Raw genomic sequence first — 56,985 nt, forward strand, 5'->3', positions numbered from 1 at the left:
CGGTCAGCGTGATGTCGTGCGGATGGGATTCCTTGAGTCCGGCCGCGGTGATCTGGACGAACCGCGCGGTCTGCAGATCCGGGATCGTCGAGGCGCCGGTGTAGCCCATGGCGGCACGCAGGCCGCCGACCAGCTGGTGGATGACCTGGGACAACGGGCCGCGGAACGGCACGCGCCCCTCGATGCCCTCGGGAACCAGCTTCTCCTCCTTGAGGACGTCGTCCTGGAAGTAGCGGTCCTTGGAGTACGACTTCGCCTGCCCGCGCCCCTGCATCGCACCGAGCGAGCCCATGCCCCGGTAGCTCTTGAACTGCTTGCCGTTGACGAGGACCAATTCGCCGGGGGCCTCGGCGGTGCCCGCGAGCAGCGAGCCGAGCATCGCGGTCGACGCACCGGCGGCGAGCGCCTTGGCGATGTCGCCGGAGTACTGCAGACCGCCGTCGGCGATGACGGGGACGCCTGCCTTCTGGCAGACCGCCACGGCTTCGAGGATGGCGGTGATCTGCGGGGCGCCGACGCCGGCGACGACACGCGTGGTGCAGATCGAACCCGGTCCGACGCCGACCTTCACCGCATCGGCACCGGCATCGACGAGGGCCTGCGCGGCCTCACGGGTCGCGACGTTGCCGCCGACCACGTCCACCCGGTCGCCGACCTCGGCCTTGAGCTTGGCCACCATGTCGAGCACGAGCCGGTTGTGCGCGTGGGCGGTGTCCACGATGATCACGTCGGCGCCGGCGTCGGCCAGTGCCATCGCACGGTCCCACTGCGGGTCACCGGTACCGACAGCGGCACCGACGAGAAGCCGTCCGTCGGAGTCCTTGGTCGCGAGCGGATGCTGCTCGGTCTTGACGAAGTCCTTGACGGTGATGAGTCCGGTCAGGCGTCCGTTGCCGTCGACGATCGGCAGCTTCTCGATCTTGTGCCGGCGCAGCAGTCCCAGCGCGGCCTCCGCGGAGACCCCTTCCTGGGCGGTGATGAGCGGCGCCTTGGTCATGACCTCGGCGACCGGACGGCTCTGGTCGACCTCGAACCGCATGTCGCGGTTGGTGATGATGCCGACGAGCTCACCCTTCTCATCGACGACCGGCAGGCCGGAGATGCGGTAGCGCGCACACATCGCGTCCACCTCGGCGAGCGTGTGGGACGGCGTGCAGGTGACCGGATCGGTGACCATTCCGGCCTCCGAGCGCTTGACCGTCTCGACCTGGCCGGCCTGCTCCTCGATGGACAGATTTCGGTGCAGGACGCCCATGCCGCCGGCGCGCGCCATCGCGATCGCCATCCGGGACTCGGTCACGGTGTCCATCGCCGAACTCACCAGCGGGACCCGCAGCGTCACGTTCTTGGTCACCCGCGACGAGGTGTCGACCTCGCTGGGAATCACGTCCGACGCCGAGGGCAGCAACAGGACGTCGTCGAAGGTCAGGCCGAGCATCGCGACCTTGCCGGGATCGTCTCCACCGGTACGAACAGCAGTCATCGGACCATCGTATCGACTCCCCTGGTGCGGCGATCGTCACACAGGCGTCTTCGTGCCGGTGAGACGGCCCGACCCGTCCGCATCACCGGCGTCCGGGACCGGTGAATGCCTGCGGCGCGACCAGCCGCGGATCGGCTACGGTGGTGATGTGCGTGACCACCTGCCACCCGGCCTCCCGCCGGATCCGTTCGCCGACGATCCCAGCGACCCCGCATCCGCACTGGACAGCGTGGAGCCGGGTATCCCGCTGGACGAGAACGAGCGGCTCGCGGTCGAAGAGGATCTCGCCGATCTCGCACTGTACGAGGCGTTGCTGACCAATCGCGGTGTGCGCGGTCTCGTCGTGGTCTGCGAGGACTGCCACGAGGATCACTATCACGACTGGGACATGCTGCGCGCCAATCTGATCCAGCTTCTCATCGATGGCACCGTGCGGCCCCATGAGCCGGCCGTGGACCCACGCCCCGACGCTTACGTCACGTGGGACTACTGCCGCGGCTACGCCGACGCGCGTAGCCATCTCGACGACGAACGCTGACGAACCCGGCGATCCGCCGACTCCCCGACGTCACAACCACGAGTGAGGCCCCGCACCGGTCCGGTGCGGGGCCTCACTCGTGAATCCGGGCTCGTGATCGGCGACCGGTCGTTGCGGAGTCCGGTCAGCCGATCGGCCGACCCGACGCGTCCACGCCGGGCGGCGGGGTCCACGGAATCCCGGGGATCTCGGCCGGGAAACGCGTGACCTTGGTGCTCGACGACGGCGCGGACGGCTGAGCCGGTCCGCTCGACGGCGGTGCGGACGACGGGACCTCCGGCTCGCTCGTCTCCTCGGACGGCGCGGTCGGATCGTCGGACCCGCCACCGGGCGGGGTCGACTCGCCTGGTGCCGACGGATCGTCCTCACGGCTGGTCAGATCGGGTCGAGTCGGCTCTGTCGTGGCCGGTTGCTCCGCGCCGCCCGGCGTCGTGGGATCGGTGACCTCCGTCGGCAGACCCGCGCCCGCGCGGATGCGGTTCATCCAGTCGGTCATCTCGTCGCGCATCTCGTTGTCGCCCATGGGACCCATGCGGTCCTTCGCCTCGGCCAGCAGACTGGCGGCCGCGACCGGATCACCCGCCGCGATCGCGGCCTCGGCACGCTCGAGATTCGTACGGACGTCGTGCGCCGCCTGCGTCTGCGACGCGGCCTCGGAGAACACGACCTGCTTGATGCCCCACAGCGGATCGCCGGGTTGCGAGCCCTCGGAGAGCACGGTCAGACCGGCAGCGGCGACGATGACGATCGCGGCCGCACCCGACACGACGCGTAGGTGCCGCACCATGCGGCGTCCGCGGCTCGCCCGCTCGGTGGTCCCGATCGCGCGCTCGACATCGTCGACGGAGACCAGCTCCGGCTCGGGGGTGGACATGATCTCGGACTTCCAGCCCGACAGCATCTCGGCCAGCTGGTACTCCGCGGCGTCCCGGGTCGGCACAGGCACGTCCCGGGTGAGCGCGTCGAGGAAGTTCTCGTCGAAGTTGACCTCGGAGAGGTCCAGCGAGTCGTCGGCTGCGGAAAAATCGTGGGCGGCTGGATCGAACGCGGGATTCGCGCCCGACGGGACCGGGTCCAGGGGTCCGGGGCCGGTGGGCGCCGGACCGCTCGAACCGGGCGCACGCCGATGGACCGGTGGCTGGCCGGGTCGATTCGGCTGGTCACCGCCGACGACACGGCGTCTACGCCAATCAGACTGTCCGCTCATCGTGACCTCCTGTCCGTCTCAACTCGTCTTTCAACTTCGCCAATGCCCTGTGCTGGGCGACTCGCACCGCTCCGGCGGTGCTGCCGATGGCCTGGGCGGTCTCCTCCGCCGACATACCGACGATCAGCCGCAGGACCAGCACCTCGCGCTGTTTCTCGGGCAGGATGCCCAGCAGGGCTCTCATCCGCCTGCTGCCGTCGGCGTCGATGGCGAACTGCTCGGGACCGCCGGTCACGTGCGAGACCTCGGGGATCTCCTCGACCGGGTCCGACTTCACCCGTGCCGCCACCCGCATGGCGTCGGCAACCTTGTGCGACGCGATGCCGTAGACGAAGGCCATGAACGGTTTGCCCTGGTCCCGGTAACGGGGCAGTGCGGTCATCACCGCCATCAAAGCCTCCTGCGCGATGTCGTCGGCGGAGAACAGATGACGTTCCCCGACCCCGATGCGTCCTCGGCAGTAGCGCAGGATCGGCTCCTGCACGCTTTCGAGAACTGACGTGAGAGCGGCACGATCGCCTTGGCCCGCGGCCCGGACGGCGTCGTTCAACTCACCACCTGTCAATTTCATCGCGCGTAGGAATCCCCGTGTTACAGATCGGCCAACCGGCCTCGCCGCCAGTCCTGGTACGGGCCCCAGCACGGTGACGCCGCCGGTGGCGACCGTCGTGGAACGCGACTGGCGAGCAGCGTTCTCCGACGTCCCGGCGGCGATGACGTGGCAGACCCCAACACACCTTAGCGATCAACCCCCCGGCATCAGCGCCATGCCCTTGCCGATCAGCGTGGCGCGGAGCTCGCGGTGGCGCGCGATGTCGCCCTCGGACGCCGCTCCGGTACCCAGCAGCAGGCTCATCGCCGCCCACTCCAGCGGGAGCAGACCCTCGTCGCGAGCGTCGGCGACGACATCCCGCGCAACCGTGGCCGCGCCGCCCCTGTCCCCTCCACCGGCGGTGGCGGCAGCGGCGATGAGCGCGGTCTTGATGCGATGCCGGGCCGGGACCGGAGTCCCCGCGTCGTGCATCTCCCGGATCAGCGAGGCCCCCGCCCGGGCATGGTCCAGCCCGGTCGAGACGTCACCGCGATACAGACCGAGTTCGGCGCTCACCCATTCCCAGCGCAGTCGGCAGCGGGTCGCCGTCGTCCAGTCCGCGTCCGCCGGCCGCCACGACCAACCGTCGGGGGTCGTTCCCGACGATGGACCGTCCACGGCGTCGAGGACCGCCCTCGCCCGGTCGAGCAGCCGGCGCGCGGCACCGAACCTCAGCAGACCCAGATTGTCGGCCGCGAGCCCGACGAGTCCGTCCGCGACCGCGGCTCGCGTCAGCGACACCTCGGCCGGGTCCGGCGAGCCCGTCGACGGCCGGCTGTCCGGGATGCCGACGGAGAGGAGGGACCGGCCGTCGATTCCGGAGGCGATCCGGTGACGCCCGGCCTGGCGAACCAGCGACGCACGGGTGCTCTGACACAGCGACAACAGTGCGGTCTCCGGGGCGAGGGACGCCGCCGGGCCCGTCGACGGACCGATCACCCTCTCCAGCTCCGTCAGTGCCGTGAGCGCGCCGGCGTACTCCCCGCGCCCACCCGATGAGACCGCGTCGGCCCAGGCCCGAAACAGCGGAGCCACCGCGGGCTCCATCGACGGGTGTCGACGCAGCTCAACGGCATTCTCGAACGCCTGCCAGGTGTTCTTGGTCACTCGAACTCTTTTGGTTTGCATGAATTTAACGAACGATTCCCAACGTTAATTCTCCGGACAGATCACGGGTGCATCATCGGAAGATTTCCGACGTGTAAATCGGTTCGATCGACGTCACCACACCCTCACACTCCGCGCACCGGGGAAAGACTACGTCATGTCGAGTGAATACCCAGCTCAAATGGGGTGGAGTCACCTGATTCGGGGGGCAACGGAATGTCTGGTCACAGCTGTGCTATCCGTCGGAGACGAACTAACCCGCCGTTAACATTTCTGAGACTTTCGCGGCAATCATGTCCCATTTGGGGCCTATTGACGCCATTTCTCAGGCCCGCTTAATGTGAGTTCAGCGTTGCAGGAAATCGACGTTTCTCACCGAGCACCTCGGTGCGGCCCACGACAAGGAGTAGCTGTCATGCCTCAGCCCAATCATCTCCCCGGCCCCAACGCTGACATCTGGGACTGGCAGATGTCAGGACTCTGCCGCGGCGTCGACTCGTCGATGTTCTTCCATCCGGACGGCGAACGCGGCCGGGCCCGAGCGCAGCGCGAGCGGCGAGCCAAAGAAATGTGTCACCAGTGCCCGGTCATCGCGCAGTGCCGGGAGCACGCCCTCGCGGTCGCGGAGCCGTACGGCATCTGGGGCGGTCTCTCCGAATCCGAGCGCAGCATCTTGATGAAGCGCGGCGTCGGCCGCCGTATGGCCAGCTGAGTCCAGGGCGTCGAGCCCACCCGACAGCGGCGAGAGCCGGGCATCCCCGAAAGGATGCCCGGCTCTCGTGTTCTCGTCGACTTCGTGACCTCGAGGGGTCTACGTCAGTGCGCGTGCCCGTGACCGGCGTGACCGGCCGGTTCGTCGGCCGGCCGCTCGGTGATGGCCGTCTCGGTGGTCAACACCATCCGGGCCACCGACGCCGCATTGACGACCGCCGACCGGGTGACCTTCACCGGGTCGATGATGCCCTCGGCGACCAGGTCGCCGTAGGTGAGGCTCGCGGCGTTGAAACCCGAGCCGTCGGCCGCACCGGCGACCTTGTCGACCACGACCGCGCCGTCGAGGCCCGCGTTCGCGGCGATCCAGTACAGCGGCGCCCGCGCCGAGTCGCGCACGACGCGCACGCCCAGGGCCTCGTCGCCGGTCAGCGAATCGGCGAGTGCGTCGAGCTTCTTCGACGCCTGCACGATCGCCGAGCCGCCGCCGGGGATGATCCCCTCTTCGACCGCGGCCTTGGCCGCCGCGACGGCGTCCTCGACGCGGTGCTTGCGCTCCTTGAGCGCGGTCTCGGTGGCCGCGCCGACACGGATGACGGCGACACCACCGGAGAGCTTCGCCAGACGCTCCGCGAGCTTCTCCTTGTCCCAGTCGGAGTCGGACTGCTCGATCTCGCGCCGCAGCTGGGCCGAACGGTCCGCGATCGCGTCCTTGGTGCCGGCGCCCTCGACGAGGGTGGTGGCGTCCTTGGTGACGACGACGCGACGAACCGAACCGAGCACCTCGAGACCGACGGTCGACAGACTCAGGCCGATGTCGGAGGAGACCACGGTTCCACCGGTGACGACCGCGAGGTCTTCGAGGAATGCCTTGCGGCGGTCGCCGAAGAACGGCGCCTTGACCGCGACGGCGCGGATCGTCTTGCGGATCGAGTTGACGACGAGGGTCGACAGCGGCTCACCCTCGACGTCCTCGGCGATGATCAGCAGCGACTTGCCCGCTTCGACGACCTTCTCCAGCAGCGGCAGGAACTCCGGCAGGGAGCTGATCTTGTCGCGGTAGAGCAGGACGAACGCGTCCTCGAGGACCGCTTCCTGGCTGTCGACGTCGGTGACGAAGTAGGGCGAGAGGAAGCCCTTGTCGAACTGGACGCCCTCGGTGATCTCGAGGTCGGTGCTCAATCCGGAGCCCTCCTCGACGGTGACGACACCGTCGGCGCCCACCGCGGTCATGGCCTTTCCGACCATCTCGCCGATCTCCTCGTCCCGAGAGGACACGGTGGCGATCTGGGCGATGGACTGTTCGCCCGCGACCGGGGTCGCAGCGGCCAGCAGCGCTTCGCTCAGCGCATCGGCAGCCTTGCTGATGCCCTGCCCGAGGGCGATCGGGTTGGAGCCCGCGGCCACGTTGCGCAGGCCCGCCTTGACCATTGCCTGCGCGAGAACCGTTGCGGTCGTGGTGCCGTCGCCCGCAACGTCGTTGGTCTTGGTGGCGACGGACTTCACCAGCTGGGCACCGAGGTTCTCGAACGGATCGTCGAGCTCGATGTCGCGCGCGATGGTGACGCCGTCATTGGTGACACTCGGTCCGCCGAATGCCTTGGCGAGGACCACGTGCCTGCCGCGCGGGCCGAGGGTGACCTTGACGGTGTCGGCGAGCTGGTCGATGCCTCGCTCGAGCGCCCGACGCGCGGTTTCGTTGAATTCAATCTGCTTGGCCATATATCACTTTCTTCAACGGGAGCCGGTCGCCGCAACGCACATCGCCCCGGTACCCCTGCACGGGGCGCCGGGGCGATATGAGACGCGAAAAAGGCTCGCGGGGTCTGACTCGGCCGGAGTTCTCGGTACCGGTCCTACTTGCCGATGACGGCGAGGACGTCGCGCGCCGAGAGGATCAGGTATTCCTCGCCGGCGTACTTGATCTCGGTGCCGCCGTACTTGCTGTAGATGACGGTGTCACCCTCTTTGACGTCCACGGGGACGCGGTTGCCCTGCTCGGTGACCCGACCCTCGCCGACCGCGATGACGGTGCCTTCCTGCGGCTTCTCCTTGGCGGAGTCCGGGATGACCAGGCCCGAGGCGGTGGTCGTCTCGGCCTCGACGGCCTGCACCAGGATCTTGTCCTCAAGCGGCTTGATGTTCACGCTCGCCACGATGTGAGTCCTCAACTTTCGTACTGAGAAAGAATCTGCACGTTCACGGCCCTGCAAAACCCCGTCGTCGCGGGTTCCGAGGCTTCAGTCAGTGCCAACTAGCACTCTATACATGCGAGTGCCAGCACTCAAGGGTGGAGGCTGCAAAAACCCGGACGTGTTCGCTCCTCGCGTATCCACCGGGGTCGGTCCGCTACAGCTGGCTGACGCGTACCGACATCGCCGGGTCCGACGCCACGGTCAGCGGCGAGGGGCGCGCTCCCCCGCCGATCACGTGGGCGCCCAGTGTCGCGATCATGACCCCGTTGTCGGTGCACAACCGCGGCTTCGGCACCCGCAGGTCGATCCCGGCGGCCGCACAGCGTTCCTCCGCCAGCGACCGGATACGCGAATTCGCGGTGGCACCTCCGCCGAGGACCAGCGTGTCCACCCCGAGGTCACCGCACGCCCGGACCGCCTTCATCGTCAGCACGTCGGCGACCGCCTCCTGGAACGAGGCCGCCACGTCCGCCACGGGGACCTCCGCACCGTCGCGCTCGCATTTCTCCACGTACCGTGCGACCGCCGTCTTGAGCCCGCTGAAGGAGAAGTCGTGCCGCGTGTCGCGGGGACCGGTCATCCCGCGGGGGAAGGCGATCGCACCCGGATCGCCTTCGCGGGCAGCACGATCGAGCGCCGGCCCGCCCGGGAAGCCGAGACCCAGCAGGCGGGCGACCTTGTCGAAGGCCTCCCCGGCCGCGTCGTCGACCGTGGTGCCCAGTTCGACGATGGGCTCGGCGAGATCGGTGACGTGCAACAGGTGTGTGTGCCCGCCGGACACCAGCAGTGCGATGCATTCCGGCATGGGTCCGTGCTCGAGGGTGTCCACCGCGACGTGACCGCCGAGATGGTTCATCGCATACAGCGGCACATCCCAGGCGAGGGCGTAGGCCTTCGCCGCGGCGACACCGACGAGCAACGCACCGGCCAGGCCGGGCCCGATGGTGACGGCGATGGCGTCGGGACGGTCGATCCCGGCCGCCTCCCGCGCCCGGCGCATGGTGGGGACGATCGCCTCCAGATGCGCGCGCGAGGCGATCTCGGGGACCACGCCGCCGAACCGGGCGTGCTCGTCCACGCTGGACGCCACCTCGTCGGCCAGCATCGTCGCGAATCCCGGGGTGTCTCCCTCGCCCGGCGTCCACCGGACGATGCCGACACCGGTCTCGTCGCAGGAACTCTCGATACCCATGACGATCACGCCGGGCCCTCCTCGGGTTCGAGCGGCCGGCCCGACACCGGGAGCCGCAACATCGTGTAGGCATCCGCGCCGGACGGCTGATAGTAGTTGCGCCGAAGGCCCGCGGTGCTGAACCCGTGCCGCGAGTACAGCGCGATCGCCACGTCGTTGTCGGTGCGCACCTCGAGGAACACCGGGGCGTCGTTCTCGTCGGCGACGGTGAGCATGGCCTCGAGCAGCGCCTTGCCCACTCCCCGACCCCGACGGTCCGGGTCGACGGCGATGGTGTGGATCTCGCACTCCCAGGCGTCGGGCTGGCCGAGCAGGGAGATGCCGGCGTAGCCTATGACATCGGCTCCGGCGCGTTCCCGCGCCGCGAAATAGGTGTTGTACGGCGCGTTGAGCTCGGCCCGGAAAGCGGCGGCCGGCCACGGCGAGTCGTCGGCGAACATCTGCCGCTCCAGGGCCGCGCAGCGCGGAATGTCACCGTAGGTGAGGGCGTCGATCACCAGCTCGGGCGTTGTCATCGCGCCACACCCGCCCGGCGGGCCTTCTGCTCGACGGCGTCGGGGCGCCGGAGATACAGCGGGACAAGCGGTTCGGGTTCCCGGTCGGCGACGATGTCGGCCTGCGCCGCCTCGATCAGCCCCCGCACCGTCGGAACCGTGATCGCGGGAGCCCCACCGGTCCAGCCGGCGAGTTCGAGGTGGGCCGCCGAACCCGCGACCGCACCGATCCGGCCCTCGTCGAGGTCGGCGGCGAGTTCCTCGGCCACCACCGCGGGCGCGGCCACCTCGGGACCGCGCAGGCGCCGGCCGCCCTCGTACACCGCCCAATACACCTCACGCCGGCGCGCATCGGTCACCACGAGCGCCCGTGACGTGGTGTCGACACCCGGAACGGCTTCGGCGGCAAGAGCATCCAGCGAGCACACGCCGTACGCCGGGATTCCGAGCGCGTCGGCGAACGCGGCGCCGGTCGCCATCCCGACCCGCAGCCCGGTGAACGGACCGGGGCCGCAACCGACCACCACCGCGGCCAGATCGGTTCGGGCGGTGCCGGATTCGGTGAGACACTCGGCAATGAGGCTGGTGAGCAGTTCCGCATGCCGACGATGGTCGGTGACCACGCGTTCGGCGAGCACCCGGATGTCCGACCCGGAGGGCCCGGGGTCGGAGCGCAGCTCGGCCACACCGGTCACCACCGAATCGGTGGCCGTGTCGACCGCCAGCACCAGCCGTGCGCCCCCGTTGCCCGGTCCGTCACCCGGCGTCACACTCATTCGGGACTCACCCATTCCCATTCCACTTGTCGCACATCGGTATCGGGGTCCCGGCGCAGCCGGACGACGAGATGCCGCTCGGCCAGCCGCTCGGCCACCCCCTCGCCCCACTCGACGACGACGACCGCCTCGTCCAGGTCGGAATCCAGATCCAGGGCGTCGAGCTCGTCGAGGACTCCGGAACCGTTCCCGGCCCCGCCGAGTCGGTACGCGTCGACGTGGACCATCCCCGGTCGGCCCGGCCGGCCCGGTCGGTGTTCGCGCGCGATGATGAACGTCGGCGAGGTCACCCGTCCCACGATGCCGAGCCCGGCCCCGATCCCGCGGGCGAGGGCCGTCTTCCCCGCACCCAGCGGACCGTCGAGGATCACGACGTCCCCCGCGGCCAGGGTCGACCCCAGCTCGGCGCCGAAGGCCTCGGTGTCGGCGACGTCGGGGAGCTCGCGGGTACCGGCGGGACCCAACCCACTCATCCGCGGCCCCGCTTCCACCAGCGTCGGCGGGGAGCCGGCAGCGCGACCCGCGCCCGATCCACCAGTTCGGCGATCACGTCGCTCACCAGACCCGGCTCCTCCATCTGGACCATGTGCCCGGCACCTTTGGCGACGACCAGACGCGAATCGGCACCGAGTTGTGAGTACATCCGCACCGAGTTGCGCAGGGGCGTGAGGCGGTCCCGGTCGCCGCACACGACCGTGGTCGGAACCTGCGCGATCACCGGCAGGGCTGTCGACTCGTCGTGGATCTCCAAGGCGTGCAGGAAGTTCACGATGGTCTCGATGGGCGTGCTCTGGATCATCTTGTCCACCGCGGCACCGAGCGCCGGACTGTAGAACGTCGGCCCGAAACTCGCTGCGACGAGCACCGGTTCGAGTGCGGAGCGGGTCAGTCCGCGCCCGGCCTGCACCAGGCGTGGCGCGCGGCGCACACTCATCCGGAAGGCATCCACCACCGGATTACGCAGTCCCTCACCGAGTCCGGCGTCGGTGAGACCGCGCGACGCCGTCGCCACGAGACCCACCCCGGCCACCGGGCCATGGGTCGAGAACAGCGCCGGGTGGCGGCGCGCGAGGCCCATCAGCGTCATGCCACCCATCGAATGGCCCACGAGGACAACGGGTCCGACCGGAACGGTGGCACGGACCACGGCTGCCGCGTCGTCGGCGAGCTGGGCGATCGTGCACGTCTCGGTCGGTGCCGGATCGCTCTCACCGTGACCCCGATGGTCGAAGAAGACCAGACGATAGTTGCGGTCGTGCCACTCGGCGGCGAGTTGTTCTCGCTGGAAGTGCCAGCTCGACAACCGAAGGCTGAAGCCGTGCACGAACACGATCGTCAGGTCGGGTGCGGTGTCCGCCGTCACCGTCCCCAGATCGACGATCCGCACCGCGAGTTCCAGACCGTCGTCGGTGGTGACGGTGGTGGCGCGCTCGCCGTAGAGCTCGGTCAGATCGACGTCGGCGTAGGGGTCCGCGCGGCCCACCACGCTCTTGCGAGCGATGTTGCGCGCCGCTCCGACGGCTGCCATCCCGCCGAGGGCGGCGATTCCCGCCACCCCGGCCAGCAGTCCGACGCGTTCGGAATCGTCCACCAGTGGTGCCCCGCTCACTGTCCGGTCCCCGCGTTCTCGGGAGTCACCGTGTCCTCGGAATCTACCCCGGTGGCCCCCGCGCCGAGGTAACGACGGACCACTCGCTGCCCGACCTGGGAAACGATCTCGTAGTCGATGGTGCCGATCGTGTCCGCCCAGTCCTTCGCGGTGGGGCCGCCGGATGCCCCGGTGCCGAAGAGTTCGGCCTCGTCACCCTCGCGGACGCCGGCGCCGTCCGGTCCGAGGTCGACGACCAGCTGATCCATGCAGATCCGGCCCACACCGTCGAACAGCCGGTCTCCGATCCGGACCCGGATCCGGCCCGACAGCAGTCGGGGTACGCCGTCGGCGTATCCGGCGGCGACCACGGCCACCACCGTGTCGCGCGGCGCGATCCACGTCTCGCTGTAGGACACGCCCTGTCCCGCGGCCACCTTCTTCACGAGCGCGATACGCGCGGTCAGGGTCATCGCCGGGATCAGCCCGAAGTCGCCCCGCGCGGGTACCGGGGTGCGGCCGTAGACGGCGATCCCGGGCCGGACGAGGTCACGGGCGAGATCCGGACGGGTCAGTGCCGCGGGTGAATTGGCGATGTGCACCACCTGGGGCGCGGCGCCGAGACGGACCAGGTCGGACACGGCGAGGTCGAGCCGCTGCGCCTGGGCATCGTTGAGCGGGTGATCGGGTTCGTCGCCGCGCGCGAGGTGGCACATCACCGCACGCAGGGTCACCGACCCGTCCGCATGCGCTTTCGCGACCCGCTCGGCGAAGTCCGCCCATTCGTCCACGGCGACACCGCTGCGGTTGAGGCCGGTGTCGACCTTGGCCGTCACGAGGGCGGTCTGTCCGATGCGCCGCGCCGCGGCGATGACCGCGTCGAGCTGCGAGATCGACGAGAGCGCGATGTCGATGCGGTCGGTGATCGCACCCGCGAAGTCGGCACCCGGCGTGTGCAGCCAGGCGGTGATCGGGGCGTCGATGCCGGCCGCCCGCAGTGCCGCGGCCTCGGTGAGGTGGGCGACACCGAGTTCGGTGGCACCCGCGGCGAGGACCGCACGCGCCACCGGTAGCGCCCCATGTCCGTAGGCGTCGGCTTTCACGACCGCCATCACGTCGGTACCCGAGGCGGCACGCAGCACGTCGACGTTGTGGGCGATCGCGCCGAGGTCGACGGTCGCGGTCAGAGCAGGGGAAGTCATCGTCGCCCATTGTCCCAGATCGCCTGGTCCGGCTCGTCCCGGCTGCCCGCAGTGAGAGCGGGGCGTCGTCTTGCGGACGTGGAGTGAGTAGTCACACCGATGCGGGCCGTCCGTCCGGACGGTTGAGTGGACCCCATCGCAGTTCCCGATCCGTCGCCGCAACCCCGGAAGTGACCATGTACGCCACCTCGAATCCGCAGGACAAGGCCGTTGTCGTCCCCACCCGCCTCGCGCCCCCGGCCCCCGGCCACGACTTCGGTGACCACGACTACGACGCCCACGACCTCGCCCACTTCTCGCCCGTCGACCCGCCCACCGTCCCCGCCCGCCCGGGCCTGCGCGCATCGTTGGTGTCGTGGGCGGCCAACACCGTCGCATGGGTGGCGTTCGTCACCGCCGGGGTGCTCTTCCTGCTCGCCCTCGGGCACGCGATGGCCGATGAACCCGCCGACGGCTACGGAGTCGCGGCCCTGATCGCCTTCGGCGTCGCGGTGCTCGCGACGATCGCCGCCTGCGCGGCGCTGGCCGTCTCGTTCACCCAGCGGATCCGGCACGGCGCGCTGCGGCGCGCGGGAACGATCGCCGACGTGATCGTGTTGTCGTCGGTCACCGCGTTCACCGCGCTGACGGCTCTGTATCCGCTCGTGTTCGTGCTGACCGCGTGGTGAACTCGCGGATCGCCGGACGCAGCGCCGACAGCAGCGCCGACGCCCCGATCGGCGCGCCGCGACTCGCGAGCTCGGCCGCCCGGGCGTGTGCGCGCGCCGCCGCCGCACCGGCGATCTGCGGTGATCTCCCGGAGGCGAGCAGCGCCCCGGCGACACCCGACAGCACGTCGCCTGCGCCGGCGGTCGCCGCCCACGACGACCCGGCATCGTTGCCGAGGACGTGACCCGTGGGGTCGGCGACCAGCGTGATGCGCCCCTTGAGCAGCACCGTGACACCCCACCTCGCGGCGAGGCCGGCGACGGCGGTGAGACGGTCGGCCCCCAGCTCGGTGCCGGTCAGCCGGGCGAACTCGCCGGCATGCGGTGTCAGCAGCGTCGGCGCCGCCCGCCCGTCGACCAGCCCCGGATCGCGCGCGATCAGGGTCAGGGCGTCGGCATCGGCGAGAACCGGCAGGTCGGTACCCAGGACCGTGCGCAGGGTCGCCGCCGCCGCATCGTCGGTACCCATGCCGGGGCCGAGAACCCACGCCTGGACGCGTCCGGCGTCTGCGAGTTCGGGCGTGGCGACCACCTCCGGCCACTGCGCCACCACCTCGGCATGCGCCGATCCGACGAACCGGGTCATCCCCGAGGTCGCGGTCACCGCCGCGCCGGTGGCGAGGACGGCGGCGCCGGGGTACCGATGCGATCCGGCGATGACCCCGACGACTCCCTGCGTGTACTTGTCGTCGGCCGGACCTGGTGTGGGCCAATCGATTTCATCATCGTCGAGGGAGCTGAGCGTCGGCTCGGCGGTTCCACCCGATCGGTCGACGAGATCGCCGAGGCCGATGTCGACGAGAACGACTCGCCCGCACTGCGGCGCGGCGAGCAGATGCGCGCGGCGCCGGACCCCGAAGGTGACCGTGATGTCGGCACGGACCGCCGGGTCGTGGACCTCGCCGGTGTCGGCATCGACACCCGACGGCAGATCGACGGCGACGACGGTGGTCTCCGGACCGGTGGCCGCGAAGATCTCCGCGGCGTTCGTCCGCAGCGGACCGCGGCCGCCGAGCCCGACCACTCCGTCGACGATCACGTCGGGTCCGTCGGGTGGCCGCTCGACGGTCCGTCCGCCGGCAGCGCGGAATGCGGCCAGCCCCGCGGCGTGGGCCTTGTCCGGGGCGAGCAGGACCGCGTCGACCCGCACGCCACGACGTCGCAGTTCGGCGCCGGCGAAGAGCGCGTCGCCCCCGTTGTCCCCCGCACCGACGACGAGACAGACCGACCGTCCGTAGCAGCCGCCGGTCCGGTTCAGCTCCGCCACGACCACCCGTGCGACGCCGTGCGCCGCCCGGCGCATCAGGACGCCGCCGGTGAGCAGGTCACCCGTGGCCCGCTCGGCGTCGCGAACCTCGTCAGCCGTCAGATACCGGATCGGCATGCGGATCGGCTATTCGACGGTCACCGACTTGGCCAGGTTCCGCGGTTTGTCGACGTCGTAGCCACGGGCCTGCGCGACGCTCGCCGCGAACACCTGCAGCGGCACGGTCGAGACCAGCGGCTGCAGGAGCGTCGGCGTCTTCGGGATCGGGATGAACTCGTCGGCGACGGCGCGGGCGGCCGCGTCGTCGGGTTCGGCGATGACGATCGTGCGGGCACCGCGGGCCTGGATCTCCCGGATGTTGCTGACCATCTTGGAATGCAGCACCGCGCGCCCGTCCGGGGACGGCATGACCGTGATCACCGGCAGCCCATCCTCGATCAGCGCGATCGGTCCGTGCTTGAGCTCCCCCGCAGCGAAGCCCTCGGCGTGCATGTACGCCAGTTCCTTGAGTTTCAGCGCGCCCTCGAGCGCGACCGGGTAGCCGACGTGACGGCCGATGAACAGCACCGTGTTGTGGTGCGCCAGCGAGCGTGCGAGTTCCCGCACCGGCTCCATCGTGCCGAGCACCTGCGCGACCGAGTCGGCCATCGCCTCGATCGCCGCGAACTCGCGGGCGACCTCGTCGGCGTACTTGGTGCCCCGGGCCTGTGCCAGCGCGAGCCCCACGAGGTAGGCGGCGACGATCTGCGCGAGGAAACACTTGGTCGACGCGACCCCGATCTCGGGGCCGGCGTGCGTGTAGAGAACCGCGTCGGACTCGCGCGGGATCTGCGCGCCGTTGGTGTTGCAGATGGCCAGGACGCGGGCCTTCTGATCCTTCGCGTGCCGGACCGCCTCGAGCGTGTCGGCCGTCTCACCGGACTGCGAGATCGCCACGACCAGCGTCGAGCGGTCGAGCACCGGGTCGCGATAGCGGAACTCGCTGGCGAGCTCGATCTCGACCGGGAGCCGGGTCCAGTGCTCGATCGCGTACTTGGCGAGAAGTCCGGCATGGTAGGCGGTCCCACAGGCCACCACGAACACCTTGTCGACGTCGCGCAGGTCGTCGTCGGTCAGGCGCTGCTCGTCGAGCACGATCCGGCCGTTCTGCAGATGCCCGAGGAGGGTGTCGGCGATCGCCCGCGGCTGCTCGGCGATCTCCTTGAGCATGAAGAAGTCGTAACCGCCCTTCTCCGCGGCCGCGAGATCCCAGTCGATGTGAAAGGGCTTGCCCGCGCGGACGTTCTGGTCGAAGTCGCTGACCGTGTACGAGTCGGCGGTGATCACCACGACCTCGTCCTGGCCGAGTTCCACCGCGTCCCGGGTGTGTTCGATGAATGCCGTCACGTCCGACGCGAGGAACATCTCGCCCTTGCCGACACCGACCACGAGCGGTGTCGACCGCCGCGCCGCGACGATGGTGTCCGCGTGGTCGGCGTGGGTGAACACGAGGGTGAAGGCTCCCTCGAGACGACGCAGCGCGGCGTAGGCGCTCGCCACGAAGTCGCCGGCGGTCGGACCCAGCGCGTAGTACTTGGACACCAGGTGCACGGCGGTCTCGGTGTCGGTCTCGGACGCGAACTCGACGCCGTCCTCCTCGAGTTCGGCGCGGAGTTCCGCGTAGTTCTCGATGATGCCGTTGTGCACGACGGCGAGCTTGCCGTCGTCACTGGCGTGCGGGTGCGCGTTGCGATCGGTCGGCTTGCCGTGCGTCGCCCACCGCGTGTGTCCGATGCCGGTCGTTCCGGCCAGCGACTCGCGACCGACCGTGGCGATCTGCTTCTCGAGGTTCTCCAGCCGGAGCGCCTTCTTCTGGATCGCGGTGTTTCCCTCGCCGTCGAGGATCGCGACGCCCGCCGAGTCGTACCCGCGGTATTCCATCCGTCGCAGCGCGTCGACGACGATGTCCAGGGCATCGCGTCGCCCCACGTATCCCACGATTCCACACATAGCTAGTCAGCGTACCTGCGGACGCGGGAGTGGCAGCGCGGCGCGTCGGGTCCCGCGCCGGGTCACAACAGACCCCGGTCGGGTCCGGTCACACGGCCGTCACTCGATGGTGTCGGGTACCACTGCGTTCGGCAGGCCGGACGGAACCGGGCTCGCGGCGCGGCGTCGTTTGCGATCCTTCGCGCCGAGCAACTTGGCGATCTTGTCCTGGGCCTCCGGCGGATCGTCCAGATCCACCGCGGGCACCTTCCCCAGCTCGGTGTCGGCGTCGGCGAAGACCTCGTACCGACTGTCGTCGTCGAGCGTGTGCAGCAGGAACCCGGTGGTCAGGGCGCGTGCCGCGGTGTGGGTCTTCTTGTCGGCGCCGTTGCTGCCGAGCAGGGACTTGATGGACCGGTGCTCGATCAGTCCACGAGAGGTGGCACCCGGCGGGGTACGCAGCACGGCAGCGGGACGGGGGTCGGCGGCCGACTCGGTTCCGTACGCCTGTGCCAGCGGAAGCGCGTTGCCGTCAATGGTGTCGAGTTCACCGATCGCCGACACGATGAGTCCGGGCGCACTCACCCGCCGGGCCGCGGGCAGCAGCCCGCCGGTCGTCGGCGCCGGGAACAGCGCGACCACCCCGCGAGCCTGCGGTTGCGGCTGGCCGTGCAGCACTCCCTCCGACGCGGCCAGCACCGCGGCGGCGGCACCGAAGCCGTGGCCGGCGAACCCGATCTTGCGCGGGTCGACGGTGATGTCGCCGAAGCCGAGCGGCACTCGGGTCACGATCGACAGCGCCGAGCGCAACTGGGCGGCCATCGTGTCGTCGGACGCCAGCAGACCTCGCTGACCCGCGGGCACAGCGACGACGATGCCCCAGGACGCGAGGTGGTGACACAGATCGCGGTAGCGCTCCACCGACGTCATCCACCCGTGGCCGAATGCGACGGCCGGGAGTCGTTCGCCCTCGGCGGGAGTGAACACGACACCCGGTGTCCCGACGATCCCGAGGTCCCCGCGCAACACGCGATGGGGCCCGCGTCGGGCGAGCGCGGACATCAGCTTCGCGGGCGACTGCGTCGGCTTCTGCTGCTTCTTGCCTGGCACAGCAGACAGCCTATGTGTTCGGCGGCGGCAGATGGGGACTGGCATCGGCCACGTCGGCCGGCAACATGATGCCCGGGGTGGCGTCGGCGGCGTCGGCCGCGTTCTCGAGGTCGTCGCGCATCTGCTGCGTCTCCGACCGCACCGCGGTGCGACGGTGGTCGTCCATCGCGAGTTCGAGGTCCCGCTGCCGCGCGGAGAAGCGGTGTGACGCCTCCGCGACAGCGGCGGTGCAGGAGCGGGCCAGCGCCTCGATCTGGTCGGCGAGGTTCACTGGTCACCTGCCAGAGCCAGATCCCCCGACGACCTGTCCGACGGTGCGTCCGGGGGCGTCCCCGAGTCCGGCGCGGAAGCCGGTCCCGACGAATCCGGTCCCGTCGAATCCGCTTCGCGCTCTTTGGTTCCGGTGGTCACCGCACTCGCCCCGGTCACGCCGTCGGCGGAGGCCGGACCTACGGTTGGAGGGGTGGCGGGTGCGTCGTGCCCCTCGGTGCCGCCCAGCCGGAACGGGATGTCGATGCCGTCGTCGGGTTCGCGGTCGACGCGTGCGGCCTCGACGGGTTCGGGTGGCGGAGCGGATCCGGCCGGCTCCGTTACAGATGAGCCGGTCACAGATGGGCCGGTCACCGCGGACGCGGTGGCGGCCCCGATCTCCGGCGGCGGGTCGTCCGTGGTCGATTCGGCGAGCCAGGTCCGGGTGACCGGAGTGGGCGCGGCAGCGGTCTCCACGGATGTCGCCGCGGCCGGCCGGTCCGGCGGCGCGACCGGACGATCGTCCGCCATCTCGGCCTCCACCGGATAGGCCTCGTCGTCGATGCCGTCGACGGACCGGTTCAGGAGGTCGAGGATCCCGGCGATACCGCGGGTCGTGGTCTCGAGCGACGTGCTGAACAGGGCGAGCCGCGACGAGATGTCCTCGACCGCCACCCCGATCGGTACCCGGCCGGTGAGCACGGCCTGCGGGAGCTCGGCCGGTGGCACGCCCGCTGCGGTCGGCGCCGACAACCGTGCGAGCGTCAGATAGAAGGTGCGGAGCAGGCGGTCGATACCCGACGCCGCGGCCGAGGTCGCGTCGGTGAGGGTGCGCAGGATGTGCAGATCCGACTCGGCACGACGCTGATGATCGATGACCGTCGCGATCGCCACGGTCGCGGACTCACTGTTCCAGCCGTCGTCGAGGCGGACCTGCTGTTCGGGAAGGTGGTGAAGCTGTTCGGAGACGGCCCGATGCGCCGACTCCAGGGCGTGGCTGTCCGCGGACAGCGCCGCGATGTCGAAGGCGTCGACGACGCGGAGTCCGTTGCGGATGGTGGCGTCGTCGGGGGCGCCCACCCCCATCAGACGACCGGCCGATATGAGCTCGATCAGTGTCTCGACACCGCTTCGGGCGTCGGATCTCAGAACCGACAGTGAGTCGGTGCCTCGTCTCACCTGACGTCCTTCGCCGAGGCGGGCAATGCTCGCGCGATCTCGACCGCCGCCCGGCCGTCGCCGTCCGCCATGGCCAGCGCACTGTTGCGCAGCGAGTCGGCCAGGGCCGCGGCCGCCGCGGCCTGCACCCGCAGGCGGTGCGACAGGGCCGTGCTCATCCCGGCGTACGCGGCGGCGAGCGGGCCGAAGGCGACCGAATTCCCTTCCGATACAACGGAATCGCGCGCCCAGGTCCCGAAGTCGCGCGTGGCCAGGTCGTCGGCGACCGCCGACAGCACCAGCGAGGACCTGCGGTAGTACGCCGACACCGCGGACACCTGGGCGGTGTCCATCGAGATCCGGCGCGACACGACATCGTCCGCACCGCTGCCGTCCATGCCATCCCTCCCCGACCTGCTCAGCCGATCCGCTGCCGGTCCGCCGCGATCCCGCACCTGGTGAGCCCGCACATCCGGACCCCGCACACTCGGATACTGCACACTTGGACGCAGGACGGTGCGGTTCGGTTCCGTGTGTGTGCGAACCCGCAGGGAATTGTCGCGTACGCGGGCCCGTGCCGCCAGTGCCCGCGTCGGGCGCAGGCTGGACTCAGCCGCGCAGTTCGACGCCGTGCGAGGTCACCGCGTCGAGCAACGCGGTGGGCCGGTCGGCCGGCGGGACGTCGTGTACCAGCGCGAAGGAGCAACCGAGGGCACGCGCACCGCCGTCGGCGGTCTCGCTGTCCCCGACCATCAGCACCTCCTCCGCCGGCACACCCAGCGGGTCGAGGGCGGCGTGGAAGATCCGGGGGTCGGGTTTGATCGCCCCCACCTCGTAGGACAGCGCGAACGCGCCCACGAGGTCCTCGACGTCGTGCAGCGCCAGGACCTTGCGCAGGTCGAAGGCGATGTTGCTGACGATCCCGACCGGGACGTGTGCCGCACCGAGCTTCCGGAGCACCGCCACGGTGTCGGCGAACGGCACCCAGGACGACGGATCGAGGACTCGGTTGTACAGCGAGTTCGCCTGGTCGGGGTCACTCATCCCCGCCGCACGCAACAGGGCCAGATAGCCGGTGCGATGCAGCGCCGGATCGAGATCCCGGGATTCCCAGGCGTGCCGATCGTCACCGACGATGCCGTCCGGCAGGCCGACGGGTGCGACCATCCGCCGGATGATGTCGGCCTGGCGGTCACGGTCGAACTCGGCGCCGGAGTCATCGCGCAGGTCGGCGAACCACTCGTCGCGGGCCTCGAAGCGGAACAGCGTGCCGGAGAAGTCGAACAGCACCGCCCGCGGCGTCGTACCGGTCATGCCCCCGCGCCCTGGACGACCTCGGCCAGACGGCCGGCCACCGACAACGCCTGGTCGGCGGTCGCGGCCTCCACCATGACGCGAACGAGCTGCTCGGTTCCCGACGGCCGCAACAGGACTCGGCCGGTCTCGCCCAGTTCCGTCTCCGCGACCGCGACCGCGTCGCGGACCGCTTGCGACTGCGACACCGCATGCTTGTCGGCGACGCGCACGTTGATCAGTTCCTGGGGCAGCACGGTGACGATGCCGGCCAGGTCGGCGAGGCGTGCCGTGGTGGCGGCCATGCGGGCCATGAGCATCAGCCCGGTCAGGATGCCGTCACCCGTCGTGCCCGAACCCGGGACGACGATGTGGCCGGACTGCTCCCCGCCGATCGAATAACCGCCCCGGCGCAGCTCCTCGAGGACATACCGGTCCCCGACCGCGGTGGTGTGCACGGTGATCCCGGCGTCACGCATCGCGATGTGCAGTCCGAGATTGCTCATGACCGTGGCCACGAGCACGTTCTCCCGAAGCCTTCCCTGATCCTTCAACGACGTCGCGAGCACGGCCATGATGGCATCACCGTCGACGATCTGACCGGTGGAATCGACTGCGAGACAACGGTCTGCGTCACCGTCGTGCGCCAGTCCGAGGTCGGCTCCGTGCTCGAGGACCGCCGCCTGCAGCTTGTCCATGTGCGTGGACCCGCAGTCGGCGTTGATGTTCAGACCGTCCGGCTCGGCGTGGATCGCGATGACGGTCGCGCCGGCGTCGGCGTAGGCCAGCGGCGCGAGCTCCGACGCTGCGCCGTGCGCGCAGTCGACGACCACCGTCAGCCCGTCCAGCCGGGTGTCGATGGCCTGCGCGAGGTGCTGCCGGTAACGGTCGCCGGCGTCGGGCGCCGCGACGATGCGCCCCACCGCGGCACCGATCGGACGGATGAGGTCATCGCCCATCGCCGCCTCGATGCGGTCCTCGACGTCGTCGTCGAGTTTGTGCCCGCCGGCGGAGAAGAATTTGATCCCGTTGTCGGGCATGGGGTTGTGCGATGCGGAGATCATCACCCCGAAGTCGGCGCGGTAGTCCGCGGTCAGGAACGCGACCGCCGGGGTCGGCACGGTGCCGACGCAGATGGCGTCGACTCCGGTGGCGGCCAGCCCCGCGCACACCGCGGCCTCCAGCATCTCGCCGGATGCGCGCGGATCGCGTCCGACCACCGCACGCGGGCGCCGGTGGGAGTCGGTCGCCGAACTCTCTGCGAAAACGACCGCGGCGGCCGAGGCCAGGCGCAACGCGAGCTCGGGAGTGAGCTCGGCGTTGGCCAGGCCTCGGACGCCGTCGGTTCCGAAAAGGCGTGCCAAGATCAGCGCTTGGAGTACTGCGACGCCTTGCGGGCCTTCTTGAGGCCGTACTTCTTGCGCTCGACCGCACGCGGGTCGCGGGTGAGGAAGCCGGCCTTCTTCAAGGCGGGACGATCCTCCGGCGTGACCTCGATGAGCGCACGCGCGATGGCGAGACGCAGCGCGCCGGCCTGGCCCGAGGGGCCGCCGCCGACGAGCTTGGCGAAGATGTCGAACGACTCGGTGCGCTCGACGAGGACCAGCGGCGCCTTGATGAGCTGCTGGTGCACCTTGTTGGGGAAGTACTCCTCCAACGAGCGTCCGTTGAGGGTGAACCCACCGTTGCCCGGCATCAGGCGGACGCGGACGACGGCTTCCTTGCGGCGGCCGACGGTCTGGATCGGACGATCGATGACGATCGGCTCGCGCACGTCTTCGACGGCGGCGGTCTCGTAGTCGTCAGCGGCAACCTCGACGGCCTCGGCCTCCACGACCTCGACGGCCGCGGCTTCGGCGACATCAGCTTCGTCGACGGCCTCGACGGCGTCGTTGATGTTCTCGTTGCTCACTGGGCCACCTGCTTGATCTCGAAGGGGACGGGGCGCTGGGCCGCGTGCGGATGATTCGGGCCGGCGTAGACCTTCAGCTTCGACGCCATGGCGCGGCCGAGCTTGGTCGACGGCAGCATGCCCTTGACGGCCTTCTCGATGACGCGCTCGGGGTAGGTCGCGAGCAGCTCGGTCGTGGTGCGGGACTTCAGGCCACCGGGATGCCCCGAGTGGGTGTAGTTCAGCTTGCGATCCGCCTTGTTGCTGGTCAGCGCAACCTTCTCCGCGTTGATGACGACGACGAAGTCGCCGCCGTCCATGTGCGGGGCGTAGGTCGGCTTGTGCTTGCCGCGGAGCAGGTTCGCGACCTGCACGGCCAGCCGGCCGAGCACCACGTTCTCGGCGTCGATGACATGCCACGTACGCGTGATGTCACCGGCCTTCGGGGTGTAGGTAGGCACAGTTGTCCTCAACTCTTGTCTGTGGGTGCTGGTCGGGTGCACGGCAGAGGTTGTTCCCGGCGACCAGTGGGGACCCGGGCCTCCGCTGACCTGGACACGCTGATGCGGACCAGGTGCCGAGCACCAGCGATCCAGGCTACGCGACCGTGCTGGTCAGGGTCAAAACAGACGGCGTCGGCACCGACGCCGGCCCCGCCACCGGCGGCCACCCGCCTATGACGGCGAGACCCGGACACTGCGCACCGCCTCCGCGCATTCGGCGTCGGTGGGCTCGGCCGCGGTGCCCGCCTGGCAGCCGATCGAGACCTGCAGGCCGTCGTCGACGACGACGTACCAGCGGATCGCCCCGCCCGACGCCGGCGACTCCCGGTAGCCGATCACATCGCGGCCGGCGAACCGGGTGGTGGCGGAGAACTCGGTGACCACGTCGTCGCCGCGCTGCTCGATCCGGTTGCGGAGGCTGTCCGCCACCGACGCCGGCGTGGAGCCCTCGCGTACCTCGGTGAGGACGGCGATGATGCGCCGACCGTCGTCGGGGTCCACGAACACCGCGCGGGTGGTCGACGGGTCGTCGGCCGCGTCGGTCGGGGTCTCCTGTTCGGCCTGTCGCCAGTCCCCCGGCACGGTCAGCGTCGCGCGGCCGAGCCGGACATCCGTCGACGACGTACCCGACGCGGGGTCGCGCTGCCAGAGCCCCACCCCGACCGCCCCGCTCACGACCAGAGCCGCCACGACGGCGGCGGCGACCAGTGATCGTGGCCGTCGGCGTGTACCGCCTGCCGGTACCGCACCCGGCGGGCCGGGATCACGTACGGGGGCCACCGCGTCATCGGCGGCGCCGCCGGTGCGGTGACCGAGCCGGACACCCAGATCACGGTCGACGGCGACGACCCGCCCCGCGACCGCGTGAGCCGAGACGAGATCGATCGCCGCGGACACCTCGTCGCGACGATCCCCGTCGACGAACACCGCCTCGACCGAGTCGTCGATGACGTCGATTCCGTCGACGACGACCGAGGAGTGCGACCGATCACCGGGACCGGGCCGGATGACCCCGGAGCGCTCGACGGCCCACCCGTCGGGACCGCGACCCACGATCTGCACGTCCCACCACGACGGACGCGGATGGGCGGGATCGGCGGGCGGCCGCGGTAGATGGGTGGTCTCGACGACGGCACACCGCTGCACGGTCAGGTCGGCATGGCTGCGTGCGACGAGCACCGCCCGCGGCACCAGCTCCACCGATGAGCGCGCGTCGCCGACATCGGCGAGAGTCGACGCACGCCGTGGTCCCCACGTGCTCGGGTGCCCGACGACCATCGGTCGTCCCGCGGGCAGGCCGAGATCGGCGAAGACCCGCCGCCACACCTGCCGCAGGTGATCGCGCCGACCGTCGACCACGACGCTCGTCTGGTCCACCGACTCGAGCAACGTGCGCACGTCGCGATCCACCCGCCGCAGACCGAGGTCCGGCTCCCAGACCAGCGGCGTCCCGAACGCCAGATCGACGACGGTCGGGCGGGGGTTCCCCTGTTCTGTCAGGTGCGCGGGTCCCGCGTCCGATCCCTGCGCCCCGCCCGCTCCAGTCATCCCGGCCCCGACCTAGTCGCCGATCGGGAGATGGGCGACCTGGATCATCTCCTGCGGCCGGACCCGCGACACGAGCTCGCCCCGGCCGGGCACCAGTGACTGCAGGCGCGAACGGCCGGTGATGAATCCCTCGTCCCGGTCCCCGCTCATCAACAGGATGTCCGACGACAGGTCCTTGAGGCGGGCGATCAGCGGATCGAACATCGCCCGTCCCAGACCACCGGAACGTCGGGCGAGCACGACGTGCAGCCCGATGTCGCGCGCATGGGAGGCCAGTTCGACGATCGGCAGCATCGGGTTCCCCGTCGAGGTGACCACCATGTCGTAGTCGTCGACCACGACATACACCTCGGGCTGGCCCTCGAGCCAGGTGCGGTCCCGCAGCTGGGCAACCGTCACGTCCTCCGGTGGCATCCGGTTCTTCAGGTAGGCCGCCAGCTCCGTCATCATCGACGCCGCCCGGTCAGGCGAACTCGCGTAACCGGCCAGATGATCGCCGTCGATGATTCCCAGCATCGTGCGGCGGTAGTCGACGAAGACGATTCGCACCTGCTCCGGCGAGGCACCGGCGACCAGCCCGGTGACGATCGTCCGCAGCAGGTTGGTCTTGCCGTGCTCGACGTCGGCGAACGCCATGAAATGCGGCTGCGCGGTGAAGTCGAGGACCACCGGCGCGAGTTCGAGCTCACCGACACCGATCGCCACCTGGTTGGGCGCCAGCGTCAGCCCGGCGTCGGCGACGGCGCGCTGCACCGACGCGTAGTCGATCTCGGTGCTCAGTTTCCGCACGGCCATCGCCGAACGGCCCGGATAGGCGGCGGTCAGCTTCTCCACCGACTGGGCGACGCCGGCGGGTAGCGACTCGGCACTGCTGACCGGGTCCAGTCGCGGCAACGCGATCAGCATGTGCAGTTCCTGCCCGGTCAGACCACGACCGGGACGGTTCTGCGGGACCAGCGCGGCAGCGCGGCGGCCCATGTCGGAATCCATCGGATCGCCCAGCCGCAGCTCGATCCGGGTACCCATGAGATCGCGGACGGCCGGGCGCACCTCGGCCCACCGGGACGCGGTGACCATGACGTGGACGCCGTAGCTCAACCCCTGCGCCACGATCGCGGTGATCTGTTCCTCGAGCGATTCCAGTTCCGTACGCAGCACGTTCATGCCGTCGAGGACGAGGAACACGTCCCCGAACCGATCCTGGGCCAGCGGGTCGGCCGCCGACGAGGTGACGCCGGACCGGAACCAGGACGCGCGACGGGCCCGATAGTCGCGCATCGACTCGACCCCCAGGCGGGTGAACAGCAGTTCGCGGGACCGGACCACGGCCGCGACCTCGGCAACCGTGCGGCGGACGGCGTCCATGTCGCCGCGCGAGGCGACCGAACCGACATGCGGGAGTCCGGCGAGGCCGGCCAGACTGCCGCCGCCGAAGTCCAGACAGTAGAACTGCACCTGCTCGGGCGTGTGGGACGCCGCGGCCGACATGATGATCGTGCGCAGAGTCGTCGACTTGCCCGACTGCGGACCGCCGACCACCGCCACGTTGCCCGCGGCGCCCGCGAGGTCGATGACCAGCGGGTCACGTCGCTGGTCGTAGGGCCGGTCGACGATGCCGATCGGGACGGCGAGATCGCCCGGCTCCGCCGGGTGGGACCAATCCCGCTCGCCGAGAAGGTGTTCGACGGTCGGCGAGGAGTCCAGCGGCGGCAGCCAGACGCGGTGGGCGGGCGGGCCGGCGCCTGCGATGCGTTCGACGATCGTCTCCATGAGAGTGGGCACCGGCGCCGAGACGGGTTCGAAGTCGGCGGGCGCCTCGGGAGCGGGCGGTTCCTCGTCGAGCAGACTCTCGGCCTGGTCGAGCAGGGACCGGGACGCACCCTCGTCCAGCGGGACCGGAAGCGCGGTGAACACTTTCAGGTTCCCGCGCCCCGGCGACGCGGTGGTGCCCGGGTCCGACGATTCGGTGACCGTCGGCGAGTAGTAGGCCCCCGACACGTAGGACGTGTTGAACCGGATCGGGTCGGCCGAGTCGCACTTGAGGTACGCCGAACCCGGAACACTCGGCAGGTGGTACGCGTCGGGAACACCGAGAACCGACCGGGACTCGTTGGCGGAGAAGGTCTTCAGGCCGATCCGATAGGACAGGTGCGAGTCCAGGCCGCGGAGCTTGCCTTCTTCCAGACGTTGCGAGGCGAGGAGCAGGTGGATGTGCAGCGAGCGGCCCAGGCGGCCGATCGCGACGAACAGCTCGGCGAAATCCGGCTTCTGCGCGAGCAGTTCGGAGAACTCGTCGACGACGATGAACAGTGCGGGCAGCGGATCGAGGCGCACCCCGGATGCGCGTGCGCGCTCGTAGTCGGCGACATTGGCGTAGTTGCCCGCCGCGCGCAGCACCTCTTGGCGCCGGTTCATCTCACCGGAGAGTGCGTCCTTCATGCGGTCGACCATCGACAGTTCCTGCTCGAGGTTGGTGATGATCGCGGCGACGTGGGGAGCGGATTCCAGACCGAGGAACGTCGCGCCGCCCTTGAAGTCGACGAGTACGAGATTCAGCTCGGACGGCGAATGGGTCGCCAGCATGGCCAGCACGAGAGTGCGCAGGAACTCCGACTTCCCCGATCCGGTGGCGCCGATACACAGCCCGTGCGGACCCATGCCACCGTGTGCACTCTCCTTGATGTCGATCTCGACGGGGGCCCCGGTCGGCGTGTACCCGATCGGCACGCGCAGGCGCTCCCGGCCCGTCCGCCCGCGCCAGGCGGTGGCGGGATCGAACCGCGCCGCATCGTCGATGCCCAGCAGTGCGGGCAGGCCCGGGTCGGCCGAGGTCGCCTCCGACTCGAGGTGGGCCAGCGTCGCGGCGGTGGCGAGCCGATAGCGCGCCATGCGCCGGGCGATCGCCTCGGCCTCGGGGATCGTGAGCGAGTCCATGTCGGCGAACTCCTCGACGCCGGCCGCGCTTCGCGCCGAGACCTTGCCGCCGCGGACGACGAGTTGCAGACCGCGTCGCGCCGCGAGACCGTCCGGCGGCGCGGTCAGGTCGAGGATCGTGACCCCCTCCATGCCCGCGTCGTTGATGATCCGTTCGTCGCCGGCGACATAGCCGTCGTCGATGATCACCACGAGGTGCGCGCGGTTGGCGTTCGGCGGCGCGGACCGGCTGAACCGGCCGCGCTCCAAGAGGTCGGCGGCCATCGAGTTCTCCAGGTCGGCCAGCGTCGGGTAGATCATCCGCATCGCGCCGACACCGTCCCGGAGCGTCGGATGTCCCACGTGCGGAAGCCATTTCGCCCAGTCCCAGGCCTCCCCCGCGGGGTCACCGGTGACGATGCCGATGTGCAGGTGATCGGGACCGTGGAATGCGCACAACTCGACGATCATCGACCGGATGAGCTCGCGGGTCTCCTGCCGGGCACCCTCGATGTTGACGGCCGGGAAGCCGCGCAACGAGATCGAGGTCGGCAGGCGGTACACCGCGGAATGTGTGCGCACGAATCGGCGCAGGGCCACCATCGACACCGGCTCGATGTCCTCGAGGGGTCCGGTCTCCGGGGGCATGAGCCGAGTGGCCAGGCGCTGGACGCCGACACCCACTCGCACATGGGCGAAGTCGGCGTCGCTGGGGCGCCGCTCCCACATCCGCCTGCTGCCGATCACGTCGAGCAGCGCTCGCGGATCCGGGTGACTCCAGGTGCGCGCCGCGCGCTGGTTGTCGACCGTCTCGAAGACCTGACTGCGCAGCTGGCCGAGGTAGCGGAAGTAGTCCTTGCGCTCCTCGTTGAGTTCGCCCGCGCGTTTGCCGCCGCCGCGCCCGCCCGCGGCGAACATGCCGAACATCGACATCAGCATCATCAGCGGGAACATCATGAACAGCGGGTTGGACAGGATGTTGCGTCCACCGGTGACGACCATCAGCGACACCATGCCGACCACCGCGACGACCATCACCACCGGGAGCAGCCTCATCAGGAGACTGCCCGGCACCACCCGGGGCACGTCCGGCGGCGCCTGGATGTTGACCTCGCCGCCGGGCGTGCGCGGCGGCGTGATGCGCGGCCGACGCACAAATCCCTCGGTCGTGGTGACCACACGTCCCCCCTGACATGTCGCGCTGTGTATCCCCAGGCGGTCGAACCCGCTGAGGTTGGCTATGTTAGCTGCTGAACCCAGGGGGAGGATTGACCTGATGACGTCTGTGGACGGATTCGCGCCGGGGTACCCGACCACCGCTGCCGGTGCGGACACCGGGGACCGTCGGCGGGGCGAGGCGGCCGTCGAACCTCAGCTCGTACGGGTGTCGGTACTGGGCGGCAACACCCAGCTCGACGTCGGCCTGCCCGCCGGCATCCCCATCGCGGGACTCATCGGCGACCTCGTGGCGCAGATCGAGTCGCGTAACCCCACGCGGTCGGACCCCGACGATCCCGACGCCGACGCGCGCAACCCCGGACGCCCGCACGATCGCCAGAACAAGTGGACCCTCGCCCTCGTCGGACAGGAACCGCTCCCCCTGCACAGGTCGCTGTCCGAGTCGGGCATCCGCGACGGCGACCTACTGCTGCTGACCTCGACGCGCACCGGGGAGTCCCCGGTGCTCTTCGACGACGTGGTCGACGCCGTCGCCCGGCTGAACGAATCCCAGTTCGTCGACTGGACCGCGGCGGCCGCCCGACGAGTCGGTTACGCACTGGCTCTCGTCGCCGCGGTCGCGGCGGCGGCATCGCTGGCCGCGGTCCGGGCCGACACCGGCGCCCTGTGGTTCGCGGGCCTGTCGGGCCTGGCGGTCGTCGGATTCGTCACCGCCTCGACCATCGTGTCCCGCTACTACCGCGACGAACAGAGTTCGACCGTCCTGTCGTTGTGCGCCGCACCGATGGCGTTCGTGACCGGGATGATCCTCACGCCCGGACAGTTCGGCGCCGCGCATCTGACGCTGGGATTCGCGTTCACACTCGTGGCCGCCGTCGTCAGCTACCGCATGACCGCCGTCGGCGCCACCGCGCACAGTGCCGTGACCAGCGCGGCGCTGCTCGGCGCGGCCGGCGCCGGGGCCCGACTCCTCATCGATGCACCGGTGCCCGACGTCGCCGCCGTCATCGCCGCGGTCGGCCTGCTCCTGATCGGGCTCGCGCCCCGCACCACCATCCTGCTCGCCAAACTCCCACTGCCCCCGGTCCCGACGGCCGGTGCCGCCATCGACGTCAAGGACATCGAACCGCGCCCGGCCATCGAGGGCATCGGGGCGATCGGCGCGACCGCACTCCCCAAAGCCGATGCGCTGGAACGTCGTTCCTATCTCGCCAATGCCTATCTGACCGGTATCGTCGGCGGGCTGACCGCGGTCACCGCCATCGCGGCGGTCCTCACCGCCTCCCCGCTCGCCGGATTCGAGTGGCGCAACGCCGTCTACGCCGCGATCATCGGCGTCGTGCTGTGCCTGCGGGGCCGCTCCCACAGCGACCTGTTCCAGGCCGGAATCCTCATCGTCGGCGGATCGCTCGTGGTGATCACGCTGATCACCGGTCTCGCCTTCGGCGACGACCGATGGCCGGTCATCGGTTTCGCACTCGGCGTCGTCGTCGTGATCGCCGCATTCGTCTTCGGCGTCGTCGCCCCGAACCAGGACTTCTCCCCCGTGATGCGGCGCTGGGCGGAGATCGGCGAGTACATCCTCGTCGCGCTCATCGTGCCCCTGCTGCTCTGGCTGCTCGACCTGTATCGAATCGTCCGCGAGATCTGATGCGCGGCATGCGCACCCGCAGCGCGGGGGTGTTCGCGACGGCCCTGGTCGCGGCGCTGGTCGGGACGTCGGCATCGCCGGCCGCGGCGGTGACCCCGCCGCGGATCGACCCCGGCGCCCTGATCCGGTCGGCCCCGGTCGCCCCGCCGGAACCGACCGAGCAGAGCCACCTGTGCAACACCGCGGAATTGACCCGCAATGTGTCGAAACCGACTGCGGCACAGTCGATGATGAATCTCCCGGAAGCGTGGCGGTTCAGCCGCGGGCAGGGTCAGCGGGTCGCGGTCATCGACACCGGCGTCACACCGCATCCGCGGCTCGGCCGTGTCGTCGCCGGCGGCGACTACGTCTCGGGTGGCAACGGACTCGACGACTGCGATGCACACGGGACCCTGGTGGCCGGCATCATCGCCGCACGTCCGAGCGCCTCCGACGCATTCGCCGGGGTGGCGCCCGCAGCCTCGGTCATCGCCATCCGCCAGTCGAGCAGCGCCTTCCGGAAGAAAGACGATCGCGCACGGGACGACGGCGCGCCGGTGGTCGGGTCCGGGTACGGCTCGGTCCGGACGCTCGCCCACGCGATCGTGCGCGCGGTCGATCTACGCGCCACCGTCATCAACATCTCCGAGGTGGCGTGTGCCCCGGCGTCGGACTCGGTCGACGATCGCGCACTCGGCGCGGCCATCCGCCACGCCTACGAGCGCGACGTCGTGGTGGTCGTCGCGGCCGGCAATTTGACCCGCGACGGCGCCTGCCAGAACCAGAACCCGGCCCCTGCCGCCGACGACCCCGACGGCTGGCGGTCGGTGTCCACCATCGCCAGCCCCGCGTGGTACTCGCCGTATGTGCTGACGGTGGGCTCCGTGGACGCCGACACCGGCTCCCCGAGCGACTTCAGCCTGCACGGGCCGTGGGTGAGCGTCGCGGCCCCGGGGACCGACATCGTGAGCCTCGACAGCCGACGTGGCTCGAGACGACTGGCGTCGGCGCAGGAGAGCGACGCCGGACCGGTTCCCCTGATCGGTACGAGTTTCGCCGCGCCGTATGTGGCCGGTACCGCCGCGCTGATCCGCTCGCGATTTCCCGAGCTGTCCGCGCGCGAGGTGATGGACCGCATCATCGAGACCGCGCATTCGCCGGGTACCGGCCGCGATCAGCGGATCGGCCACGGCGTCGTCGACCCGGTCGCCGCCCTGACTGCAGAGTTGCCCGTCGAGGACCAGCCGGACCGCGCCTCGGCGCCGATCGCCGCCCCGCCGGTTGCGCAGCCGCCCGATCACACCGCCCGCGACGTCGCGATCATCGGCAGCGCCGTCGCGGCGATCGTCATCGCAGCGGTCCTCGCGATCGCGCTACCTCATCGGCGCGTGCGCAAGCTCGACCCGGACGAGTTCTGACGCTCGCGGCCACCGCGGGAGTAACGGTCTGCGCGGCGTCAGCTCGACGTGCGTGCCGGGCGCAGCTCGCGCGGAAGCGCGAAGGTGAGGGTCTCGTTGGCCGTGTTGACGGTCTCGACCGTGCCGTAGCCGCGCTCGGCCAGGTAATCCAGGACGCCGCGGACCAGGACCTCGGGCACCGACGCGCCGGAGGTGACGCCGACGGTCGTGACACCGTCCAGCCACGACTCGTCGATCTCACGCGCGTAGTCGACCAGGTGGCCTGCCCTCGCGCCGGCCTGCAGGGCCACTTCCACGAGGCGTACCGAGTTCGACGAGTTCTGTGACCCGACGACGATCACCAGATCGCACTCGGGCGCCATGGCCTTGACCGCCACCTGGCGGTTCTGGGTGGCGTAGCAGATGTCGTCGCTGGGCGGGTCGTTGAGCAGCGGGAACTTCTCCCGGAGACGCCGGACGGTCTCCATCGTCTCGTCGACCGAGAGGGTGGTCTGCGACAGCCAGACGAGCTTCGACTCGTCTCGGACCGTCACCGACTCCACGCTGTCGGGGCCGTCGACCAGCTGGATGTGCTGGGGAGCCTCACCGGCGGTGCCCTCGACCTCCTCGTGGCCCTCGTGGCCGATCAGCAGGATGTCGTAGTCGTCGCGCGCGAACCGCTTGGCCTCCTGGTGGACCTTGGTGACCAGCGGGCAGGTCGCGTCGATGGTCCGCAGGTTGCGCTCCGCGGCGGTCTGGTGCACCAGCGGGGAGACGCCGTGCGCGGAGAACACGACGATCGCACCCTCGGGCACCTCGTCGGTCTCACCGACGAAGATCGCCCCGCGCTCGGCGAGGGTCTCCACGACGTGCCGGTTGTGCACGATCTCCTTGCGCACGTAGACGGGAGCGCCGTGCTTGTCGAGGGCACGCTCGACCGTCTCCACCGCACGGTCGACACCAGCGCAGTAGCCGCGGGGTTCGGCGAGGAGGACACGCTTCGTCTCAGACATGCTTCCCAGGGTACGGGTTACGCGACGTTGCTCGTGATGGCAGAGTGTTGGCATGGATCGCGCACCGTACCCTGCCCGGATAGCCGCTGGTCTGATCGTCACCGCCCTCGAGGAGACGCGGAAACTCCCGGCCCTGCTCATCACGTTGCCGATGACCGCGGTCAGCCAGACCCTTCAGGCCGGCATGCGGGCGCAACAGAACATCGCCGAACTGGCCATCAAGGGCGACGCCGCCCTGGAGATGTTCTTCGACCGGCCCGACGAACAGCCCGAATGGGCGCGCTTCGACGAGGACGAGCCGGAGAGCCCCGCACCGGTCTCGCCGCCCGCCCCCGCCGCTAAGGCACCGAGTCCCGCACCGGCCACCCCAGCACCGACCACACCCGGCCCCACCACCATCGACGACGAGGTCGAAGAGGCGGCCACCGACGCCGATCTCGCCGCGCCGCCGCGAGCCGACGCGGGTCGGTTCGCGCTGTACAGTTCCACCCCCGACGAGGCCGTCGCGGCCGAGGTGCCGGGCACCGAGGCGGTCACGTCGTCCGACGGTTCGGGACCCGAGATAGTCGAACTCATCGACTACGACACCCTGACCCTCGCGCAACTGCGCGCCCGGCTCCGGACGGTCGCCATCGAAGACCTGATCGCGCTCGTCGACTACGAGAAGGCCGGTCGTGCCCGCGCGCCGTTCGTGACGATGCTCGAGAACCGGATCGCCGCGCAGAACAAGCGCTCCACCGAAGCGTGACTGGAGCCGACACGAGCGACACACCGCGACGTTCCTCCTCACCGAACTCCGCCGAGCACCCGTGGCCGGTCCGGACGGTCAACACCAAGATCGCCGACTGGATCCACCGGCTCGGACAGATCTGGGTGGAGGGTCAGGTCACCCAGATCAGCCGGCGACCCGGCACCCGGACCGCGTTCCTCACCCTGCGCGATCCCGCCGCCGACATCTCGATCTCGGTGACGTGCAGCCCGGATCTATTGGCGCGCACCGAGGTTCCCCTGACCGACGGCAGTTCCGTGGTGGTCCTGGGCCGTCCGAGTTACTACACCGGTCGCGGCACCGTGTCCCTGCGCGTCAGCGAGATCCGGGCGGTGGGCATCGGCGAGCTCCTGTTGCGCATCGAACGACTGCGCCAGCTGATGGCCGCCGAGGGCCTCTTCGACTCGCGCCTCAAGCGGCCCCTGCCCTTCCTGCCGCGGGTGGTCGGGCTGATCAGCGGGCGGGCGAGCGCCGCGCAGCACGACGTGGTGAGCGTGGCCACCGCGCGCTGGTCGGACGTCCGTTTCGACATCAGGGAAGCCCCCGTGCAGGGCCCGACGGCCGTCGCCCGCATCCTCACCCATCTCGCCGAACTCGATGCACACCCGGATGTCGAGGTCATCATCATCGCGCGCGGCGGGGGCAGCGTCGAAGACCTGCTCCCCTTCTCCGACGAGGCGCTGTTGCGCGCGGTCTCGCGGTGCCGGACGCCGGTCGTCAGCGCGATCGGGCACGAACCGGACAATCCGTTGCTCGATTTCGTCGCGGATCTGCGCGCGGCCACCCCCACAGACGCCGCCAAACGAGTGGTCCCCGACGTCGAGGCCGAGCTCGCCGGCATCGCGGACCTGCGCCGCCGCAGTGCGCAGGCGCTGCGCAACTGGGTCCGGCGGGAGTCCGGCGTCGTGGCGGCGCTCCGGGCGCGTCCGGTGCTCGCCCGTCCCGGGGTGCTGGTGGACTCCGAAGCCGCGCGGGTGGCCGAACTGGTCCGCGTATTGCGGCGGGATGTGTTGCGCCACATAGATTCCGAGGAGCGTCGCAGCGAGCACCTCGCCGCGCGGTTGTCGACCCTCGGTCCCGCGCAGACCCTGGCGCGCGGTTACGCGGTGGTGCAGCGCACCGACACCGATCCCCCGCATGTGGTCGGCACCCTCGCGGACCTGCCGCCGGGTGCGCAGGTGCGGATCCGGGTCGCCGACGGCGCCGCGACCGCCCGGGTCGACGGGCCCGCCGCACGCCGCTCCCGCGCACGATCCCGGACGGGCAGCGCGACCGAACCGACGAACGCGCACGAAGACGGAGGAGACGCGTGAGCACCGACGAGACATCCACTCCCATCCAGGAACTCGGGTACGAGGAGGCACGGGACGAGCTCGCCGAGATCGTCACCACCCTCGAGCACGGCGGGCTCGATCTCGACGCCTCGCTCGCGCTCTGGGAACGCGGAGAGGCCCTCGCCACGCGCTGCGAGGAACACCTGCGCGGGGCCCGGACGCGCATCGAGGCGGCGATCACCGACAAGGGCGCCGATCCCGGCGATGAGGACGACGACTGATCACTCGAACCGCGCGAGCAGGTCGTGGTCGAGGGCGCTGACGCGGGCATGTTCGGCGGTCGGGCGCGCACCGGCTCGCGCGAGGACAGGCCGCCGATCCTCCCCGCCCCTCACCGGGGAGGAAAGCGGCCACCCGACGGCGTCGTCGGAGGTCGGCCCGACGACGCCCGGATCGGGTGCGGTCGCCGCGATCGGCGCGGTCCGGTTCACGGTCGCGCCGACGCTCTGCACCGGCACGGTCACCACCAATGGCACCAGGACCGCGACCAACGCGAGCCTCGCCCACACGAAGTGCGGGCCGAACCCAGATCCCCCAGCCATGAGCGCCTCCTGGAGACGACGCTAGGAACTCGGGACCCGGTTCTCACGAGTAGTGCGCTACCCCAATTGCAACGGCGCCTGGGTGACGACCGACGACGCGATCGTCTCGATGTCGGCATCGTTGCCCCGCGACAGCACCGCGATGCGCACGTCGCCCAGATCGGTGATCCAGAACTTCTTGCCCTCCGCGGTCTCGTAGGTCACCCACTGGCGCCCGCCCGCCTGACGGGTACCGGTGCCGGAGATGTCGCCGAAGTCACCTCCGTTGCCGCCCAGATAGGGCACGAGCACGTCCTCAGGCGCATCGGACTGGCTGAGCTGTACGTAGGCGCCGCTGCTGCTCAGCCACCCCACCGTGCTGACCCGATGTCCCTCGATGGCGTCCGACGAACCCGAGTTGGGTCGCCATCCCTCCGGTGTCGGCGGGCGGCGGATCGGGAACGCCAGCTGACTGGCATCCGCGTTCAGTGCGCTGACCACGTCGAACGGCGGCAGCTTGCTGTCGGCCACGTCCTTGGACGCCCCGACCGAGCAGTTCCCCGAGGCGATCAGCACCAACGCACACAGCGCGAGCAACGGCACCAACGACCAGAACATGTCCTTACCGTTGATCAGGATGCGGGGTTTGTCTGCCATGGCGCCGAGTATCCCACCAGCAGGGTCACTGACCGAATGGCCGGTGTGACATGCAAGGATGGTCTTCGAGACCACCGCCACGATCACTCGGCGCCGCCCAGGCGACCAGCGCCGTACAGAGGAGTCGATTGCCCATGACCGTCAGCACCCACCAGGCCCCGGACCGCAACCTCGCGATGGAGTTGGTCCGCGTGACCGAGTCGGCTGCACTCGCGGCCGGGCGCTGGGTCGGCCGGGGCGACAAGAACGGCGGTGACGGCGCCGCGGTCGACGCGATGCGCGAGCTGCTCTCGTCGGTGTCGATGCGCGGTGTCGTGGTCATCGGCGAAGGCGAGAAGGACGAGGCGCCGATGCTCTACAACGGCGAGGAGGTCGGCAACGGCGAGGGACCCGACTGCGATGTCGCCGTCGACCCCATCGACGGCACCACCCTGATGGCCGAGGGACGCCCCAACTCGATCTCGGTGATCGCGGTCAGCGAACGCGGCACCATGTACGACCCGTCGGCCGTGTTCTACATGGACAAGATCGCCGTCGGCCCCGACGCCAAGGGCGCCATCAACATCAACGAGTCCGTCGAGTGGAACATCAACTCGGTCGCCAAGGCGAAGGGCATCGACGTCGCCGATCTGACGGTCATCGTCCTCGACCGTCCCCGCCACGCCGATCTCATCGGTGAGATCCGGGCGGCCGGCGCCAAGATCCGCCTCATCTCCGACGGCGACGTCGCCGGTGCGGTCGCGGCCGCCGACGACTACTCCACCGTCGACATGCTCATGGGCGTCGGCGGCACCCCCGAGGGCATCATCACCGCGGTGGCGATGAAGTGCATGGGCGGCGAGATCCAGGGCAAGCTGTGGCCGCGCAACGACGAAGAGCGGCAGAAGGCCCTCGACGCCGGCCACGACCTGGACCGCGTGCTGACCAATGACATCCTCGTCAGCGGCGAGAACGCCTTCTTCTGCGCCACCGGCGTCACCAACGGCGACATGCTGCGCGGCGTCACCTACCGACCCAACGGAGCGACGACCCGGTCGCTGGTGATGCGCTCGAAGTCCGGCACCGTCCGTCGCATCGAGGCCGTTCACAAGCCGGCCAAGCTCCGCGGCTACTCCCGCATCGATCTCTGAGACCCGATTCGGCCCCATGCCGGTGCCGGGAGCGAAGCGAGCGGGCGGAGATGTCCCGGTGCCGGGAGCGAAGCGAGCGGGCCGAGATGTCCCGACCCCGGCGACTTCACGAGTCAACCTGTGGCGTGGGGCCGTTCGGGCGGGCGATACGATGCGGTCCGTGAGTAAACCAGCCTCAGCCCCCGAGTTTCTCTACTCCGATCTGCTCCCCACCGGCGCCGACGAGACCCCGTACCGGTTGATCACCGCAGACGGTGTGTCCACCTTCACCGCCGGCGGCCGAACTTTCCTGCAGGTCGACCCGGAGGCCATCCGGCGGCTCACCGCCGAGGCCATGCACGACATCAGCCACTACCTGCGCCCGGCTCATCTCGCGCAGCTGCGCAAGATCATCGACGACCCGGAGGCCTCGGGTAACGACCGGTTCGTCGCGCTCGACCTGCTGAAGAACGTCAACATCTCCGCGGGGGGCGTGTTGCCGATGTGTCAGGACACCGGCACCGCGATCGTGATGGGCAAGAAGAGTGAAGGGGTGCTGACCGGCACTGACGACGCCGAGGCCATCTCCCGGGGTGTCTACGACGCCTACACCCAGCTCAACCTGCGCTACTCGCAGCTCGCCCCGCTGACGACCTACGAAGAGAAGAACACCGGCTCCAACCTGCCCGCCCAGGTCGAGATCTACGCCACCGAACAGGGACCCAAGGGGCCGGAGTACAAGTTCCTGTTCATGGCCAAGGGTGGTGGCAGTGCCAACAAGTCGTTCCTGTTCCAGGAGACCAAGGCGATCCTGAACCCGAAGAGCATTCTGAAGTTCCTCGACGAGAAGATCCGCTCGCTCGGCACCGCGGCGTGCCCGCCGTACCACCTTGCCGTCGTGATCGGCGGCACCTCAGCCGAATTCGCACTCAAAACCGCCAAATACGCGTCAGCGCACTACCTCGACAACCTGCCCACGCAGGGTTCGATGTCGGCGCACGGTTTCCGTGACCTCGAACTCGAGGACGAGGTGTTCAAGCTGACCCAGTCCTTCGGTATCGGTGCGCAGTTCGGCGGCAAGTACTTCTGCCACGACGTGCGTGTCGTGCGGCTGCCCCGCCACGGCGCGTCGTGCCCGGTCGCGATCGCGGTGTCGTGTTCGGCCGACCGTCAGGCACTCGGCAAGATCACCGCCGACGGCGTCTTCCTCGAACAGCTCGAGACCGATCCGGCCAAGTACATGCCCGCAGCCGGTGTGGCCGAGGACATCTCGGGCGGCGAGGTGGTCGAGGTCGACCTCAACCGTCCGATGCCGGAGATCCTCGCCCAGCTCTCGCAGTACCCGGTCAAGACCCGCCTGTCGCTGACCGGGCCACTCGTCGTCGCGCGAGACATCGCGCACGCCAAGATCAAGGAGCGCCTCGACGCCGGCGAACCGATGCCCGACTACCTCCGCGACCACCCCGTCTACTACGCGGGACCGGCGAAGACCCCCGAGGGCATGGCCTCCGGATCGTTCGGGCCGACGACGGCCGGCCGGATGGACAGCTACGTCGAGCAGTTCCAGGCGGCCGGCGGCTCGATGGTCATGCTGGCCAAGGGAAATCGGTCCAAGCAGGTCACCGATGCGTGCGGCTCGCACGGCGGTTTCTACCTCGGCTCGATCGGCGGACCCGCGGCGCGTCTGGCGCTCGACTGCATCAAGAGCCAGGAGATCATCGAGTACCCCGAGCTCGGCATGGAGGCCGTGTGGAAGATCGAGGTCGAGAATTTTCCCGCGTTCATCGTTGTTGACGACAAGGGCAACGACTTTTTCACCGACCCGAGCGGGGCCGTGAACGTCCCGCTGAGCGGCATAAGGATTCGATCGAAGGAGTAGGACACCGATGACCGGAGCACAGGGCAATGAGCAGCGGTACCGCACCGAGCACGACACCATGGGCGAGGTGCAGGTACCCGTCGACGCCCTGTGGCGGGCCCAGACGCAGCGCGCCGTCGAGAACTTCCCGATCAGCGGACGGCCGCTCGAGCGGACCCAGATCCGTGCGATGGGACTGCTGAAGGCGGCCTGCGCCACGGTCAATGCCGACCTCGGTCTCCTCGACCCGGAGAAAGCCGATGCCATCGTCGCCGCGGCCACCGAGATCGCCGACGGCCGCCACGACGACCAGTTCCCGATCGATGTGTTCCAGACCGGTTCGGGCACCAGCTCGAACATGAACACGAACGAGGTCATCGCGTCGATCGCCAAGTCACGCGGCGTGGACGTCCATCCCAACGATCACGTCAACATGTCACAGTCGTCGAACGACACCTTCCCGACGGCGACGCACGTCGCCGCCACCGAAGCCGCGGTCACCGACCTGATCCCGGCGCTGGAGCATCTGCAGAAGGCGTTGAGCGACAAGGCAACCGAATGGCGTGAGGTCGTCAAGAGCGGCCGCACGCATCTGATGGACGCCGTGCCGGTCACGCTGGGCCAGGAGTTCGGCGGCTATGCACGCCAGGTCGAGGCGGGCATCGAGCGCATCACCGCCACCCTCCCCCGCGTCGGCGAACTGCCCATCGGCGGCACCGCCGTCGGCACGGGCCTCAACGCGCCGGACGGTTTCGGCACCAAGGTGGTCGCCGAACTCGTGCGGCTGACCGGCGTCGAGGCCCTGACGCTCGCGAAGGACAACTTCGAGGCGCAGGCGGCCCGCGACGGGCTCGTCGAACTCTCCGGCCAGCTCAAGACGGTCGCGGTGTCGCTGACCAAGATCGCGAACGACGTCCGCTGGATGGGCTCCGGTCCGCTCACCGGACTCGGCGAGATCCTCCTCCCCGACCTCCAGCCGGGCAGCTCCATCATGCCGGGCAAGGTCAATCCCGTTCTGCCCGAGGCGGTCACACAGGTGGCGGCGCAGGTCATCGGCAACGACGCCGCGGTCACGTGGGGCGGCGGCTACGGCGCCTTCGAACTCAATGTCTACATCCCGATGATGGCCCGCAACGTCCTCGAGTCCCTGAAACTGCTCGCCAACGTCTCGCGGCTGTTCGCCGATCGCTGCATCTCCGGCCTGCAGGCCAACACCGAGCGATTGCGCACCCTCGCGGAGAGTTCACCCTCGGTCGTCACCCCGCTCAACAGCGCCATCGGTTACGAGGAGGCGGCCGCCGTGGCCAAGCAGGCCCTCAAGGAGGGCAAGACGATTCGCGAGACCGTCCTGGATCGCGGGCTGGTCGGCGACACGCTGACCGAGGCCGAACTCGACGCCCGGCTCGACGTGTTGAAGATGGCCAATCTCGACCGGGAGCGCTGAGAACCGTGGCGGCGCAGTTGCTTCCCTTCCCCACCGACTGGCAGACCGCACTCGTGCTCGTCGCCCACCCCGACGATCCCGAGTACGGGATGGCCGCCGCCGTCGCCCGATGGACCGGCGAGGGCAGACGCGTCGTCTACGCGCTGGCCTCGAGCGGTGAGCGGGGCATCGAGGGTCTCTCACCCGCCGAGTGCGGGCCCCTCCGGGAAGCCGAGCAGCGCGCGTCCGCCTCGATCGTCGGCGTCGACGAGGTCGAGTTCTGGGGCTTCCCCGACAGCGACATCCGCAACGTCCCCGAGTTGCGGGCCAAGATCGCCGAGACCGTCGAACGCGTCCGCCCGCAGGTGATCGTCTCGCTGTTCGGGGGTCCCGAGTGGGCGCCGGGAATGCCCAACCAGCGCGATCACATGGAGTTCGCCGCGGCCGTGCTCGACGCCTACGACGCCCTGGAGTCCCCACCGTCGTGGTTGTTCGAGAACGGTCCGGCGGCGACCCACGGCGTCGACGTCGAGGATCAGATCGACACGGCCGTCCACGCGCTGGCCGCGCACGACCGCTACCTCTCCGTCCTGGATCCCGACACCCCGGTCCTCGACCAGGCACGAGCGCAGATCGAGATGGCGACAGCCCCACGCACCGATGATCCCCACGGCCACGTGGCCGGCTTCGAACTGAAGAGGGGCCACACCGGCTGATGTTCCTTGGCCCTGCGCATCGGTGACCTTCGGCCTCTCCCGCCAGGCGAGCCGTCGGTGGATGGTGTGGGGGTCCACTTCTCCGCACGCCGCCGGAGGAATCCGCTCCGACAGGGGGACCGTCATCACTCTCACATCCGTTCTCGTCGCACTGCTCGCCGCATTCACCGTGTGCGCACTCATCGGATTGTCGGTCTGGCTTCTCGTCCTGTTCGGGGTGCTGACCGGACTGCACTCGGTGGCATGGCTGTCCGAGCGCACATCGGCCTGGCGGCTGCCGGCCGACGCCGACGCACCCTAGAGGGGCGCCGACCAGCGCAGTGCCAGACCACGGCCGTTCGGTGGCGTGGTCAGCGTGAACGAACCACCGAGCTTCTCGGCCCGGAGGGCGAGATTGCGGAGGCCGCTCGGCGTCACATCGGCCGGCAGCCCGATGCCGTCGTCGACGACCTCGACGACGAGTTCGTCGGCAATCGCGAGCGACACCGTCACGGTCGTGGCCCGGGCATGCTTGACGACGTTGCTCACCGCTTCCCGCGTGACCGCGACGACGTGCTCGGCCAGCGGCGGCGCCACCACCGACAGCGGGCCCGACGTCCGGACGTGTACCTGAATCGGCAGATCGTCGATCTGCTGGTCGATGGCCTCCTGCACGCGCTGCCGCAGCCGGGTGATCATCATGTCCTCGGCCTGCAGATCGAAGATGGTCGTCCGTACCTCCTGGACGATGTCCTGCAGATTGTTGATGGAGCGGGTGAGGCGCGAACGGACATCGGGTGAATGGGTGCGCTGCAGCGTCGCCTGCAGACTGAGTCCTTCGGCGAAGATCCGCTGGATCACGTGATCGTGGAGGTCACGGGCGATCCGCTCGCGATCTTCGAGGACACGCATCTGATGGGTCTGCAGCGTGGCAGTGGCCAGCTGCATGGCCAGAGCGGCCTGGTCGGCGAAGTCCGCGCTGAGCTCCAGGAGGTCCCGCGTGAAGGGCTCTCGCCCCTCGGCCCGCATGGCGATCAGCACGCCCCGGGTGGAGTCGACCGTGCGCAGCGGCGCGGCCATCACCGGCCCGAAGCGCGTCGACGAATCGCCGATGTCGTATTCCAGGTGCTCACGCAGAACGGGGCGTCGCTGGACGAATGCGGTCCCCGACGTCGACCCGACGATGGGGATGCTCTGGCCGCGGAAGACGTGGCCCTCGGTGCCCTCGGCCACGGTGATCACGAGTTCGTCGATCGACTCGACGGGCTCCTCGGTGTCGTGGGGCTCGGCGATGAAGACGAGGTCGGCCTCGGCGAGGCTCAGCACCTTGCGAGCGATCTCCTCGAGAACGTCCTGGTGATCGGCGCCGGTCAGCAGCTCGGTCATCACATCGCGGTTGGCCTCGATCCAGGCCAGCTGGTTCTGCGCCTGCTCGTAGAGGCGGGCGTTGTCGATCGCGATCCCGGCCGCGGACGCCAGAGCCTGGATCACCACCTCGTCGTCCTCGGTGAAGACGCCGCCGTTCCTTTTCTCCGTCAGATAGAGATTGCCGAAGATCTCGTCACGGACCCGGATGGGTGTACCCAGGAAACTCGTCATCGGCGGGTGGTTCGGGGGGAACCCCACGGATTCGGGATGCTCGGAGAGGTCGGGAAGGCGCAGCAGTTCGGGTCGGTCGATGAGCAGTCCGAGGACGCCGCCGCCGGTCGGCAGCCTTCCGATGCGCACGCGGGTCTCGTCGTCGATGCCCTGCGACAGAAAGGCAGACAGGTGGTGCCCGCGCCCGAGGACGCCGAGTGCGCCGTACTCCGCGTCGACCAGCCGGATCGCCGACGCCACGATCGATTCGAGTGTGGTTTCCAGATCGAGTCCGGAACTGACGACGAGCATCGCCTGAAGGAGTCCATCGGTCTGATCACGCACGTCGGCGATCTGGCCGACCCGGTCGGCGACCTCGTCGAGCAGCTCGCGCAAACGCATCTGCGACAGCGCTTTCTGCAATTCGAGCGATCTCGGGTCGAGTTCCGAGAATTCGGAAGCCATCTCTCGGATCATAGTCAGGCACGAATTCCACCGCGCAACTTCGGTCCAACGTCGCGCTCCCACGCGCCATACGACGAGAATCTTCTCGATTAGTTAGGCGTGCGGACATTTACGAAATGCGATCGGAAAGTCTTACAATTCGATGCAGGTGTCCGATGCCGGAGGGAGACGGCATGATCAGGGTCTTCCTGGTCGACGACCATGAAATCGTCCGACGGGGTCTCGTCGAATTGCTCGAGTCCGACCCCGATCTCGAGGTGGTCGGCGAGGCCGCCACCGTCGCGCAGGCGCTGGCCCGGGTACCGGCGGTACGACCGGATGTCGCCGTGCTCGACGTCCGACTCCCCGACGGCAGCGGCATCGAGCTGTGCCGGGAGCTGTTGAGCAGTGTCGACGGCCTGCACTGCCTGATGCTGACCTCCCTGACCGATGACGAGGCGATGATGGACGCCATCCTGGCCGGCGCCAGCGGATACGTCATCAAGGACATCACCGGAATGGAACTCGCGCGAGCGATCGCCGAGGTCGGAGCAGGGCGGTCCCTGCTGGACAACCGCGCCGCCGCGGCGCTGATGGATCGACTGCGCGCCCGGCAGGATGCCGAAGAACCGCCCCACGACGGCCTCAGCGAGCAGGACCGCACGCTCCTCGCCCTGCTCGGGGAGGGTCTGACGAACCGACAGATCGCCGCGCGGATGCACCTCGCCGAGAAGACGGTCAAGAACTACGTCTCGCGACTGCTCGGCAAACTCGGGATGGAACGGCGGACCCAGGCGGCGGTGTACGCGGCGAAGTCCGCGAATCGCGAACGACGCCGCTGAACCACGCCGCGCATGGGTCCTTGGTCCTCGATGTGCGGGATCTTTGGCGCATGTGCGACACATCACCCCGGGTGTGTACTCAGTGAATGGACCCCATGGGGTCACCGGTGTGCGACCTGCGGAGGGGGCAGCCGCGTTGACTGCGTCCACGATCGTCGGGATCGACGGTTCGGCCACCGCCCGGGCGGCGGCGTGCTGGGCCGCTCGCGATGCCCTGTTGCACCATTCGCCGGTCGAACTCATCTCCGCCGCCTGTCCGTCGGCCGGCCTCGTCGCCGAGAGCCCGCACTCGCTCGATCCGTTGCGAAGGCGGGCCGAGCGGGCCTTGTCCGAATCGAACCGTGCGATCAGGGAGTCGAGCGGTGCGGCTGCGGAGTCGCCCGTCCGGATCGCGACGCGGGTGGAATGCGCACCTCCGATACCCACTCTGCTCGAGGCCTCGTCGGCGGCGAGGGTGCTGGTCGTCGGCAATCGAGGCCATCGCGCGGGCGACCGCGTGGCACTGGGGTCGGTCGCTCTCGCACTCGCCGAGCACTCCCGATGCCCGTTGACCGTGATCCGCGACCCGGGTTCGACCCCGCCGGAGCGGACGTCGGCCGCGGTGGTGGTCGGGGTGGACGGGTCACCCGCGAGCCGCCTCGCGGCGACGTCCGCCTTCGAGCAGGCGGCGGTTCGCGGCGTCCCCGTCACGGTCGTCCATGCCTGGCGCGACTCCGACGGGTCCGATGTCGATCCGACAGCGCCCTCCCCCGAGCACGGGCTCGCCTGGCGGGCCCTACGCGCCACCGTGGCGACGTGGCTCGACGACGAGCTCACCGGGCTGCGACACGACCATCCGGCGGTCCGGGTCCGATGTGCGATCGTGCGGGATCGCCCGGCGCGGGCATTGCTCGATCACGCGCAGGCCGCGCAACTGGTGGTGGTCGGTGCCCGCGGCCGCGGTGGCTTCGACCGCATGCTGGTGGGGTCGACGACGCTCGCCGTTCTCCAGCGGGCCCGGTGCCCGGTTCTGATCGTTCCGCATGACCGGTGACACCGCCTCGGCGGGACCACCGCCGAACTGTGTGTCATTCGGCCCTTGAGATCTGCATCACATCTTCCGACACTGGAATGGTCGCTCGTCCGAGGAGAGGGGAGGCCCCTGGGACGAGCGACCCGACACCCGGTCAAGCGACAGAACGATCAACTGACCGAAAGATCTACACAGAAGGCTTCGCGATGACAGTTGTTTCCGCACCCGTGGAAACCGAACGGCCGCCCGTCGACCGTGACTGCGACAGCTGCGGACGGAGATTCACCGTCCGCGCTCCCCTGCGCCGGTCCGATCTGGACAACCTCGCCCGGGTGAACGGCTGGGACATCGGCTCCGGGGCCACGTGGTGCCCCGGGTGCCGATGCGCCCGGGCAATCCTCTCGAGTTCGTAGTCACGGCTCGACGAGCAGGTCAGCCCGCCTGACCGCCGAGTCCGAAGAGCGCGGGAACCACACCGACGAGCTGCGAGAGCAGGCCGGTCAGGACATCGGCACCCGGGACACCCGACGTAGCGGGTGGTGTCGTCCCCGGCGGCGTCGTGCCCGGAGCGGTCTGAGGGGTCGCTCCGGGCGCCTCGCCCGCGGGTGCCCCCTGGTTGACGCCGATGGTGATCTTGGGGTTCTTCGCCGGGTCGAGCCACACGAGGATCTGCTTCATCAGTTCACGGTCGATCGCGACGCAGCCCATGGTCGGCTCACCGTTGGTGACGTGCAAGAACATCGCCGAGGCCCGGCCCGGGGTCCGTTGCGGGTTGTGCGCGATGTTGACCGCGTAGTCGTAGACCGGCCCGGAGTTGTACAGGTTCTCGCTGTCGCCACCAGGGCTCTGCGGCTGCCGCACGTGGGTGTTGTAGGTGGGCGACTTCATGTTCGAGTCCCACCAGTCCTGCTGGTCGACCTTCAGGTAGGGCATCTTGGTCCCGGGGTTCGCGGCGCGACCGAAAGCCTGGTCGAGCGGGAAGGTGCCCTGCGGCGTCCGGTGGACGTTGTCCTTCGGCTCGCCCATACCCAACGATCCGAGGAACGCTTTCGTCGGGCCGATGACCGGTTTCCAGCTGCCGTCGGCGCCCCGGTCGAAAGCCGTCAGGGTGGCGGTGGTGTCGGATGCCCTCGGCGCCGTCACGACGATCATCTGGCTCGTCGACCCGGCCGTCCCGGTGCCATCGGTCCCGTCGGCCGAGCCCGTCCCGCCTGCCAGCTGATCGAGAATTCCGTCGAGAAGAGGGATTCCCGAGCCCGGCGCCGCCCCCGCACCCGGCGGGGGTGTCTCCGGTGTAGTCGTCTCTGGGGCGGCGAGCGCCTGGCCTGCACCGCCGACAGTCGCGGCGAGTACCGCGATCACCAGTAGTCCCAGCAGTCTCAATTGCCTCATCAGTAACTTCTGCACCACATCAGTGTGACAGCGCGCAAGAGTGCGTGAGTCACGTCCTGGTCACGGTGCGGTTCGGATCGGGTGTCGGCCGGCCCCGGCGACACACCGGGATCCGGCGGTGTCACCCCGGATTTCCCGATACGAAAACAGGTGATTGTCATATTTCGCGATGCAGGGCAATAGAAGTTTCACGAAACCATTAAGCAAAAGACCCGAAAATTCCGCGATCTTTGTTTGCGCGCTTGTCAGCAAATCATTAGTGTCGCAAATGACAGTGCCGGATCAAGGCGCTCGTCGACCGGATAGCCATTCGATAAAAGGGAGAACAATGACATCCTTGGAGAACGTCGAACTGCTCACCGCCATCGTCGACCTCCTGAATTCGCTCCGCGACTTCACCCCGATCGAACCGCCGACCGCCTGATCCGACACCGAAGGCCGCGTCGACTCCCCCTCTCGGGTGAGCGACGCGGCCTTCGCGTATCCGGCGAAATCTGGTGCACCGCAGAATTACCGATACCTGGACGAGTGCCGACCTACTGGGGCGCGAACTCCTCGAGCATCTCGGTCACGAGGGCGGCGATCGGCGACCGTTCGCTACGGGTGAGCGTGATGTGCGCGAAGAGCGGGTGGCCCTTCAGCTTCTCGATGACCGCGGCGACACCGTCGTGCCGGCCCACCCGGAGGTTGTCGCGTTGGGCGACGTCGTGCGTCAGGACCACTCGCGATCCCGACCCCAATCGCGAGAGAACGGTCAGCAGCACGTTGCGTTCGAGGGACTGCGCCTCGTCGACGATGACGAATGAGTCGTGCAGGGACCGTCCGCGGATGTGCGTCAGAGGGAGCACCTCCAACATCCCGCGGCTCAAGACCTCGTCGATGACCTCCGGGGACGCGAGCCCTTCGAGGGTGTCGAAAACCGCCTGCGCCCACGGGCCCATCTTGTCCGACTCACTACCCGGCAGGTAGCCCAGCTGCTGCCCGCCGACCGCGTACAGCGGACGGAACACGACCACCTTGCGCTGGGTACGCCTCTCCAGGACCGCTTCGAGTCCCGCACAGAGCGCCAGCGCCGACTTTCCGGTCCCCGCCTTGCCGCCGAGCGACACGATCCCGACGCTGTCGTCGAGGAGCAGATCGAGAGCGACGCGCTGTTCTGCCGACCGTCCGTGGAGCCCGAACGCCTCCCGGTCACCGCGTACCAACTGCACCCGCTTGTCCGAGTTCACGCGACCGAGCGCACTCGACGTGGCGCTGAGCAACCGGATCCCCGTGTGACACGGGAGCTCCCGGGCATCGTCGATGTCGACGACACCCTCGGCGAACAGCGTGTTGATCGCAGCGGTCTCGACATCGAGCTCGGTCATCCCCGTCCACCCCGAGACGACGACGTCCTGGGCGTGGTATTCGTCGGCGGCCAGCCCCACCGCGCCGGCCTTCACACGCAACGGCGTGTCCTTGGACACCAGCGTCACGTCCTTGCCCTCGGCACGCAGGTTGAGGGCGCAGGCGAGGATGCGGGAGTCATTGGAGTCGGTGCGGAATCCGGCGGGCAGCACCGCGGGGTCGGTGTGGTTGAGCTCCACCTGGAGGGTGCCGCCGTCGTCGCCGATCTCGAGCGGCAGGTCGAGTCGTCCGTGTTCGAGCCGCATGTCGTCGAGCATGCGCAACGCCTCACGCGCGAACCAACCGAGTTCGTGGTGGTGACGTTTGCCCTCGAGTTCGCTGATGACCACCAGTGGCAACACCACGTGGTGTTCGGCGAAGCGCATGACCGCCCAGGGATCGGACAGCAGCACGGAGGTATCGAGGACGTAGGTGCGTGTGGTCACGTGGGGCTCCTACGTTCGTGCGGCACCCGCACAAACCGGTGTTGGTCGACCGGCGGTCCAGTTGTCCGATGTCCCGGCGTCAGCCGAGGTGGACGAGGACCGGGGCCGGCCCCCTCGCGTTGCTCGCACAAACCACGATGTGAACCTCCCGAACGAACCGCTTCCCCGCGGTCCGTCACTGGCCAACGTACGCGCGAAAATCCGTGGCGGCGCGCCGGGATCAGGTGTGTCGGCGTGAATTGTGGGTAAACCGCCGTATCGTCTGGAGTGGAGACGCAACACGGCGCCACCAGGACTTTCGTCGTCCCGGTGGCGCCGTGTTCACGGTCGCGACGCCCTCGCGGTGGGCGCGTCCGTCAGCGTCCGGCGCGCGCGAGGATCCGGGTGCGCGCCGCCTGAGCCTCGTCGCCGAGACCCGAGACGGTGTCGAGCCTGACCGCGTCGGCCAGGGTCGCTGCGATGGCCGCCTTCACCTCGTCGTTCTCGTAGTCGGCGATGAGTGCGCGTTCGGCGTCGAAGTCGGCGATGTCGTGGCCGATGGGCTCGTCGAGCGCCAGCGCGCTGTCGATCGCGAGGACGGTGGCGTCCTGGTCGGCGACGATCCCGGCGTTGAGGAACGCCCCGAACGTGGTGGCCTGTCCCTGGTCGTCGGCCGCGATCCTCGTGAGGATCTCGACGAGCGCGTCGTCACCGGCGACCGCCGACAGCCGCTTGACGAAATGCACACACTGGTTCTCGTGCACGGCCATCAACGCGAGCACGTCGAGCGGACCGAGCGGGTCGATCTGCTCCGGGACCTGGCGGTAGCCCTGGGTCACATGGATGCGGCGACGCTCCTCGGCGTCCACCGGATCGATCGCGCGCCGGACGACGAGGTAGTCACGCAGCACGATGGCATGGCGGTTGTCTTCGGCGGTCCACACGCCCACGAGCTGCCGCCAGTCGGAGAAGGCCGGGAAGTGTTTGGCCAGCACCCGGTGATACGACGGCAGGTTGTCCTTGGTCAGCAGGAGGGCGAGCAGCCCCGCACGTGCCTCGTCGGACAGGAAGGCCTCCGACGGGTCGAAGTCCTTCCCGCCGAGGAACCCGAAGTTGCGGCCGTCGTCCCACGGCACCCAGTCGTGCGGATTCCACGGACTCGCGGCCGACTGGTGGTCTTCGGCGATCTCGGGAAGAGCCTTCTCGAGCGCGGTGATCAGGTCGTCTTCAGTGAGGGCGTTCATCGCTGAAAGGATACGGACGCCGGGCCCGGCCGGGCAATCCAGGTCAGATCCGGCTCATGAGGCCCCACTCCTCGAGACCCTCGTAGAGCGGGAAGTCGAGAGCGAGCTTGGACACACGCCCGCGCAGCGCCGAGACATCGGCGGCGTCGCCGGCGGCGAGCGCACCGGCGATGATGTCGGCGACCTCGGCGAACTGTTCGTCGCCGAAGCCGCGGGTGGCCAGCGCAGGGGTGCCGATGCGCAGACCCGAGGTGACCATCGGCGGGCGGGGGTCGAACGGCACGGCGTTGCGGTTGACGGTGATGCCGACCTGGTGGAGCAGGTCCTCGGCCTGCTGACCGTCGAGGGCGCTGTTTCGCAGGTCGACGAGCACGAGGTGGACGTCGGTGCCGCCGGTCAGGACCGAGACGCCCGCCTCGGCCACGTCGGATCCGGTGAGACGCTCCGCGAGGATCCTCGCCCCGGACAGGGTGCGGCGCTGGCGCTCGGCGAACTCCTCGGTGCCGGCGATCTTGAGGGCCACGGCCTTGCCGGCGATCGCATGCATCAGCGGCCCGCCCTGCTGACCGGGGAACACCGCCGAGTTCAGCTTCTTCGCCCACTCCTGCTTGGCGAGGATGATCCCCGAGCGCGGTCCGCCGAGCGTCTTGTGCACGGTCGAGGACACGACGTCGGCATGCGGCACCGGCGACGGATGCAGTCCGGCGGCGACGAGACCAGCGAAGTGCGCCATGTCGACCCAGAGGTGGGCGCCGACCTCGTCGGCGATGGCGCGGAAGGCCTCGAAATCGAGGGTGCGGGGGTAGGCCGACCAACCGGCCACGATGACCTTCGGCTTCACGTCGAGGGCGATCTTGCGCACCTCGTCCATGTCGATGCGGAAGTCTTCCTTGCTCACGCCGTAGAAGGCGTTCTCGTAGAGCTTGCCGGAGAAGTTCAGGCGCATGCCGTGGGTGAGGTGACCGCCATGGGCGAGGTCGAGACCGAGCATGGTCTCCCCCGGCTCCATCAGGGCCTGCAGCACGGCGGCGTTGGCCTGGGCACCCGAGTGTGGTTGCACATTCGCGAAGTCGGCGCCGAACAGTTCCTTCGCCCGGTTGCGGGCGATGTCCTCGACGACGTCGACGTACTCGCAGCCGCCGTAGTAGCGGCGTCCCGGATATCCCTCGGCGTACTTGTTGGTGAGCACGCTGCCCTGGGCCTGCAGGACCGCGCGCGGCACGAAGTTCTCCGAGGCGATCATCTCGAGGGTGTCTCGCTGGCGGCTGAGTTCACCGTTCATGGCGGCGGCGACGTCGGGGTCGAGCTCGGCCAGGGACATCGAGTTCACGGATGACGGGTTCGCGGTCATGCCCCGATTCTAGGCACCGAGTTCGCGACGCAGGCTCGCCGGGATGAGTGGCTCGTCGAGCAGGCGTCCGAAGGCGGCCGCGCGGTCGGCGGCCGAGTCCAGCCACTGCTCGAGCAACCGATAGCCCTCGACGTAGGTGCTGATGTACGCGCGCCACAGCGGTGAGGTGAGGAATCGCAGCATCTGCCGGGCCCGTTCCTCGGGGGCGAGGAGCCAGCGCCGGAGGTGTTCGGCGACGGCGTCGGCGTCGGCGTGGCGGTCGTGCAGCATGAGCGCGGCGTCCTGGCGGACGGGCAGGAGTCCGGCGGTGGCACGTCCGACGCTCATCGCGCGCTCGGCGTCGAAGCGGAGCCCGAGGTCGGCGTAGATCTCCTGGGCCCACGACTGCCAGTCGGGACCGACGATCGCGGCGAGGGCGTGGTCGGCGAGGCCCTCGGCCATCAGGCACTGCGGGGTGTTGACCAGGAAGATCGACTGCTCGGACTGCCCGGCGCCGACGAGCAGCTGTTCCTTGCGGCAGTGTTCGGTGTGATGTCCGGGGTAGGCCTCGTGTGCGATGAGGGCCGGCAGGGAGGACATGTACTGCGTGAGGTCGGCGTTGATGGCCACGCGTGAGCGGTAGTTCCCGAGGTAGTAGTTGAATCCCGACCACGGCTTGTCGGTCACGACCTCGAATTCGACGATCTCGTTGTCCGGCAACGGATATGCCGATCGAACTCGTTCGCGGAGCGCACCGCTGAACGTGCGGACGCATTCGTCGACCCGCTCCGGCGGGACCTCGTCGACGCGCCGGTGCGCGGCGTAGGCGTTACGGAGTTCGTCACCCGTCGCGCCCGGGACACCGAGCGCCTGCGCCAGGTCGGCGTGCGCTTGCCGATATCGGTCCGGGTCGGCCATCTCGATGTCGACGTCGAAGTAGGCGCGGACCTCGTCGACGAATCCGACTTCGTCGCCGGCGAACTTGCGGGCCGAGCATTCCAGGGCGCGCAGATGGGCGCCGACGAACTCGGCGCGCGCCGCGACGAGTGTGCCGGGCAGGTCGGCGAGCAGGCCGCGCGCACGTTCGGCGAGCCGGACGGGATCGGGTGCAGGGCCGTTCTCGACCTCTGCTTTCAGTGCCGGATCGCCGGTGTAGGCGTCGACGAAGCCCCGTTCGAGGCGGTCGAAGCCGAGCCCGAGTCGGAGGTACTCGGTCACCAGCGGGTCGGGGGTGGTGGCGGCGTCGGCGACGGGCGAGGACGGCATATCGGCAGGCTACCGATCGACGCCGTTCCACGCCGCCCTAAGCTGTACGCATGATCACTCCGGGAGCGGCGGATCCGACATCGGCGGAGCTGCCCTGATGGCCCGCAACGCCACCGATCGGGATCCGAGTCTCTACCTGGAACTCGACCGGAGGCAGTGGCGTGAACTCCGCGAGTCCATGCCCCTGGTCCTCAACGAGGACGAGCTGGCCGAACTCGTCGGCCTCGGTGAGCAGATCGACCTGGACGAGGTCGCCGATGTCTATCTGCCGCTGTCGCGTCTGATCCACCTGCAAGTCGCTGCGCGGCAACGGTTGTTCGCCGCGACCTCCACCTTCCTCGGCGAGCGGCAGACCAACCGTCAGGTGCCCTTCGTCATCGGGATCGCCGGCAGCGTCGCGGTCGGGAAGTCGACGACGGCACGTGTGCTCGCCGCCCTCCTCGCCCGATGGGAGTCACACCCCAAGGTCGACCTGGTCACCACCGACGGTTTCCTGCTCCGCACCGCCGAGATGCAGCGCCGGGGCATTCTGCACCGCAAGGGGTTTCCCGAGTCGTATGATCGCCGGGCGCTGCTCCGCTTCGTCACCGAGGTGAAGTCGGGTGCGCGCGAGGTCGCCGCGCCGGTGTACTCGCACCTCGCCTACGACATCGTGCCCGACGTCTATCACTATGTGCGCCAGCCCGACATCCTCATCCTCGAGGGCCTCAACGTGCTCCAGACCGGAGAGACGCTGATGGTGTCGGACCTGTTCGACTTCTCGATCTACGTCGACGCCAAGATCGACGACATCGAGTCCTGGTACATCTCGCGCTTCCTGCAGATGCGGACGACCTCGTTCGCCAACCCCGACTCGCACTTCCACGCGTACGCGTCGCTGACCGACAAACAGGCGACGGCCGCGGCACGGGATCTGTGGACCTCGATCAACCGCCCGAACCTGATCGAGAACATCCTGCCGACCCGGCCCCGGGCGTCACTGGTGCTCCGCAAGGACCACGACCACTCGATCAACCGGGTGCGTCTGCGGAAGCTCTGACCGACGACGCGGCTCGGCGCTCGTCGAGTCCGGCCGGGTAGGCCCCGGCGAGTGCGATGCGATTCCAGGCGTTGATCATCACGATCGAGGCCACCAGCTGACCGGTCTCGGCGGCGTCGAAATGTGCACGCACCGAGTCGAACACGTCGTCGGGAACGCCGTGCTCGCCGATCCGCGTGACACTCTCGGTGAGTGCGAGTGCGGCCCGCTCGGCGGGGGTGAACGCCGGACCGGCCTCGCGCCACGCGGCGATGAGCATCAGTTTGTGCGTGTCGATGTCCTTGGCGAGGGCATCGGAGGTGTGCATGTGCAGACAGTATGCGCACCCGTTCAGTTGCGACGCCCGGATCACGATGAGTTCGGCGAGTTCCGGGTCGACGCCGGCCGACGCTGCCCGCTGCAGTGCGACGAGAGCCTTGTAGACGGACGGGTTGTCCTGCGGTATCCACATTCTCGTCGCCGGTCGGGTGCCGGAGCTCATCGCCGGCCTCCGTCCCGGGCGCGCTCACGACCGGCCAGCCACCCGTCGAGCGTCGTCGTGGTGACCACGTCCGGATGAGCGGGCACGAGCCCGCCGCCCCGGATCGCCGGCCCGCCGAACCGGACGCCCAGCACCCAGCGCGGCGAGCCGGTCTGCGCGGCAACCGCTTTCGCGACATCGACGAGGTCCATCTCCACCGGCCCGCCGATCTCGACCTTCCGCTTGCCCGATGGTCCCGCGGTCACCTCGTCGACAACGGCCACGGCCACGTCCGCAACGGCCGCGGGGGCGCAGCGCAGCCTGGGCACCGCGGCGACCGGACCGAATCTCATCCTCGACATCATCTGCTCGGCGAGTTCGAACCACTGCACCGAGGCGAGGACGGTGAGCGCGGCGGGGTCCACGACCTTCGCGTAGGCCGCTTCCTGGGCCGCCTTTCCCTGGTAATAACCGAATTTGGCATTCACCGCGGGGACGTCGGCATTGACGATCGACACCACGACCACGTGTTTGACGCCCGCGGTCGTCGCGGCGCGCCCGATATGGGTCGCCGTGGTCTCGAAGAAGTCGATCGCCTCCGCGGCCTTCAACGTCAGGAGACTGAGGCAGTCGACGACGGCGTCGGCACCGTCGAACGCCGCCGCAAGGCCGGTTCCGGTGTAGGCGTCGACGCCGCTCGCGCGATTTGCGCGCACCACCTCCTGCCCACGCTCGACGAGAAGGTCGGCGACCCGACTCCCCAGTACACCGCTGGCGCCCACGACCACGATCTTCATCTCGTTCCTCCTCAAGGACGGACATCTCGTTGTTCCGGGTTTAGGCTAGGCCGCAATTAGCTCAAGAAAGTGGTCCAATCCGATGGCAGAAAAACGGGTCAATTCGACGGTGGCCGATCCGTGGGCCGAAGTCGCCGAGCGGCTCGGGGCGGACCTCTTCCTGGATCTGCAGCCCGATCCCGGCGCGGGCGCGCGAGGGCGGGGCGCCACCCGGCGCCGGGCCCTCACCGAGGCGTTGCGCTCGGCGATCCTCGACAGCCGTCTGCCGGCGGGCACCGCACTGCCGCCCTACCGGTCCCTCGCCGCCGACCTCGGCCTGGCGCGCGGCACCGTGTCGGCGGTGTACTCCGAACTCATCGCGGAGGGATGGCTGACCGCTCGACAGGGATCGGCCACCAGGGTCGCCGAGGGTGCCGCGCGCCCACCGGAGGCCCCCGATCCCGGCGCATCCACCGCGCTGCCCGCACTGCGCCACGACTTCTCACTGGGGCGCCCGTGTGCCGGGATGTTCCCGCGCAACGAGTGGATTCGCGCCACCCGCCGCGCCCTCACCGAAACCCCGGACGAGGTCTTCGGACCGGCCCATCCCCGCGGACGCATCGAGCTGCGGAGCGCGCTCACGAGCTACCTCGCCCGCACGCGGGGGGTCCGCACCACCCCGGACCAGATCATCCTCGGCACCTCGGTCCTGTCGGCGCTGGAGTTGTTGGCGCGGACCGTGATCGGCGAAGTCATCGCCGTCGAGAGTCACGGCCTGCCCTTCCATCGGCACGCCCTCGAACGCGGTGGTGCACGGGTCGTGCCGGTGCGCATCGATTCCGACGGCATGGTGATCGACGAGCTCGAGCGCACCGGGGCCTCCGCGGTGCTGCTGACCCCCAGCCACCAGTTCCCCACCGGCGTCGCCCTCTCGCCGGCCCGGCGGATGCAGGTGGTCGACTGGGCGCGGCGCTCGGGCGCCGTCATCGTCGAGGACGACTACGACGGCGAGTTCCGCTACGACCGCGAACCCGTCGGCGCGCTGCAGACACTCGGACCCGACGTCGTCGTCCACACCGGTTCGCTGAGCAAGAGCCTGTCACCGGCCGTCCGCGCCGGCTGGCTCGCCACCCCGGCACACCTGGTCGAATCCGTGTTGCGCGGCAAGGGATTCCGCGAATCCGACGCGAGTATCGTCGACCAGCTGACGCTGGCCGAGCTGATCGGCTCCGGCGCCTATGACCGGCACATCCGCCGCAGCCGACAGGCCTACCGCACCCGGCGCGACGCGCTGGTGGAAGCCCTGGCCGGGATCGGCCTGGAAGTGCCCGGCATCGCCGCGGGCCTGCACGCGCTGATCCCCGTCGCGCATGCCGACGAGGGGGCGATCGTGCACCGGGCGTACGAACGCGGGATCGCGGTGACCGGGCAGTCCCTGTTCCGCCATCCCGACGCCGATCCGCTGCCCTCCGGCGGACTGGCGGTCGGCTTCGGGACCCCCGCGGCATCGACCTTCGGCACCGATCTCACCGCACTGACCGGCCTGCTCGCCGACTCCGTCGCACACTGACGGCCCGGCCGGGACCGACACCGCCAGTTGGCTACTTGCCGAACCGCCGACTCCGCGCCGAGTAGTCGCGCAGTGCGCGCAGGAAGTCCACCCGGCGGAACTCCGGCCAGTAGGCGTCGGTGAACCAGATCTCCGAATAGGCGCTCTGCCACAACAGGAATCCCGACAGCCGCTGCTCCCCGGACGTCCGGATCACGAGGTCGGGGTCGGGCTGGCCCTTGGTGTAGAGGTTGGCGTCGATCGCCTCCACGGTCACCGCATCCACCATCTCGGCCGCGCTCGCCCCCGCCGCCACCTTCTCCTCGAGCAACGCTTGCACCGCGTCCACGATCTCCTGCCGTCCGCCGTACCCGACGGCGACGTTCACGTTCATCCCCCGCCGTTCGGCGGTGCGCTCGGCGGCCGCCCGCAGCCGTCCGGCGACCGCATCGGGCAGCGAGTCCAGGGTGCCGACGATGCGGATCCGCCACTCGCCCTCGGGCGCGGAGATCTCGTCGACGATGTCCGGCACGATCTCGAGGAGCGCGTCCAGCTCGTCCGAGGAACGGTTGAGGTTCTCCGTCGACAGCAGATAGATGGTCACGGCTTCGATGCCCAGGCCGGCACACCAGCCGAGCATGTCCGCGATTCGCTGAGCGCCCACCCGGTGTCCGTGGCTGACGTCCTCGAACCCGGCCTCGCGCGCCCATCTCCGGTTGCCGTCGCAGATGATCGCGACGTGCCGCGGCAGGCGCTCGGTGTCGAGGAGCTGGATGAGCCGGCGTTCGTAGACGGAGAGTACGGGTCGTCGAAGCCGGTCCGGCAGCAGCTTCATCGTCGCGTCGTTCCGGCGTCGTGTCGGCCTCGTGTCACGCAGGACACCTTACGCGCCGAGACGCACCCCGCTGATTCCCCCGCATCGGCCCGGGTGACTCCGTCCGTGCATGCCGGTCACGCCGCCGATG

At 69.5% G+C, this 56,985-nt stretch carries 53 protein-coding genes (1 of these 53 only partly in view); 17 read left to right on the forward strand and 36 right to left on the reverse strand.

Going from position 1 to position 56,985, the window contains the following annotated elements:
• Positions 1–1,483: the 5' portion of an IMP dehydrogenase gene (gene guaB / locus AMD30_RS04855; protein WP_010841870.1), read on the reverse strand. It extends 29 nt beyond the left edge of the window; 1,483 of the gene's 1,512 nt are visible here — the first part of the coding sequence; the start codon lies at positions 1,481–1,483; its stop codon lies beyond the left edge, outside the window.
• Between the two features lie 148 nt (positions 1,484–1,631).
• Between guaB and AMD30_RS04860 the strand changes: the two genes are divergently transcribed.
• Entirely contained in the window at positions 1,632–2,021 is a 390-nt protein-coding gene (locus tag AMD30_RS04860; RefSeq protein ID WP_004019191.1) for a DUF5319 domain-containing protein, read from the forward strand.
• A 124-nt stretch (positions 2,022–2,145) separates the two neighbouring features.
• Here AMD30_RS04860 and AMD30_RS04865 read toward each other — a convergent pair whose 3' ends face one another.
• The 3 genes from AMD30_RS04865 to AMD30_RS04875 all read right to left on the reverse strand — a co-directional run bounded on the left by AMD30_RS04865 (position 2,146) and on the right by AMD30_RS04875 (position 4,927).
• Positions 2,146–3,228 carry an anti-sigma-D factor RsdA gene (locus tag AMD30_RS04865; protein WP_055474854.1) on the reverse strand — a complete coding sequence of 361 codons (1,083 nt, stop codon included), beginning with the start codon at positions 3,226–3,228 and terminating at the stop codon, positions 2,146–2,148.
• A complete protein-coding gene (locus AMD30_RS04870) occupies positions 3,212–3,799 on the reverse strand; it encodes a sigma-70 family RNA polymerase sigma factor (protein ID WP_010841867.1) in 588 nt (195 codons plus the stop codon). Before AMD30_RS04870 ends, AMD30_RS04865 begins: the two co-directional genes overlap by 17 nt.
• Positions 3,800–3,973: 174 nt before the next feature.
• Positions 3,974–4,927, reverse strand: coding sequence for a hypothetical protein (locus tag AMD30_RS04875; protein ID WP_055474855.1), 954 nt, complete (start codon positions 4,925–4,927; stop codon positions 3,974–3,976).
• A 415-nt stretch (positions 4,928–5,342) separates the two neighbouring features.
• On the opposite strand from AMD30_RS04875, the gene AMD30_RS04880 reads away from it, so the two are divergent.
• Entirely contained in the window at positions 5,343–5,639 is a 297-nt protein-coding gene (locus AMD30_RS04880) for a WhiB family transcriptional regulator (protein WP_010841865.1), read from the forward strand.
• A 104-nt stretch (positions 5,640–5,743) separates the two neighbouring features.
• On the opposite strand, the gene groL is transcribed toward AMD30_RS04880, so the two are convergent.
• The 8 genes from groL to alr all read right to left on the reverse strand — a co-directional run bounded on the left by groL (position 5,744) and on the right by alr (position 13,085).
• The gene (gene groL, locus AMD30_RS04885; protein ID WP_010841864.1) at positions 5,744–7,360 is read right to left on the reverse strand and encodes a chaperonin GroEL; all 1,617 of its coding nucleotides are present in this window, start codon (positions 7,358–7,360) and stop codon (positions 5,744–5,746) included.
• 134 nt (positions 7,361–7,494) lie between these two features.
• Positions 7,495–7,794: a co-chaperone GroES gene (groES, locus tag AMD30_RS04890; protein WP_004019185.1), complete on the reverse strand. Its 300-nt coding sequence runs from the start codon at positions 7,792–7,794 to the stop codon at positions 7,495–7,497.
• 193 nt (positions 7,795–7,987) lie between these two features.
• Positions 7,988–9,034 carry a tRNA (adenosine(37)-N6)-threonylcarbamoyltransferase complex transferase subunit TsaD gene (gene tsaD / locus AMD30_RS04895; protein ID WP_055474856.1) on the reverse strand — a complete coding sequence of 349 codons (1,047 nt, stop codon included), beginning with the start codon at positions 9,032–9,034 and terminating at the stop codon, positions 7,988–7,990.
• Positions 9,031–9,540: a ribosomal protein S18-alanine N-acetyltransferase gene (gene rimI / locus AMD30_RS04900; RefSeq protein ID WP_014926188.1), complete on the reverse strand. Its 510-nt coding sequence runs from the start codon at positions 9,538–9,540 to the stop codon at positions 9,031–9,033. The genes tsaD and rimI overlap by 4 nt, the downstream gene beginning before the upstream one ends.
• The gene (gene tsaB / locus AMD30_RS04905; protein WP_055474969.1) at positions 9,537–10,295 is read right to left on the reverse strand and encodes a tRNA (adenosine(37)-N6)-threonylcarbamoyltransferase complex dimerization subunit type 1 TsaB; all 759 of its coding nucleotides are present in this window, start codon (positions 10,293–10,295) and stop codon (positions 9,537–9,539) included. The genes rimI and tsaB overlap by 4 nt, the downstream gene beginning before the upstream one ends.
• Positions 10,292–10,768, reverse strand: coding sequence for a tRNA (adenosine(37)-N6)-threonylcarbamoyltransferase complex ATPase subunit type 1 TsaE (tsaE, locus tag AMD30_RS04910; RefSeq protein ID WP_055474857.1), 477 nt, complete (start codon positions 10,766–10,768; stop codon positions 10,292–10,294). Before tsaE ends, tsaB begins: the two co-directional genes overlap by 4 nt.
• Complete coding sequence (locus tag AMD30_RS04915; protein WP_055474858.1) at positions 10,765–11,904, reverse strand: alpha/beta fold hydrolase; 1,140 nt, start codon at positions 11,902–11,904, stop codon at positions 10,765–10,767. Before AMD30_RS04915 ends, tsaE begins: the two co-directional genes overlap by 4 nt.
• Positions 11,901–13,085, reverse strand: coding sequence for an alanine racemase (gene alr, locus AMD30_RS04920; RefSeq protein ID WP_055474859.1), 1,185 nt, complete (start codon positions 13,083–13,085; stop codon positions 11,901–11,903). Before alr ends, AMD30_RS04915 begins: the two co-directional genes overlap by 4 nt.
• A 176-nt stretch (positions 13,086–13,261) precedes the next feature.
• Here alr and AMD30_RS04925 point away from each other — a divergent pair, with 176 nt between their 5' ends.
• Positions 13,262–13,753 carry a hypothetical protein gene (locus AMD30_RS04925; protein WP_055474970.1) on the forward strand — a complete coding sequence of 164 codons (492 nt, stop codon included), beginning with the start codon at positions 13,262–13,264 and terminating at the stop codon, positions 13,751–13,753.
• Here the strand turns inward: AMD30_RS04925 and AMD30_RS04930 are convergent.
• From AMD30_RS04930 to eccCa, 12 genes are all read right to left on the reverse strand, one after another.
• On the reverse strand, positions 13,701–15,176 hold the full coding sequence (locus AMD30_RS04930; protein ID WP_055474860.1) for an NAD(P)H-hydrate dehydratase: 1,476 nt from the start codon (positions 15,174–15,176) through the stop codon (positions 13,701–13,703). The two genes, AMD30_RS04925 and AMD30_RS04930, sit on opposite strands and share 53 nt — an antisense overlap.
• Positions 15,177–15,185: 9 nt before the next feature.
• Complete coding sequence (glmS, locus tag AMD30_RS04935) at positions 15,186–17,048, reverse strand: glutamine--fructose-6-phosphate transaminase (isomerizing) (RefSeq protein ID WP_010841855.1); 1,863 nt, start codon at positions 17,046–17,048, stop codon at positions 15,186–15,188.
• 99 nt (positions 17,049–17,147) lie between these two features.
• On the reverse strand, positions 17,148–18,137 hold the full coding sequence (locus AMD30_RS04940; protein WP_055474861.1) for an alpha/beta hydrolase: 990 nt from the start codon (positions 18,135–18,137) through the stop codon (positions 17,148–17,150).
• A gap of 10 nt (positions 18,138–18,147) precedes the next feature.
• A complete protein-coding gene (locus tag AMD30_RS04945; protein ID WP_055474862.1) occupies positions 18,148–18,408 on the reverse strand; it encodes a hypothetical protein in 261 nt (86 codons plus the stop codon).
• Complete coding sequence (locus AMD30_RS04950) at positions 18,405–19,565, reverse strand: hypothetical protein (RefSeq protein WP_055474863.1); 1,161 nt, start codon at positions 19,563–19,565, stop codon at positions 18,405–18,407. Before AMD30_RS04950 ends, AMD30_RS04945 begins: the two co-directional genes overlap by 4 nt.
• A complete protein-coding gene (locus AMD30_RS04955; RefSeq protein ID WP_055474864.1) occupies positions 19,562–19,942 on the reverse strand; it encodes a hypothetical protein in 381 nt (126 codons plus the stop codon). Before AMD30_RS04955 ends, AMD30_RS04950 begins: the two co-directional genes overlap by 4 nt.
• Positions 19,943–20,153: 211 nt before the next feature.
• Entirely contained in the window at positions 20,154–20,858 is a 705-nt protein-coding gene (locus AMD30_RS04960; protein ID WP_055474865.1) for an HAD family hydrolase, read from the reverse strand.
• Positions 20,855–22,201 carry a phosphoglucosamine mutase gene (gene glmM, locus AMD30_RS04965; RefSeq protein WP_055474866.1) on the reverse strand — a complete coding sequence of 449 codons (1,347 nt, stop codon included), beginning with the start codon at positions 22,199–22,201 and terminating at the stop codon, positions 20,855–20,857. The genes AMD30_RS04960 and glmM overlap by 4 nt, the downstream gene beginning before the upstream one ends.
• A gap of 2 nt (positions 22,202–22,203) precedes the next feature.
• On the reverse strand, positions 22,204–22,749 hold the full coding sequence (gene rpsI, locus AMD30_RS04970) for a 30S ribosomal protein S9 (protein ID WP_010841848.1): 546 nt from the start codon (positions 22,747–22,749) through the stop codon (positions 22,204–22,206).
• On the reverse strand, positions 22,746–23,189 hold the full coding sequence (gene rplM, locus AMD30_RS04975) for a 50S ribosomal protein L13 (protein WP_010841847.1): 444 nt from the start codon (positions 23,187–23,189) through the stop codon (positions 22,746–22,748). The genes rpsI and rplM overlap by 4 nt, the downstream gene beginning before the upstream one ends.
• 213 nt (positions 23,190–23,402) lie before the next feature.
• Positions 23,403–24,779 carry a type VII secretion-associated protein gene (locus tag AMD30_RS04980; RefSeq protein WP_055474867.1) on the reverse strand — a complete coding sequence of 459 codons (1,377 nt, stop codon included), beginning with the start codon at positions 24,777–24,779 and terminating at the stop codon, positions 23,403–23,405.
• Between the two features lie 12 nt (positions 24,780–24,791).
• A complete protein-coding gene (eccCa, locus tag AMD30_RS04985; RefSeq protein ID WP_055474868.1) occupies positions 24,792–28,871 on the reverse strand; it encodes a type VII secretion protein EccCa in 4,080 nt (1,359 codons plus the stop codon).
• 97 nt (positions 28,872–28,968) lie between these two features.
• On the opposite strand from eccCa, the gene eccD reads away from it, so the two are divergent.
• Complete coding sequence (gene eccD / locus AMD30_RS04990; RefSeq protein WP_014926176.1) at positions 28,969–30,522, forward strand: type VII secretion integral membrane protein EccD; 1,554 nt, start codon at positions 28,969–28,971, stop codon at positions 30,520–30,522.
• Positions 30,522–31,919 carry a type VII secretion-associated serine protease mycosin gene (mycP, locus tag AMD30_RS04995; RefSeq protein WP_055474869.1) on the forward strand — a complete coding sequence of 466 codons (1,398 nt, stop codon included), beginning with the start codon at positions 30,522–30,524 and terminating at the stop codon, positions 31,917–31,919. The genes eccD and mycP overlap by 1 nt, the downstream gene beginning before the upstream one ends.
• A gap of 38 nt (positions 31,920–31,957) precedes the next feature.
• On the opposite strand, the gene AMD30_RS05000 is transcribed toward mycP, so the two are convergent.
• Positions 31,958–32,911, reverse strand: coding sequence for a 4-hydroxy-3-methylbut-2-enyl diphosphate reductase (locus AMD30_RS05000; protein ID WP_035717097.1), 954 nt, complete (start codon positions 32,909–32,911; stop codon positions 31,958–31,960).
• 52 nt (positions 32,912–32,963) lie between these two features.
• Here AMD30_RS05000 and AMD30_RS05005 point away from each other — a divergent pair, with 52 nt between their 5' ends.
• The 3 genes from AMD30_RS05005 to AMD30_RS05015 are packed head-to-tail and all read left to right on the forward strand — an operon-like array spanning position 32,964 to position 35,235.
• Positions 32,964–33,659, forward strand: coding sequence for a lipid droplet-associated protein (locus AMD30_RS05005; protein ID WP_055474870.1), 696 nt, complete (start codon positions 32,964–32,966; stop codon positions 33,657–33,659).
• Complete coding sequence (gene xseA / locus AMD30_RS05010) at positions 33,656–34,993, forward strand: exodeoxyribonuclease VII large subunit (RefSeq protein WP_055474871.1); 1,338 nt, start codon at positions 33,656–33,658, stop codon at positions 34,991–34,993. Before AMD30_RS05005 ends, xseA begins: the two co-directional genes overlap by 4 nt.
• Positions 34,990–35,235, forward strand: coding sequence for an exodeoxyribonuclease VII small subunit (locus tag AMD30_RS05015; protein ID WP_010841839.1), 246 nt, complete (start codon positions 34,990–34,992; stop codon positions 35,233–35,235). Before xseA ends, AMD30_RS05015 begins: the two co-directional genes overlap by 4 nt.
• Here AMD30_RS05015 and AMD30_RS05020 read toward each other — a convergent pair whose 3' ends face one another.
• Both AMD30_RS05020 and AMD30_RS05025 read right to left on the reverse strand, forming a co-directional pair.
• Entirely contained in the window at positions 35,236–35,556 is a 321-nt protein-coding gene (locus AMD30_RS05020; RefSeq protein WP_055474872.1) for a hypothetical protein, read from the reverse strand. It lies immediately after the preceding gene.
• Between the two features lie 57 nt (positions 35,557–35,613).
• Complete coding sequence (locus AMD30_RS05025) at positions 35,614–36,192, reverse strand: DUF4245 domain-containing protein (protein WP_014926171.1); 579 nt, start codon at positions 36,190–36,192, stop codon at positions 35,614–35,616.
• A 134-nt stretch (positions 36,193–36,326) separates the two neighbouring features.
• Between AMD30_RS05025 and glpX the strand changes: the two genes are divergently transcribed.
• The 5 genes from glpX to AMD30_RS05050 all read left to right on the forward strand — a co-directional run bounded on the left by glpX (position 36,327) and on the right by AMD30_RS05050 (position 41,599).
• Entirely contained in the window at positions 36,327–37,322 is a 996-nt protein-coding gene (glpX, locus tag AMD30_RS05030; RefSeq protein WP_010841836.1) for a class II fructose-bisphosphatase, read from the forward strand.
• Between the two features lie 160 nt (positions 37,323–37,482).
• The gene (locus AMD30_RS05035; RefSeq protein ID WP_055474971.1) at positions 37,483–39,180 is read left to right on the forward strand and encodes a fumarate hydratase; all 1,698 of its coding nucleotides are present in this window, start codon (positions 37,483–37,485) and stop codon (positions 39,178–39,180) included.
• A gap of 7 nt (positions 39,181–39,187) precedes the next feature.
• Entirely contained in the window at positions 39,188–40,603 is a 1,416-nt protein-coding gene (locus AMD30_RS05040) for a class II fumarate hydratase (RefSeq protein WP_055474873.1), read from the forward strand.
• Positions 40,604–40,608: 5 nt separating this feature from the next.
• A complete protein-coding gene (locus tag AMD30_RS05045; RefSeq protein WP_055474874.1) occupies positions 40,609–41,298 on the forward strand; it encodes a PIG-L deacetylase family protein in 690 nt (229 codons plus the stop codon).
• 22 nt (positions 41,299–41,320) lie between these two features.
• Positions 41,321–41,599 (forward strand): hypothetical protein, encoded by a 279-nt coding sequence (locus AMD30_RS05050; RefSeq protein ID WP_010841832.1) that lies wholly within the window; start codon positions 41,321–41,323, stop codon positions 41,597–41,599.
• On the opposite strand, the gene AMD30_RS05055 is transcribed toward AMD30_RS05050, so the two are convergent.
• Entirely contained in the window at positions 41,596–43,320 is a 1,725-nt protein-coding gene (locus tag AMD30_RS05055) for a sensor histidine kinase (RefSeq protein WP_014926168.1), read from the reverse strand. The two genes, AMD30_RS05050 and AMD30_RS05055, sit on opposite strands and share 4 nt — an antisense overlap.
• Positions 43,321–43,493: 173 nt before the next feature.
• On the opposite strand from AMD30_RS05055, the gene AMD30_RS05060 reads away from it, so the two are divergent.
• Together AMD30_RS05060 and AMD30_RS05065 are read left to right on the forward strand one after the other, a co-directional pair.
• Positions 43,494–44,141 carry a response regulator gene (locus AMD30_RS05060; RefSeq protein WP_055474972.1) on the forward strand — a complete coding sequence of 216 codons (648 nt, stop codon included), beginning with the start codon at positions 43,494–43,496 and terminating at the stop codon, positions 44,139–44,141.
• A gap of 136 nt (positions 44,142–44,277) precedes the next feature.
• Positions 44,278–45,174, forward strand: coding sequence for a universal stress protein (locus AMD30_RS05065; RefSeq protein WP_035717095.1), 897 nt, complete (start codon positions 44,278–44,280; stop codon positions 45,172–45,174).
• A gap of 411 nt (positions 45,175–45,585) precedes the next feature.
• On the opposite strand, the gene AMD30_RS05070 is transcribed toward AMD30_RS05065, so the two are convergent.
• The 5 genes from AMD30_RS05070 to AMD30_RS05090 form a co-directional block, all read right to left on the reverse strand.
• Complete coding sequence (locus AMD30_RS05070; protein ID WP_055474973.1) at positions 45,586–46,545, reverse strand: L,D-transpeptidase family protein; 960 nt, start codon at positions 46,543–46,545, stop codon at positions 45,586–45,588.
• Between the two features lie 536 nt (positions 46,546–47,081).
• Positions 47,082–48,377 carry a PhoH family protein gene (locus AMD30_RS05075; protein WP_010841827.1) on the reverse strand — a complete coding sequence of 432 codons (1,296 nt, stop codon included), beginning with the start codon at positions 48,375–48,377 and terminating at the stop codon, positions 47,082–47,084.
• A gap of 356 nt (positions 48,378–48,733) precedes the next feature.
• On the reverse strand, positions 48,734–49,600 hold the full coding sequence (locus AMD30_RS05080) for an acyl-ACP desaturase (protein ID WP_055474876.1): 867 nt from the start codon (positions 49,598–49,600) through the stop codon (positions 48,734–48,736).
• Between the two features lie 43 nt (positions 49,601–49,643).
• Positions 49,644–50,951 carry a serine hydroxymethyltransferase gene (glyA, locus tag AMD30_RS05085; RefSeq protein ID WP_010841825.1) on the reverse strand — a complete coding sequence of 436 codons (1,308 nt, stop codon included), beginning with the start codon at positions 50,949–50,951 and terminating at the stop codon, positions 49,644–49,646.
• Positions 50,952–50,960: 9 nt separating this feature from the next.
• On the reverse strand, positions 50,961–52,196 hold the full coding sequence (locus tag AMD30_RS05090; protein ID WP_055474877.1) for a hypothetical protein: 1,236 nt from the start codon (positions 52,194–52,196) through the stop codon (positions 50,961–50,963).
• 97 nt (positions 52,197–52,293) lie between these two features.
• Here AMD30_RS05090 and coaA point away from each other — a divergent pair, with 97 nt between their 5' ends.
• The gene (gene coaA, locus AMD30_RS05095) at positions 52,294–53,235 is read left to right on the forward strand and encodes a type I pantothenate kinase (RefSeq protein ID WP_010841823.1); all 942 of its coding nucleotides are present in this window, start codon (positions 52,294–52,296) and stop codon (positions 53,233–53,235) included.
• Here the strand turns inward: coaA and AMD30_RS05100 are convergent.
• The gene (locus AMD30_RS05100) at positions 53,207–53,716 is read right to left on the reverse strand and encodes a carboxymuconolactone decarboxylase family protein (RefSeq protein ID WP_055474878.1); all 510 of its coding nucleotides are present in this window, start codon (positions 53,714–53,716) and stop codon (positions 53,207–53,209) included. The two genes, coaA and AMD30_RS05100, sit on opposite strands and share 29 nt — an antisense overlap.
• Positions 53,713–54,492 (reverse strand): SDR family oxidoreductase, encoded by a 780-nt coding sequence (locus tag AMD30_RS05105; protein ID WP_014926159.1) that lies wholly within the window; start codon positions 54,490–54,492, stop codon positions 53,713–53,715. Before AMD30_RS05105 ends, AMD30_RS05100 begins: the two co-directional genes overlap by 4 nt.
• Positions 54,493–54,574: 82 nt before the next feature.
• Here AMD30_RS05105 and pdxR point away from each other — a divergent pair, with 82 nt between their 5' ends.
• Entirely contained in the window at positions 54,575–56,041 is a 1,467-nt protein-coding gene (gene pdxR, locus AMD30_RS05110; protein WP_055474879.1) for a MocR-like pyridoxine biosynthesis transcription factor PdxR, read from the forward strand.
• A gap of 31 nt (positions 56,042–56,072) precedes the next feature.
• Here the strand turns inward: pdxR and AMD30_RS05115 are convergent, their stop codons facing one another.
• Positions 56,073–56,855: an isoprenyl transferase gene (locus AMD30_RS05115; protein WP_055474880.1), complete on the reverse strand. Its 783-nt coding sequence runs from the start codon at positions 56,853–56,855 to the stop codon at positions 56,073–56,075.
• Between the last annotated feature and the right edge of the window lie 130 nt (positions 56,856–56,985).

The organism is Gordonia sp. HS-NH1 (assembly GCF_001418765.1).
In the GTDB taxonomy this organism is placed as follows: domain Bacteria; phylum Actinomycetota; class Actinomycetes; order Mycobacteriales; family Mycobacteriaceae; genus Gordonia.

What these genes read in the sequence shown, in the direction of transcription:
- AMD30_RS04865 (WP_055474854.1), bottom strand. Translation starts at nt 3,228, where the DNA reads ATGAGCGGACAGTCTGATTGGCGTAGACGCCGTGTCGTCGGCGGTGAC.
- AMD30_RS04870 (WP_010841867.1), bottom strand. Translation starts at nt 3,799, where the DNA reads ATGAAATTGACAGGTGGTGAGTTGAACGACGCCGTCCGGGCCGCGGGC.
- AMD30_RS04880 (WP_010841865.1), top strand. Translation starts at nt 5,343, where the DNA reads ATGCCTCAGCCCAATCATCTCCCCGGCCCCAACGCTGACATCTGGGAC.
- groL (WP_010841864.1), bottom strand. Translation starts at nt 7,360, where the DNA reads ATGGCCAAGCAGATTGAATTCAACGAAACCGCGCGTCGGGCGCTCGAG.
- rimI (WP_014926188.1), bottom strand. Translation starts at nt 9,540, where the DNA reads ATGACAACGCCCGAGCTGGTGATCGACGCCCTCACCTACGGTGACATT.
- tsaB (WP_055474969.1), bottom strand. Translation starts at nt 10,295, where the DNA reads ATGAGTGTGACGCCGGGTGACGGACCGGGCAACGGGGGCGCACGGCTG.
- tsaE (WP_055474857.1), bottom strand. Translation starts at nt 10,768, where the DNA reads ATGAGTGGGTTGGGTCCCGCCGGTACCCGCGAGCTCCCCGACGTCGCC.
- alr (WP_055474859.1), bottom strand. Translation starts at nt 13,085, where the DNA reads ATGACTTCCCCTGCTCTGACCGCGACCGTCGACCTCGGCGCGATCGCC.
- AMD30_RS04925 (WP_055474970.1), top strand. Translation starts at nt 13,262, where the DNA reads ATGTACGCCACCTCGAATCCGCAGGACAAGGCCGTTGTCGTCCCCACC.
- AMD30_RS04930 (WP_055474860.1), bottom strand. Translation starts at nt 15,176, where the DNA reads ATGCCGATCCGGTATCTGACGGCTGACGAGGTTCGCGACGCCGAGCGG.
- glmS (WP_010841855.1), bottom strand. Translation starts at nt 17,048, where the DNA reads ATGTGTGGAATCGTGGGATACGTGGGGCGACGCGATGCCCTGGACATC.
- AMD30_RS04955 (WP_055474864.1), bottom strand. Translation starts at nt 19,942, where the DNA reads ATGGACGGCAGCGGTGCGGACGATGTCGTGTCGCGCCGGATCTCGATG.
- AMD30_RS04960 (WP_055474865.1), bottom strand. Translation starts at nt 20,858, where the DNA reads ATGACCGGTACGACGCCGCGGGCGGTGCTGTTCGACTTCTCCGGCACG.
- AMD30_RS04980 (WP_055474867.1), bottom strand. Translation starts at nt 24,779, where the DNA reads ATGACTGGAGCGGGCGGGGCGCAGGGATCGGACGCGGGACCCGCGCAC.
- eccD (WP_014926176.1), top strand. Translation starts at nt 28,969, where the DNA reads ATGACGTCTGTGGACGGATTCGCGCCGGGGTACCCGACCACCGCTGCC.
- mycP (WP_055474869.1), top strand. Translation starts at nt 30,522, where the DNA reads ATGCGCGGCATGCGCACCCGCAGCGCGGGGGTGTTCGCGACGGCCCTG.
- AMD30_RS05000 (WP_035717097.1), bottom strand. Translation starts at nt 32,911, where the DNA reads ATGTCTGAGACGAAGCGTGTCCTCCTCGCCGAACCCCGCGGCTACTGC.
- AMD30_RS05005 (WP_055474870.1), top strand. Translation starts at nt 32,964, where the DNA reads ATGGATCGCGCACCGTACCCTGCCCGGATAGCCGCTGGTCTGATCGTC.
- AMD30_RS05020 (WP_055474872.1), bottom strand. Translation starts at nt 35,556, where the DNA reads ATGGCTGGGGGATCTGGGTTCGGCCCGCACTTCGTGTGGGCGAGGCTC.
- AMD30_RS05025 (WP_014926171.1), bottom strand. Translation starts at nt 36,192, where the DNA reads ATGGCAGACAAACCCCGCATCCTGATCAACGGTAAGGACATGTTCTGG.
- glpX (WP_010841836.1), top strand. Translation starts at nt 36,327, where the DNA reads ATGACCGTCAGCACCCACCAGGCCCCGGACCGCAACCTCGCGATGGAG.
- AMD30_RS05040 (WP_055474873.1), top strand. Translation starts at nt 39,188, where the DNA reads ATGACCGGAGCACAGGGCAATGAGCAGCGGTACCGCACCGAGCACGAC.
- AMD30_RS05055 (WP_014926168.1), bottom strand. Translation starts at nt 43,320, where the DNA reads ATGGCTTCCGAATTCTCGGAACTCGACCCGAGATCGCTCGAATTGCAG.
- AMD30_RS05060 (WP_055474972.1), top strand. Translation starts at nt 43,494, where the DNA reads ATGATCAGGGTCTTCCTGGTCGACGACCATGAAATCGTCCGACGGGGT.
- AMD30_RS05070 (WP_055474973.1), bottom strand. Translation starts at nt 46,545, where the DNA reads ATGAGGCAATTGAGACTGCTGGGACTACTGGTGATCGCGGTACTCGCC.
- AMD30_RS05080 (WP_055474876.1), bottom strand. Translation starts at nt 49,600, where the DNA reads ATGAACGCCCTCACTGAAGACGACCTGATCACCGCGCTCGAGAAGGCT.
- glyA (WP_010841825.1), bottom strand. Translation starts at nt 50,951, where the DNA reads ATGACCGCGAACCCGTCATCCGTGAACTCGATGTCCCTGGCCGAGCTC.
- AMD30_RS05090 (WP_055474877.1), bottom strand. Translation starts at nt 52,196, where the DNA reads ATGCCGTCCTCGCCCGTCGCCGACGCCGCCACCACCCCCGACCCGCTG.
- coaA (WP_010841823.1), top strand. Translation starts at nt 52,294, where the DNA reads ATGGCCCGCAACGCCACCGATCGGGATCCGAGTCTCTACCTGGAACTC.
- AMD30_RS05100 (WP_055474878.1), bottom strand. Translation starts at nt 53,716, where the DNA reads ATGAGCTCCGGCACCCGACCGGCGACGAGAATGTGGATACCGCAGGAC.
- AMD30_RS05105 (WP_014926159.1), bottom strand. Translation starts at nt 54,492, where the DNA reads ATGAAGATCGTGGTCGTGGGCGCCAGCGGTGTACTGGGGAGTCGGGTC.
- pdxR (WP_055474879.1), top strand. Translation starts at nt 54,575, where the DNA reads ATGGCAGAAAAACGGGTCAATTCGACGGTGGCCGATCCGTGGGCCGAA.
- AMD30_RS05115 (WP_055474880.1), bottom strand. Translation starts at nt 56,855, where the DNA reads ATGAAGCTGCTGCCGGACCGGCTTCGACGACCCGTACTCTCCGTCTAC.